This window comes from Microbacterium sp. BR1 (assembly GCF_002812725.1).
Taxonomy (GTDB): domain Bacteria; phylum Actinomycetota; class Actinomycetes; order Actinomycetales; family Microbacteriaceae; genus Microbacterium.
This window is the reverse complement of the sequence record NZ_NMUN01000004.1, coordinates 911,633-969,036: the sequence shown is the minus strand read 5'-3', so window position 1 is coordinate 969,036 and position 57,404 is coordinate 911,633. Positions and strand designations below refer to the sequence as shown.

52 protein-coding genes and 1 pseudogene (2 of these 53 running past the window's edge) are annotated in these 57,404 nt (G+C 68.9%); 41 read left to right on the top strand and 12 right to left on the bottom strand.

Features of this window, described 5'->3' with window-relative positions; all coding sequences use genetic code 11:
- From pilM to CGU35_RS08785, 4 genes are all read left to right on the top strand, one after another.
- On the top strand, window positions 1-53 hold the 3' end of the coding sequence (pilM, locus tag CGU35_RS08795; RefSeq protein WP_157813921.1) for a type IV pilus biogenesis protein PilM. The gene continues 976 nt to the left of window position 1, outside the view; 53 of the gene's 1,029 nt are visible here — the last part of the coding sequence; the start codon falls outside the window, past its left edge; the stop codon is at window positions 51-53.
- A 114-nt stretch (window positions 54-167) separates the two neighbouring features.
- Entirely contained in the window at window positions 168-323 is a 156-nt protein-coding gene (locus CGU35_RS18125; RefSeq protein ID WP_157813920.1) for a hypothetical protein, read from the top strand.
- Window positions 324-384: 61 nt separating this feature from the next.
- Window positions 385-1,440 (top strand): YihY/virulence factor BrkB family protein, encoded by a 1,056-nt coding sequence (locus tag CGU35_RS08790; RefSeq protein ID WP_100811109.1) that lies wholly within the window; start codon window positions 385-387, stop codon window positions 1,438-1,440.
- Window positions 1,437-2,156: an NAD(P)H-hydrate epimerase gene (locus CGU35_RS08785; protein WP_100811108.1), complete on the top strand. Its 720-nt coding sequence runs from the start codon at window positions 1,437-1,439 to the stop codon at window positions 2,154-2,156. Before CGU35_RS08790 ends, CGU35_RS08785 begins: the two co-directional genes overlap by 4 nt.
- An 80-nt stretch (window positions 2,157-2,236) precedes the next feature.
- On the opposite strand, the gene CGU35_RS08780 is transcribed toward CGU35_RS08785, so the two are convergent.
- Together CGU35_RS08780 and glgP are read right to left on the bottom strand one after the other, a co-directional pair.
- Window positions 2,237-2,971 (bottom strand): glutamine amidotransferase, encoded by a 735-nt coding sequence (locus tag CGU35_RS08780; protein ID WP_100811107.1) that lies wholly within the window; start codon window positions 2,969-2,971, stop codon window positions 2,237-2,239.
- Window positions 2,972-2,974: 3 nt separating this feature from the next.
- A complete protein-coding gene (gene glgP / locus CGU35_RS08775) occupies window positions 2,975-5,494 on the bottom strand; it encodes an alpha-glucan family phosphorylase (protein ID WP_100811106.1) in 2,520 nt (839 codons plus the stop codon).
- Between the two features lie 93 nt (window positions 5,495-5,587).
- On the opposite strand from glgP, the gene CGU35_RS18545 reads away from it, so the two are divergent.
- Both CGU35_RS18545 and CGU35_RS08770 read left to right on the top strand, forming a co-directional pair.
- Entirely contained in the window at window positions 5,588-5,803 is a 216-nt protein-coding gene (locus tag CGU35_RS18545; protein ID WP_232711202.1) for a response regulator, read from the top strand.
- Window positions 5,804-5,816: 13 nt separating this feature from the next.
- Window positions 5,817-6,434, top strand: a complete 618-nt coding sequence (locus tag CGU35_RS08770) for a CYTH domain-containing protein (protein ID WP_258034410.1) — start codon at window positions 5,817-5,819, stop codon at window positions 6,432-6,434.
- A gap of 71 nt (window positions 6,435-6,505) precedes the next feature.
- Here CGU35_RS08770 and lpdA read toward each other — a convergent pair whose 3' ends face one another.
- Both lpdA and CGU35_RS08760 read right to left on the bottom strand, forming a co-directional pair.
- On the bottom strand, window positions 6,506-7,906 hold the full coding sequence (lpdA, locus tag CGU35_RS08765) for a dihydrolipoyl dehydrogenase (protein WP_100811104.1): 1,401 nt from the start codon (window positions 7,904-7,906) through the stop codon (window positions 6,506-6,508).
- Window positions 7,907-7,969: 63 nt separating this feature from the next.
- Window positions 7,970-8,416: pseudogene (locus CGU35_RS08760) on the bottom strand (copper resistance protein CopC); the annotation flags it as partial.
- 288 nt (window positions 8,417-8,704) lie between these two features.
- Between CGU35_RS08760 and CGU35_RS08755 the strand changes: the two are divergent.
- The 3 genes from CGU35_RS08755 (at window position 8,705) to CGU35_RS08745 (ending at window position 10,528) form a co-directional block, all read left to right on the top strand.
- Entirely contained in the window at window positions 8,705-9,163 is a 459-nt protein-coding gene (locus CGU35_RS08755) for an FHA domain-containing protein (RefSeq protein ID WP_100811381.1), read from the top strand.
- Window positions 9,163-9,855: a transcriptional regulator FtsR gene (gene ftsR / locus CGU35_RS08750; RefSeq protein ID WP_100811380.1), complete on the top strand. Its 693-nt coding sequence runs from the start codon at window positions 9,163-9,165 to the stop codon at window positions 9,853-9,855. Before CGU35_RS08755 ends, ftsR begins: the two co-directional genes overlap by 1 nt.
- Before the next feature lie 127 nt (window positions 9,856-9,982).
- Window positions 9,983-10,528, top strand: a complete 546-nt coding sequence (locus CGU35_RS08745) for a MerR family transcriptional regulator (protein WP_100811102.1) — start codon at window positions 9,983-9,985, stop codon at window positions 10,526-10,528.
- A 268-nt stretch (window positions 10,529-10,796) separates the two neighbouring features.
- Here CGU35_RS08745 and CGU35_RS08740 read toward each other — a convergent pair whose 3' ends face one another.
- Window positions 10,797-11,606, bottom strand: a complete 810-nt coding sequence (locus tag CGU35_RS08740) for a ParA family protein (RefSeq protein WP_036296460.1) — start codon at window positions 11,604-11,606, stop codon at window positions 10,797-10,799.
- A 70-nt stretch (window positions 11,607-11,676) separates the two neighbouring features.
- Here CGU35_RS08740 and CGU35_RS08735 point away from each other — a divergent pair, with 70 nt between their 5' ends.
- From CGU35_RS08735 to CGU35_RS08725, 3 genes are all read left to right on the top strand, one after another.
- Entirely contained in the window at window positions 11,677-15,084 is a 3,408-nt protein-coding gene (locus CGU35_RS08735; protein ID WP_100811101.1) for a pyruvate carboxylase, read from the top strand.
- A gap of 108 nt (window positions 15,085-15,192) precedes the next feature.
- Entirely contained in the window at window positions 15,193-16,890 is a 1,698-nt protein-coding gene (locus CGU35_RS08730; RefSeq protein ID WP_232711200.1) for a MinD/ParA family ATP-binding protein, read from the top strand.
- A gap of 6 nt (window positions 16,891-16,896) precedes the next feature.
- A complete protein-coding gene (locus CGU35_RS08725; RefSeq protein WP_100811100.1) occupies window positions 16,897-17,388 on the top strand; it encodes a peptide deformylase in 492 nt (163 codons plus the stop codon).
- A gap of 13 nt (window positions 17,389-17,401) precedes the next feature.
- Here CGU35_RS08725 and CGU35_RS08720 read toward each other — a convergent pair whose 3' ends face one another.
- Entirely contained in the window at window positions 17,402-19,234 is a 1,833-nt protein-coding gene (locus CGU35_RS08720; RefSeq protein ID WP_100811099.1) for an AMP-dependent synthetase/ligase, read from the bottom strand.
- 162 nt (window positions 19,235-19,396) lie between these two features.
- Here CGU35_RS08720 and CGU35_RS08715 point away from each other — a divergent pair, with 162 nt between their 5' ends.
- The 4 genes from CGU35_RS08715 to CGU35_RS08700 all read left to right on the top strand — a co-directional run bounded on the left by CGU35_RS08715 (window position 19,397) and on the right by CGU35_RS08700 (window position 23,531).
- Window positions 19,397-20,353, top strand: coding sequence for an ROK family glucokinase (locus CGU35_RS08715; RefSeq protein WP_100811378.1), 957 nt, complete (start codon window positions 19,397-19,399; stop codon window positions 20,351-20,353).
- A 3-nt stretch (window positions 20,354-20,356) separates the two neighbouring features.
- Complete coding sequence (locus CGU35_RS08710; protein WP_100811098.1) at window positions 20,357-21,043, top strand: lysophospholipid acyltransferase family protein; 687 nt, start codon at window positions 20,357-20,359, stop codon at window positions 21,041-21,043.
- 73 nt (window positions 21,044-21,116) lie between these two features.
- Window positions 21,117-22,454 (top strand): class II 3-deoxy-7-phosphoheptulonate synthase, encoded by a 1,338-nt coding sequence (locus CGU35_RS08705; RefSeq protein WP_100811097.1) that lies wholly within the window; start codon window positions 21,117-21,119, stop codon window positions 22,452-22,454.
- A gap of 135 nt (window positions 22,455-22,589) precedes the next feature.
- Window positions 22,590-23,531 (top strand): hypothetical protein, encoded by a 942-nt coding sequence (locus tag CGU35_RS08700; protein ID WP_146048005.1) that lies wholly within the window; start codon window positions 22,590-22,592, stop codon window positions 23,529-23,531.
- A 73-nt stretch (window positions 23,532-23,604) separates the two neighbouring features.
- On the opposite strand, the gene pknB is transcribed toward CGU35_RS08700, so the two are convergent.
- Together pknB and CGU35_RS08690 are read right to left on the bottom strand one after the other, a co-directional pair.
- On the bottom strand, window positions 23,605-25,542 hold the full coding sequence (gene pknB / locus CGU35_RS08695; RefSeq protein WP_100811095.1) for a Stk1 family PASTA domain-containing Ser/Thr kinase: 1,938 nt from the start codon (window positions 25,540-25,542) through the stop codon (window positions 23,605-23,607).
- Between the two features lie 70 nt (window positions 25,543-25,612).
- Window positions 25,613-26,812, bottom strand: coding sequence for a LysM peptidoglycan-binding domain-containing protein (locus tag CGU35_RS08690; RefSeq protein WP_232711199.1), 1,200 nt, complete (start codon window positions 26,810-26,812; stop codon window positions 25,613-25,615).
- 154 nt (window positions 26,813-26,966) lie between these two features.
- On the opposite strand from CGU35_RS08690, the gene CGU35_RS08685 reads away from it, so the two are divergent.
- A complete protein-coding gene (locus tag CGU35_RS08685) occupies window positions 26,967-27,317 on the top strand; it encodes an Rv2175c family DNA-binding protein (RefSeq protein WP_232711198.1) in 351 nt (116 codons plus the stop codon).
- A 162-nt stretch (window positions 27,318-27,479) separates the two neighbouring features.
- Here the strand turns inward: CGU35_RS08685 and CGU35_RS08680 are convergent, their stop codons facing one another.
- Window positions 27,480-28,553 (bottom strand): polyprenyl synthetase family protein, encoded by a 1,074-nt coding sequence (locus tag CGU35_RS08680; protein ID WP_100811094.1) that lies wholly within the window; start codon window positions 28,551-28,553, stop codon window positions 27,480-27,482.
- A 67-nt stretch (window positions 28,554-28,620) separates the two neighbouring features.
- On the opposite strand from CGU35_RS08680, the gene CGU35_RS08675 reads away from it, so the two are divergent.
- From CGU35_RS08675 to murG, 10 genes are all read left to right on the top strand, one after another.
- Window positions 28,621-28,992 carry a DUF3040 domain-containing protein gene (locus CGU35_RS08675; RefSeq protein ID WP_100811093.1) on the top strand — a complete coding sequence of 124 codons (372 nt, stop codon included), beginning with the start codon at window positions 28,621-28,623 and terminating at the stop codon, window positions 28,990-28,992.
- 301 nt (window positions 28,993-29,293) lie between these two features.
- Complete coding sequence (mraZ, locus tag CGU35_RS08670) at window positions 29,294-29,725, top strand: division/cell wall cluster transcriptional repressor MraZ (RefSeq protein WP_100811092.1); 432 nt, start codon at window positions 29,294-29,296, stop codon at window positions 29,723-29,725.
- Between the two features lie 102 nt (window positions 29,726-29,827).
- Complete coding sequence (gene rsmH / locus CGU35_RS08665; RefSeq protein ID WP_181003346.1) at window positions 29,828-30,778, top strand: 16S rRNA (cytosine(1402)-N(4))-methyltransferase RsmH; 951 nt, start codon at window positions 29,828-29,830, stop codon at window positions 30,776-30,778.
- Window positions 30,775-31,356, top strand: a complete 582-nt coding sequence (locus CGU35_RS08660; RefSeq protein WP_146048006.1) for a hypothetical protein — start codon at window positions 30,775-30,777, stop codon at window positions 31,354-31,356. Before rsmH ends, CGU35_RS08660 begins: the two co-directional genes overlap by 4 nt.
- A 69-nt stretch (window positions 31,357-31,425) precedes the next feature.
- The gene (locus CGU35_RS08655) at window positions 31,426-33,210 is read left to right on the top strand and encodes a peptidoglycan D,D-transpeptidase FtsI family protein (RefSeq protein WP_100811089.1); all 1,785 of its coding nucleotides are present in this window, start codon (window positions 31,426-31,428) and stop codon (window positions 33,208-33,210) included.
- 81 nt (window positions 33,211-33,291) lie between these two features.
- Window positions 33,292-34,704 carry a UDP-N-acetylmuramoyl-tripeptide--D-alanyl-D-alanine ligase gene (locus CGU35_RS08650; protein WP_100811088.1) on the top strand — a complete coding sequence of 471 codons (1,413 nt, stop codon included), beginning with the start codon at window positions 33,292-33,294 and terminating at the stop codon, window positions 34,702-34,704.
- On the top strand, window positions 34,701-35,810 hold the full coding sequence (gene mraY / locus CGU35_RS08645) for a phospho-N-acetylmuramoyl-pentapeptide-transferase (protein WP_100811087.1): 1,110 nt from the start codon (window positions 34,701-34,703) through the stop codon (window positions 35,808-35,810). Before CGU35_RS08650 ends, mraY begins: the two co-directional genes overlap by 4 nt.
- A complete protein-coding gene (murD, locus tag CGU35_RS08640; RefSeq protein ID WP_100811086.1) occupies window positions 35,807-37,429 on the top strand; it encodes a UDP-N-acetylmuramoyl-L-alanine--D-glutamate ligase in 1,623 nt (540 codons plus the stop codon). Before mraY ends, murD begins: the two co-directional genes overlap by 4 nt.
- The gene (gene ftsW, locus CGU35_RS08635) at window positions 37,380-38,648 is read left to right on the top strand and encodes a putative lipid II flippase FtsW (protein WP_100811085.1); all 1,269 of its coding nucleotides are present in this window, start codon (window positions 37,380-37,382) and stop codon (window positions 38,646-38,648) included. The genes murD and ftsW overlap by 50 nt, the downstream gene beginning before the upstream one ends.
- Window positions 38,645-39,718 (top strand): undecaprenyldiphospho-muramoylpentapeptide beta-N-acetylglucosaminyltransferase, encoded by a 1,074-nt coding sequence (gene murG, locus CGU35_RS08630; RefSeq protein WP_100811084.1) that lies wholly within the window; start codon window positions 38,645-38,647, stop codon window positions 39,716-39,718. The genes ftsW and murG overlap by 4 nt, the downstream gene beginning before the upstream one ends.
- 243 nt (window positions 39,719-39,961) lie before the next feature.
- On the opposite strand, the gene CGU35_RS08625 is transcribed toward murG, so the two are convergent.
- Window positions 39,962-41,296, bottom strand: coding sequence for a hypothetical protein (locus CGU35_RS08625; RefSeq protein ID WP_100811083.1), 1,335 nt, complete (start codon window positions 41,294-41,296; stop codon window positions 39,962-39,964).
- Window positions 41,293-41,652 carry a PadR family transcriptional regulator gene (locus CGU35_RS08620; RefSeq protein ID WP_100811082.1) on the bottom strand — a complete coding sequence of 120 codons (360 nt, stop codon included), beginning with the start codon at window positions 41,650-41,652 and terminating at the stop codon, window positions 41,293-41,295. The genes CGU35_RS08625 and CGU35_RS08620 overlap by 4 nt, the downstream gene beginning before the upstream one ends.
- 209 nt (window positions 41,653-41,861) lie before the next feature.
- Here CGU35_RS08620 and murC point away from each other — a divergent pair, with 209 nt between their 5' ends.
- The 14 genes from murC (at window position 41,862) to CGU35_RS08550 (ending at window position 57,183) form a co-directional block, all read left to right on the top strand.
- Window positions 41,862-43,274: a UDP-N-acetylmuramate--L-alanine ligase gene (gene murC, locus CGU35_RS08615; RefSeq protein ID WP_100811081.1), complete on the top strand. Its 1,413-nt coding sequence runs from the start codon at window positions 41,862-41,864 to the stop codon at window positions 43,272-43,274.
- 3 nt (window positions 43,275-43,277) lie between these two features.
- Entirely contained in the window at window positions 43,278-44,258 is a 981-nt protein-coding gene (locus CGU35_RS08610; protein WP_100811080.1) for an FtsQ-type POTRA domain-containing protein, read from the top strand.
- Between the two features lie 181 nt (window positions 44,259-44,439).
- A complete protein-coding gene (ftsZ, locus tag CGU35_RS08605) occupies window positions 44,440-45,594 on the top strand; it encodes a cell division protein FtsZ (protein WP_100811079.1) in 1,155 nt (384 codons plus the stop codon).
- 40 nt (window positions 45,595-45,634) lie between these two features.
- The gene (locus CGU35_RS08600; RefSeq protein WP_100811078.1) at window positions 45,635-46,330 is read left to right on the top strand and encodes a YggS family pyridoxal phosphate-dependent enzyme; all 696 of its coding nucleotides are present in this window, start codon (window positions 45,635-45,637) and stop codon (window positions 46,328-46,330) included.
- Window positions 46,331-46,363: 33 nt separating this feature from the next.
- Window positions 46,364-46,813: a cell division protein SepF gene (locus CGU35_RS08595; protein WP_036294602.1), complete on the top strand. Its 450-nt coding sequence runs from the start codon at window positions 46,364-46,366 to the stop codon at window positions 46,811-46,813.
- A gap of 9 nt (window positions 46,814-46,822) precedes the next feature.
- Window positions 46,823-47,128 (top strand): YggT family protein, encoded by a 306-nt coding sequence (locus CGU35_RS08590; RefSeq protein WP_100811077.1) that lies wholly within the window; start codon window positions 46,823-46,825, stop codon window positions 47,126-47,128.
- Between the two features lie 142 nt (window positions 47,129-47,270).
- Window positions 47,271-47,855, top strand: coding sequence for a DivIVA domain-containing protein (locus CGU35_RS08585; protein ID WP_100811076.1), 585 nt, complete (start codon window positions 47,271-47,273; stop codon window positions 47,853-47,855).
- Window positions 47,856-47,858: 3 nt separating this feature from the next.
- Complete coding sequence (gene lspA / locus CGU35_RS08580; RefSeq protein WP_100811075.1) at window positions 47,859-48,626, top strand: signal peptidase II; 768 nt, start codon at window positions 47,859-47,861, stop codon at window positions 48,624-48,626.
- A 2-nt stretch (window positions 48,627-48,628) separates the two neighbouring features.
- The gene (locus CGU35_RS08575; RefSeq protein WP_100811074.1) at window positions 48,629-49,549 is read left to right on the top strand and encodes an RluA family pseudouridine synthase; all 921 of its coding nucleotides are present in this window, start codon (window positions 48,629-48,631) and stop codon (window positions 49,547-49,549) included.
- A gap of 92 nt (window positions 49,550-49,641) precedes the next feature.
- Window positions 49,642-53,109, top strand: coding sequence for a DNA polymerase III subunit alpha (gene dnaE / locus CGU35_RS08570; protein ID WP_232711244.1), 3,468 nt, complete (start codon window positions 49,642-49,644; stop codon window positions 53,107-53,109).
- A gap of 61 nt (window positions 53,110-53,170) precedes the next feature.
- On the top strand, window positions 53,171-54,250 hold the full coding sequence (locus CGU35_RS08565) for a hypothetical protein (RefSeq protein ID WP_232711197.1): 1,080 nt from the start codon (window positions 53,171-53,173) through the stop codon (window positions 54,248-54,250).
- A gap of 21 nt (window positions 54,251-54,271) precedes the next feature.
- Entirely contained in the window at window positions 54,272-55,597 is a 1,326-nt protein-coding gene (gene hisD, locus CGU35_RS08560) for a histidinol dehydrogenase (protein ID WP_100811071.1), read from the top strand.
- A 31-nt stretch (window positions 55,598-55,628) separates the two neighbouring features.
- Window positions 55,629-56,114, top strand: coding sequence for a transcriptional regulator NrdR (nrdR, locus tag CGU35_RS08555; RefSeq protein WP_100811070.1), 486 nt, complete (start codon window positions 55,629-55,631; stop codon window positions 56,112-56,114).
- Window positions 56,115-56,160: 46 nt separating this feature from the next.
- The gene (locus CGU35_RS08550; protein WP_100811375.1) at window positions 56,161-57,183 is read left to right on the top strand and encodes a quinone-dependent dihydroorotate dehydrogenase; all 1,023 of its coding nucleotides are present in this window, start codon (window positions 56,161-56,163) and stop codon (window positions 57,181-57,183) included.
- A 168-nt stretch (window positions 57,184-57,351) separates the two neighbouring features.
- Here CGU35_RS08550 and CGU35_RS08545 read toward each other — a convergent pair whose 3' ends face one another.
- Window positions 57,352-57,404, bottom strand: the 3' portion of a protein-coding gene (locus CGU35_RS08545; protein WP_232711196.1) for a DUF3043 domain-containing protein. The gene runs 517 nt beyond the window's last position; the window shows 53 of its 570 coding nt (coding positions 518-570); the start codon falls outside the window, past its right edge; the stop codon is at window positions 57,352-57,354.

Below are 57,404 nucleotides of genomic sequence, written 5' to 3'. Positions count from 1 at the left end.
ATCTCAATCTGGTCTCGACGATCGCGATGACGATGGTGGGCTCCCGCAGATGAAGACTCAGGCGTCGGCCCTCGTTCTCGCGAGGGTTCCGCGCGTCAATCTGATGCCGGTCGCGGAGATCGAACGGCGCGCGCGAATCCCTCGCCCGCCGGTGGCTCATTGCTCTCATGGTGATCATCGCCGCGGCCGCCCTGGCGTGCGCCGCGGCGGCCCTGCTCGCCGGGGATGCGGAACAGCGGATCGCGGTCGAGCAGGCCGAGGCGCGACCATGGGGGACGGGAGAGGTGCAGATCGGTTTCGCCGTCGCCCGCCCGGCGCCCTGACGGGATCCGCCCGGGCTGTCAAGGTGCTGCACGGTTGCCGTCGCGCGATTAGCCTGACCAGATGGCCGATACCGAAGCGCGTCCGCAGGCCCCGCGACCACCCATCGCCCGGATCATCGCGTGGGCGCTGCAGCGCAAGCCCGTTCGCGCCCTCCTTCTCTACTCCGAGCATCGGGGCCCGATGCTCGCCGACAGCATCACGTATCGCCTCTTGTTCGCGGTCTTCGCCGCGGTGCTTCTGGGATTCTCGATCGCGGCCCTGTGGCTCTCGGGCAATGCCGCCGCCTGGCAGGCACTCATCGACGCGGTCAACTCCGTCATCCCGGGGCTGGTCGGCACGGACGGGCTGATCGATCCCTCGGACATCACGGCGCCGGCGGGTCTGTCACTGACCGGAGTTCTGTCGTCGATCGGTTTGGTCGGTGCGGCCATCGGCTCTGTCGGTCAGGTGCGTTCCGCGTTGCGGTCGCTCGCCGACCAGCCCAACGAAGACCTCTTCATCGTCTGGGCCCTGCTCCGAAACCTCGCCGTCGCCGTCGGGGTCGGTGTTGCGCTGGTGGTCGCGGCCGGTGTGACGTTCTTCGGAACCGCGCTGGTCGATGTCGTGGGCGGATGGTTCGGGGTGCCGCCCGACCACCCGCTCTCGTCGTGGGGTACCTGGTTGCTGTCCGCCGTCGTCGTCTTCGTCCTCGACGCCGTGGTCATCGCCGTGGTGTTCCGCGTGCTGTCGGGGGTGAGGGCTTCGGGTCGCACGCTCTGGACGGGCGCCCTGCTCGGCGGGCTCGGGCTCACCGTGCTGCAACAGCTGTCCGGCCTGTTCGTCGGAGGCGCGCGCGCCAACCCGCTGCTGGCCTCATTCGCCGCGCTCATCGCCCTGCTGCTCTGGTTCAACCTGTCGAGCCAGGTCGTGCTGATCTCGGCCGCGTACATCCTCACCGGTGTCGAAGAGCAGCGGGATCGCGTGCCCGCCCGCTACGGGGCCCCCACGTTCGCCGCGCGGCGCGTCCAACGTTCCGAAATCGCTCTGAAGGTGGCCAAGGCCGAACTCGACCGTGCGCGACGGGCGGAGCAGGAGGAGCGCGAGAAGGCGCTCTCTGGATCGAAGGGAGACACATGAGTGACACCGGAGTCACCACCCCCGCATACTCCGCCGCGGCGGTCCGCGCCGCAGAGCAGCCCCTGATCGCGGCGGGCGAACCCCTCATGGCGCGCGCCGCGTCGGCGACCGATGCGTGCGTGCGCGAGATGCTCGAGGCATCCGGCAATCCCGCGGGACCCGTACTCGTGCTCGTCGGGTCGGGTAACAACGGTGGGGATGCGCTGTTCGCCGCGGCCTCGCTCGCGAGCTCGGGCATACCCGTGCGTCTGCTGCTGACGTCCGATCGGGCGCACAGCGAGGGTCTCGGTGCCGCTCGCCGCGCGGGTGCACGGTGTGTCGGTCTCGACGAGGTGCGGGCCGGAGCATCCGGCTTCAGCGTGATCGTCGACGGGATCCTCGGCATCGGCACGTCCCCATCGCCCGCGCTCCGCGGGATCGCGCGGGCGGTCGTCGAGGCGATCATCCCCGCTGTGTCGACGGATGCGCCGGACCGGCCTCGTGTCGTCGCGGTCGACCTTCCGAGCGGCCTGCACCCCGACGACGGTTCGGCCGACGACGCCGTGTTGCCCGCCGACATCACCGTGACCTTCGGTGCGTTGAAGGCGGGTCTTGTTCGGGGACGCGGCCCGGAGGTTGCCGGCGAGATCCGCCTCGTCGACCTGGGCCTCGGGCCCGCCCTGGCGCGGGTGCGACCGGAGCTCGAGACATCCGTGCCCGTCCGTCTCGTGGCCTGACCGCGGCGAGCGGTCGCGACTCGCCGCGTGCCCGTGCTGCGACACGGCGAGTCGCGACCGTTCGCGCCCCCTGGGGTCACTCAGCCGCGCGCGTGGAGCTCGACGAACGTCCGCAGCATCCGTGACGGATGCGATACCGGCGCCCGGCGCACGGCGGCGAGCGTCGTCTCGAGTTCGTGTGGGGCGAAGTAGCCGTGCCCCGCATAGGCGTGGATGCGCGTCGTGATGCCGTCGACGTCGAGTTCGGGATGGAACTGCGTCGCGTAGACGTTCCGTCCGACGCGGAACGCCTGCACGGGACACCCCGGTGAGGATGCCAGGTGCACCGCGTGCGCGGGCAGGCGCGAGACCGCCTCTTTGTGACCGACGAACGCGCCGAACTCGGTCGGGAGCCCGGCGAACAGCGGATCGCGCGCGCCCTCCGCGGTCAGCGTGACCGGAACGACGCTGATCGGCTCGCCGAACGTGCGGTCGATCGCGGCGCCCTCGTGCACGCCCAGCGTTCCGATGCCGTAGCACGCCCCGAAGAACGGGAAGTCGGCCGGCACGACCCGGTCGAGCAGGGCGTCGAACTCCTCTTCGACCCGCCGCTGCACGGGCGATTTGGCCTCCGTCGCGTCGGAGGCGTTGAACGGGCCACCGCCGACGATGATGCCCGACAGGGCGTCGAGGTCGAGTTCCGGCATCGGACCGGCCTCGAGACGCACCCGGATCAGGTCACGCTCATCGAGTCCCGTGGCGTGCAGGATCGCGGCGTACTCCTCGTCCGCGGGCACGTCCTCGGCCCGCGTGGCGAGCAGTACGAACGGTCTCACCGGCTACGAGGCATACGTGACGAGGCCGAGTTCGACATCCGAGACGAGCTGCGGATGCGTCGGCACGACGCGCACCGTGTAACCGAACGGACCCGTCACGGCGAGCGGCACGGTGCCCGTGAACGTCGTCAGCCCGTCGACCGGATCGCCCGAGACCGCCAGCGGCACGATCGAACGCTCTCCCGTGATGGCGTCCTCGGCATCCGTCGTCCCGCACACGAGTTGCACGGCGACATCGTGGGCAGAGAGCCCGTCGAGCGCGACGGCGGCGCGCACCTCGAGCACGTCGCCGGCGGCTGCCTGCTGCGCGATGCCCGACCCGTCCACGCTCGCGATGTGCACCGACGGCCAGGCCGCACGCACGCGCTCCGTATAATCCGCGAGCTCGCGCGCAAGGGCGAAATCGTCGGCGCGCAGCTCGGTCGCGTGCTCCGACGCGGGCGTGTACAGACGGGCGACGTATTCGCGCACCATCCGGTCGCTCGTCGCCTTCTGCCCCAGCACCCTCATCGTGTGGCGGACCATTCCGAGCCACTCCGTGGGGACCCCGTCCGTACGGTCGAAGAACTTCGGCACGAGCTGGTGCTCGATCAGGTCATAGAGTGCGGATGCCTCGGCGTCGTCACGCTCGTCATCCGAGCTCGCCGTGTCGGCCGTGGGGATCGCCCAGCCGTTCTGCCCGTCGAACCACTCGTCCCACCAGCCGTCGAGGATCGACAGGTTGAGCGCGCCGTTGAGCGCCGCCTTCATGCCCGAGGTGCCGGATGCCTCGAGGGGACGGATGGGGTTGTTGAGCCAGACGTCGCAGCCGGGGAAGAGGGTCTTGGCGAGCGAGATGTCGTAGTCGGGCAGGAACACGATCCGCCCCCGAACCTTCGGATCACGGCTGAATCGCACGAGCTCCTGGATCATCTGCTTGCCGGAGTCGTCGGCGGGATGCGACTTGCCCGCGACGATGATCTGAACGGGATGCTCGGGGTCGGTCAGGATCCGCGTCAGCCGTTCGGGGTCCCGCAGCATGAGCGTGAGGCGTTTGTACGTCGGCACGCGTCGCGCGAACCCGATCGTGAGTGCCTCGGGATCGAGGACGCCCGCGAGGCCGGTGCGGCTGCGCGCCTCGTCGACCAGTTCGCCCTTCATCGTCGAACGTGTGTCCCAGAGCTCGCGATCCGGGACGCGCGCGACGTCCGTCCAATCGTGGGTCTCGACGTGCGCATCACCGAAGGCGCGCTCGCTCAGGCCCTTCAGCGCGGGGTGCAGCCAGGTGGGCGGGTGCACGCCGTTCGTGATCGACGTGATGGGAACCTCGTCGGTGTCGACGCCCGGCCACAACTGCCCGAACATCCCGCGGCTCACCTCGCCGTGCAACAGTGAGACACCGTTCGCGTGCTGCCCGAGGTGCAGGCCGAGCACGGCCATGTTGAACACGCTCGGATCGCCGCCCTGCCAGCTCTCGAGCCCGAGCGCGAGAGCACGTTGCGGGTCGATGCCGCTGACGACACCGGCCGTGAGGTAGTCGGCGATCAGGTCCTTGGGAAAGCGGTCGATGCCGGCCGGGACCGGGGTGTGCGTCGTGAACACCGTCGAGGCGCGCACCTGTGCGAGTGCCTCGTCGAAGGTCAGGCCATCGTGGGTGATGAGCTCCGACATCCGCTCGATGCCCTGCAGCCCCGCGTGGCCCTCGTTCGTGTGGTAGACGTCCGCCTCCGGTCGGCCCGTCACGCGGCACCAGGCGCGCAGGGCGCGCACACCGCCGATACCGAGCAGTGCCTCTTGCAAGAGCCGATGCTCGCCGCCGCCGCCGTACAGGCGGTCTGTGACCCGGCGCATCTCTTCCGTGTTGGAGGGCGTCTCGGAGTCGAGCAGCAGCAGGGGCACGCGACCGATGTCGGCCACCCAGATGCGCGCGTGCAGCACGCGACCGGCCGTGATGTCGAGGGACACCTCGACCGGCGTGCCGTCGCCGTCGCGCAGCAGCGTCAGACCGAGGCCGTGGGGGTCGAGCAGCGGGTAGCTCTCGCGCTGCCAGCCGTCGTCGCCGATCGACTGGCGGAAATATCCCGCGCGGTAGAACAGGCCGATGCCCGTCAGCGGCACGCCCAGGTCCGAGCAGCTCTTCAGGTGATCGCCGGCGAGGATGCCGAGGCCGCCGGAGTACTGGGGGAGCGAGCCGTCCACCCCGAACTCGGGGGAGAAGTAGGCGATGTGCTCGGGTTTCGGGCCCTGCACGCGCTGGAACCACCGCGGTTGCGTCAGGTAGGCCTCGAGCCGATCGGCTTCCTCGGTGACCCGACCGACGAATGCGTCGTCGCGGGCAAGGGCGTCGAGCCGCTCCTGGCCCAGCGCACCGAGCATCCGTGCGGGGTTCTCTCCGACCTTCGCCCACACGGCGGGATCCATGGACTCGAACAGGGCGTGCGTGGCGCGACTCCACGACCAGCGCCAGTTCGCGGCGAGGGTGTCGAGTGCCGCGATGCTTTCGGCGAGGACGGGGCGGACCGTGAACGTTCGAATAGCCTTCATGCGACTGATCTTAGGGGTGTCGTCTGACGGCTTCCCATCGTGGGTGGCGGGGGCCGGTCGCGCCCGCGGGGTAGGGTCGAAGAAGGAGGAATCATGTCTATTGCACGACTTTCCGGAGGGCCGCTCGACGGCCAGGTGGTACCCCTCGAGGATGCCGACGACGACTCGCTCGTCCTGCCGTACAGCGAGGGTCAGATCGTCTACCGCCGCCAGGGCGAGCTCGAGCAGACCGGCGAAGCGGACGGCCCCACACAGGCCACGTTCGTCTACGTCGAAGAGACGCAAGAGATTCGGCCGAGCGACGAATGAGCCGAAGCGCTCGATCGAGGTCGAGCGCAAGTACGACGTGAGCGAGGTCACCCGCATCCCGGATCTGGCCGCGCTTCCCGGTGTGGCCCGGGTCGCTCCGACCGAGCTGCGCTCCCTCGACGCGATCTACTTCGACACGGCCGATTTCGCTCTGGCGCGTCGAGCCGTCGCGTTGAGGCGACGGACGGGCGGTCCCGATGAGGGATGGCACGTCAAGTCCAGCGCTCCGGAGGGGCGGCACGAGTGGGGCTGGCCCCTCGACGATTCCCTGTCCTCCGATCCGCTCGCGATGGCGGTGCCGGACGAGGTCTGCGCGGCCGTCGCGGACTGGTGCGGCGACACCGAACTGCGCCCGATCGCGCGTGTGCGCAACGAGCGTCACGCGATCCTGCTGCACGATGCCTCGGGCGCTGTCGTCGCCGAGTACGTCGACGATCACGTCGAGGCGACCGACCTGCAGACGGGCAACGTTGCGCGCTGGCGCGAGTGGGAGGTCGAGCTCGGCCCCGCGGCGCCCGCCGACGATCGTGGTCGGGCCGAGTTCTTCGGGGCGGTGGACGCCGTCGTGGCCGCCGTCGGGGGAGTGCCCGCGGCATCCGGATCGAAACTCGAACGCGCCCTCGGGCGCTGACCCGCGAACGAGAGAACCGACGCCCGGCTCTCGATGCGAGGCCGGGCGTCGGTTCTTCGTGAAGAAGTTCGTCACATGTTGATCATGTGACCGGCGAGGCCGTGGAACGCCTCTTGCACGGCCTCGGACAGCGTCGGGTGGGTGTGCACGTTGCGCGCGGCCTCGAGCGCGGTCAGGTCCCACTTCTGGGCCAGTGTGAGCTCGGGCAGCAGCTCCGACACGTCGGGGCCGATCAGGTGGCCACCGAGCAGCTCGAGGTGCTCGCCGTCGGCGATGAGCTTGACGAACCCGATGGGCTCGCCGAGGCCGTTCGCCTTGCCGTTCGCCGAGAAGGGGAACTTCGCGACCTTGACGTCGTAGCCCGCGTCGCGCGCCTGCTGCTCCGTCAGCCCGAACGAGGCCACCTGGGGCGAGCAGAACGTCGCACGAGGCATCATGCGATAGTCGCCGAGCGCCATGGTCTCGGCCTTGCCGATCGTCTCCGCTGCGACGACACCCTGTGCCTCGGCGACGTGCGCGAGCTGCAGCTTGGCCGTGACGTCGCCGATCGCATAGATGTGGGGCACGTTCGTGTGCATGAAGTCGTCGATCTCGATAGCGCCGCGATCGGTCAGCTTCACGCCCGTGTTCTCCAGGCCGTAGCCCTCGACGTTCGCCGCGAACCCGATCGACATGAGGACCTTGTCGGTGTCGATCGACTGCGTCTCACCGCCGCTGTTCGGCGTGTACGTGACCGTGACCTTGTCGCCGTGGTCGGTGACCGAGTCGACCTTGGTCGAGGTGAGGATGTCGACGCCGTACTTCTTGTACTGGCGGGCGATCTCCTTCGAGACGTCCGCGTCCTCGTTGGGAAGGGCGCGGTCGAGGAACTCGATGATCGTGACCTTGACCCCGAAGTTGGTCATGATGAAGCCGAACTCCATGCCGATCGCGCCGGCACCGACGATGACGATCGACTTCGGCAGCTCGCGCGTCATGATCTGCTCTTCGTACGTCACGACGTTCTCGCTGAGCTGCACGCCCGGGAGCAGGCGCACGCGCGAGCCGGTCGAGATGATCGCGTTGTCGAATGTCAGTCGCTCGCTCGACCCATCGGCCTTCGCGACGTCGATCGTGTTCGCATCGACGAACGATCCGCGGCCCTCGTACTCGGTGACCTTGTTCTTCTTCATCAAGAAGTGGATGCCCTTGACGTGCGTCTCGGACACCTTGCGGCTGCGATCCCACGCGGTGCCGAAGTCGAAGTGCACGTCTCCCGAGATGCCGAACTGCTCGGCCTGGTGGGTGAACACGTGCGCGAGGTCGGCGTTGCGCAGAAGAGCCTTCGAGGGGATGCAGCCGACGTTGAGGCAGACACCGCCCCAGTACTTCTCTTCGATGATGGCCACCGAAAGACCGAGCTGAGCGCTTCGCACGGCCGCGACGTATCCGCCGGGGCCGGCGCCGAGAATGACGACGTCGTAGTGAGGCATAGCTTCAAGCCTAGACCCCGCGCGGTGCTCCAGTGCCGGGGTCGCGACCCGTTCCGTTGCCGTTCAAACTCCGTCGTTGCGGCGTCGTGCGCGAACCATCAGAACGGCGACGAGAGCGCCCCCGAGGCCGATCGCGACGATGCCGACGATGATCCAGATGGCGGTGAGGTCGACACCCACGGCATCCGTGTCCGGGTCCGTTTCGCCGCCGGCGCCGCCCGCGGTCGGAAGACCGGCGGGTTCGGATGGCTCGCCGACCGAGAAGGTGAGCTCGCCCGAGATCGGGTGACCATCGCTCGAGACGATCCGCCACACCACCGTGTAGGTGCCACGTTCGTCCGTGCCGGACAGTTCCTGGATGACGCCGTTGCGGTCGAGAACGGGATCACCCTGCTGCACCTCCGCCCCCGAGGGGGAGATCACGAGAACCTCGGTCGCGCCGGCGCCCTCGAGCGGATTCGCGCTGTAGCGCAGATCGATCTCGGTCGGGCCGACCTCGACGATCTCGCCGTTCGAGGGGGGGTGCTGCCGATCAGTTCATCGTGCGCGCAGGCCGCGGACGGTGCGGCGACGAAGAATGCGCAGAGGGCGACCATCAACGCCGCGAGCCCGGAGCGTCGAACGGCGGACGGGCGGCGTTGCGGCTGAGACATCACCCCCCGAGCCTAATCGAGGGTCCCTGAGCACCCATCGGGCGGTGAACACCGCACTCCGGCCCGTCGCGCACGGATCCGATCGGCTAGTCTGGAGCGCGAGGAGGACAGCGTGTCAGAACAGCAGGACCAGACGCCCCAGGCCATGCGCCGCGAGGCCGAGCCGGCGCATTCCACGCCCGATACGACGCAGACGTTCGGACACGATTCCGACCTCTCTTTCGTTCCGTTCGGGTCCGAGCTCTCACAGGCCGAACTCGACGCCATCTCGGCCCTCCCGGCGCGAGCGGCTCTCCTGCTCGTCCGTTCCGGCCCGACCGCGGGAGCGCGCTATCTGCTCGATGCCGAGGTCGCCACGATCGGCCGACACCCCGAGGCCGATATCTTCTTCGACGACGTGACCGTGTCGCGTCGTCATGCCGAGATCACGCGTCGCCCCGAGGGTTTCGAGATCGTCGACCAGCGCTCGCTCAACGGCAGCTATGTCGACGGTGAGCGCGTGGATCGCGCTCTGCTCGTGAACGGCGCCGAGGTGCGGATCGGAAAGTTCCGTCTGACCTTCTTCATCTCCCCGGTCGATCTGCCGTTGTGGGCGGACGGCTGATGCCCGCGGCTCTTACTCGAAGCTCCGCGCCGGGCGCGGGTCTGCTCAGCATTGGGCAGGTGCTCGCTCGTCTGACGCCGGAGTTCCCGACTCTGACGACCTCGAAGTTACGCTTCCTCGAGGTGCAGGGCATCGTCACACCGACCCGCACCGAGTCGGGCTACCGCAAGTTCTCTCCCGCGGACGTCGACCGGCTGCGCTTGGCCCTCCAGCTGCAGCGCGATCACTACCTGCCCCTCAACGTGATCCGCGAGTATCTGAGCGATCTCGATGCGGGACGCAACCCCAGCCATCCGGGGCAGCAGCCGCCGCCCACGATTCACCCGCAGGGACGCCGGTATCGCCGCGACGAGCTGCTCCGTGCGGCCGGTGCGACCCCGCAGCTGTTCAACGAGGCCGTGTCGTCCGGCATCCTGCCCGCCGCCGAGTCGTTCGGCGATCAGAGCGTTTCGCTGTTGCGTGCGATCGTCTCGCTCGACAGCCACGGAATCGAGCCGCGCCACCTGCGGACGATCCGTCAGAGTGCCGAGCGCGACGTCTCGCTGATCGAGCAGGCGCTGGCTCCGCTCACGCATCGCGCCGACGCGCCGTCGCGGGCGAGGGCGAACGAAGTGGGTCCCGAGCTGGCGCGACGCCTCGACGAGGTACGCGCGATCTTCGTCCGCTCGGCGCTCACCCGGTTGCTTCCGTGACCGTTCCGAGACCTGCGCCGAGCCGCCCGGCGTGTCGCGGCGGATGTCGTTGCTCGTCGACGGCGGGTGTCCTAGCGTGGGGGATGAGCCGCGCACGTGCGTCTCGGAACCAGGCGAGGAGGACGCGATGAACGCTGGCGAACTCGCTGACGAGACACGTTTCGACTCGGACCTGCTGTTCACGGACGGCCTTCCGGCCATGGACGATGAGGTCGGCTACCGCGGTGCCGTCGCGGCGCGCGCCGCCGGGATCACGTACCGTCAGCTCGACTATTGGGCCCGCACCGAATTGGTCGAGCCGACCGTTCGCGGCGCGAGCGGCTCGGGATCGCAGCGGATGTACGGCTTTCGCGACATCCTCGTGCTGAAGCTCGTGAAGCGTCTTCTCGACACCGGAATCTCGCTGCAGCAGATCCGCACCGCGGTCGAGCAGCTGCGGGCCGCGGGTATCCGCGACCTCGCGGGCACCACGCTCATGAGCGACGGGGCATCCGTCTATCTCTGCACGTCCAACGACGAGGTCATCGACCTGGTCAGCCGCGGCCAGGGCGTCTTCGGCATCGCTGTCGGCAAGGTCCTGCGCGAGGTCGAGTCCACGCTCGTCGAGTTCGACCCGCAGACCGTCGACACGATCGACGAGCTCGCCGCTCGCCGTTCGGCTCGCACCGCCTGACCCCAGCCCTTCCGGTCAGCACGCAGCGGTCTCTTCGTCGCGCCAGGGTGATGCGCCGCCGCCGGACAGACGATGTCCCACTTACGCTCGGTATGGGGGTCGGTTACCGACGCAAAGTGGGACGCGACAGTGCGAAAGTGGGACACGCAACGGGTGGGCGGCGGGGTCGGGTCGGAGCCCAGCGGTGAGGCTGGGTCGGAGCGCAGCGGCGAGGCTGGGTCGGAGCGCAGCGGCGAGTCGACATGACGCGGCCGGGTACGACCCGAGGTCAGATGCGGGCGTCGCCGGGAACCGGAATGCGGCCGGTGCGCATGACACGATCGAGCAGTGCGTCGAAGTCGGCCGCGAGCTCCTGAGCCGAGTCGCCGGGCCAGATGTGCAGAGGCTTCGCGGCGCCCTGTGCCTGCTGCAGCGACGTGCGCTCGGGCAGCTGGGGGGACAGCACGAGGGGGCCGAACATGTCCCGCAGCTCTTTGATGCGGAACTGGTGCTCGATCGACTGGGGCCGCACGCGGTTGACGACGATTCCGAGCGGCTGGAGCCGGGGCGACAGACCACGGCGGATCTCTTCGATCGCGCGCAGGGCACGGTCAGCGGCGGCGACCGAGAACAGGCCGGGTTCGGACACGACGATCACACGATCGCTCGCGGCCCACGCCGTGCGCGTGAGGGCATTGAGCGACGGGGCGCAGTCGACGAGCACGAGGTCGTAGTCGGCCTCGATCGTGGCGAGGGCTTCTTCGAGCTTCCAGACATCGCGGACGCTCGGGTGCGGCCCGTCGAAGTTGATGGCCGAGGGGCTGCCGATCAGCACATCGATCGTGCCGGGGTGGACCTTCGCCCACCCGCTCGACGTGATCGCCTGGCGGACGACCTTCTCCTTGGGGTTGCCGAGCACATCGGCGACGTTGAGACGGCCGGCGACCTGGATGTCCATGCCGGTCGAGACATCCGACTGCGGGTCGAGGTCGACGACGAGTGTTCGGACGCCCCGGGCGAATGCCGCGGAGGCAAGCCCGAGCGTCACGGTGGTCTTTCCGACCCCGCCCTTGAGGGAGCTGACGCTGAGTACGTGCACAATCGTCTACGTTACCGTCCCCTAGGCTGTGGAACACACTCAGGTCGACGCGCCGAAGTTGTGAGGTGTCATGTTCCGCAAGATCCTTGTCGCGAATCGTGGTGAAATCGCCATACGCGCCTTTCGGGCCGCCTATGAGGTGGGCGCGCGCACGGTTGCCGTCTATCCCTACGAGGATCGCAACTCGCTGCATCGTTTGAAGGCCGACGAGGCCTACGAGATCGGCGAGCGCGGTCATCCCGTGCGTGCCTACCTCGATGTGGACGAGATCATCCGCGTCGCTCTCGAGAGCGGCTGCGATGCGATCTATCCCGGTTACGGATTCCTGTCGGAGAACCCGGATCTGGCCGAGCGTGCGAGCGCCAACGGCATCGCCTTCATCGGGCCGCCCGCGCGGGTGCTCGAGATGGCCGGCAACAAGGTCACCGCCAAGCACCACGCGATAGCCGCCGGGGTGCAGGTGCTCGCGTCGACCGAAGCATCGGCGGATGTCGACGAGCTTCTCGCACAGGCGGACGGAATCGGATTCCCGCTGTTCGCCAAGGCCGTCGCCGGCGGCGGCGGGCGCGGGATGCGCCGCGTCGAGACCAAGGAGGAGTTGGCCCCGGCTCTCGCCGAGGCGATGCGCGAGGCCGACAGCGCGTTCGGTGACCCGCGCATGTTCCTCGAGCAGGCCGTCGTCCGGCCCCGTCACATCGAGGTGCAGATCCTCGCCGATCAGGCCGGGCACACCGTCCACCTCTTCGAGCGGGACTGCTCGGTGCAGCGCCGGCACCAGAAGGTGATCGAGATCGCGCCCGCGCCGAACCTCGACGAGGAACTGCGCCAGAAGCTGCACCGTGACGCCGTCGCCTTCGCCGAGTCGATCGGCTACGTCAACGCCGGCACGGTCGAGTTCCTCGTCGACACCGAGGGGGAGCGCGCGGGCACGCACGTCTTCATCGAGATGAACCCGCGCATCCAGGTCGAGCACACGGTCACCGAAGAGGTGACGGATGTCGATCTCGTCCAGACCCAGATGCGCATCGCCGCGGGCGAGACCCTGGCAGACCTGGGTCTCGAGCAGGCCGACATCCGCCTGCGGGGCGCGGCGCTGCAGTGCCGCATCACGACGGAGGACCCGACGCAGGGTTTCCGACCCGACACGGGCAAGATCACGACGTACCGTTCGCCCGGCGGCGCCGGCATCCGTCTCGACGGTGGGACGACCGCGGCCGGTTCGCAGGTCAGCCCCCACTTCGACTCGATGCTCGCGAAGCTCACCTGCCGCGGGCGCGACTTCCCGGCCGCGGTCTCGCGGGCACGGCGGGCTCTGGCCGAGTTCCGCATCCGCGGCGTCTCGACCAACATCCCGTTCTTGCAGGCCGTGCTCGATGACCCCTCGTTCGTCGCCGGAGACATCGCCACGTCGTTCATCGACGAGCGTCCCCAATTGCTGCGGGGACGCGAGTCGAAGGACCGCGGGACGCGCCTGCTGAACTGGCTCGTCGACGTCACGGTCAACAAGCCGAACGGTGAGAACCCCCTGTCGATCGACCCGGCGATGAAGCTCCCGCCGATCGACCTGAGTGCGCCCGCCCCGCCCGCGGGGCGCCAGCGTCTGCTCGAGCTGGGCCCGACGGGATTCGCCCTCGCGCTACGCGAACAGAAGCCCCTCGCGGTCACCGACACGACCTTCCGGGACGCGCACCAGTCCTTGCTCGCGACCCGTGTTCGCACGCGTGACCTCGTCGCCGTCGCGCCGTACGTGGCGCGACTGACCCCCGGTCTGTTCTCGGTCGAGGCGTGGGGCGGGGCGACCTACGACGTGGCTCTCCGATTCCTCGGCGAGGACCCCTGGGAGCGGCTGGAGCGTCTGCGCGAGGCCCTGCCGAACGTCCCGATCCAGATGCTCCTGCGTGGCCGCAACACGGTCGGCTACACCCCGTACCCGACCGAGGTGACGGATGCGTTCGTGCGCGAAGCCGCGGCGACCGGCGTAGACATCTTCCGCATCTTCGACGCTCTGAACGACGTTGCGCAGATGCGACCCGCGATCGACGCCGTCCTGGCGACGGGCTCGGCGGTCGCGGAAGTGGCGGTCTGCTACACGGGCGACCTCCTCAACCCGGACGAGGACCTGTACACCCTCGACTACTACCTGCGCCTCGCCGAGCAGATCGTGGATGCCGGTGCCCACGTCCTCGCGATCAAGGACATGGCCGGGCTTCTGCGTCCCGAAGCCGCCTCACGCCTCGTGTCCGCTCTGCGGGCGCGCTTCGACCTGCCCGTCCACGTGCACACGCACGACACCCCGGGTGGGCAGCTCGCAACGCTCCTCGCGGCGAGTGCCGCCGGTGCGGACGCGGTGGATGCGGCATCCGCCCCCATGGCGGGGACGACCAGCCAGCCGTCACTCTCGTCGCTGGTCGCTGCTCTCGCGCACACCGAGCGCGACACCGGCCTCGACCTGGATGCGGTCGCCGACCTCGAGCCGTACTGGGAGGCCGTGCGCCACCTGTACGCCCCGTTCGAATCCGGGTTGCCGGGGCCCACGGGCCGCGTGTACCGGCACGAGATCCCCGGCGGTCAGCTCTCGAACCTGCGTCAGCAGGCGATCGCCCTGGGCCTCGCGGATGACTTCGAACTGATCGAGGACATGTATGCCGCGGCCAACGGCATCCTCGGCCGCATCCCCAAGGTGACGCCGTCGTCGAAGGTCGTCGGCGATCTCGCCCTGCATCTCGCGGCGGTGAAGGCCGACCCGGCCGACTTCGAGGCCAACCCGCAGAACTACGACATCCCCGACTCCGTCGTCGGATTCATGGCGGGCGAGCTCGGAGATCTGCCGGGCGGATGGCCCGAGCCCTTCCGCACGGCCGTGCTGGCCGGGCGCACCGTGAAGATCGAGGTCGAACCCCTGTCCGCGGCGGATTCCGAGGCTCTGGCCGGCGACGCCGCGGCTCGACGCGAAGCGCTGAACCGTCTGCTCTTCCCCGTGCCGACCCGCCAGTTCGCGCAGGTGCGCGAGGTCTTCGGCGATGTCTCGCTGCTGGACACCTCCGACTACCTCTACGGCCTCGTCCCGGGCGAAGAGCACGCGGTCGAGATCGAGCGGGGTGTGCGTCTGCTGGTCGGGCTCGAGGCGATCGGTGCGGCCGACGACAAGGGCATGCGCACGGTCATGACGACACTCAACGGCCAGCTGCGTCCGGTGTTCGTGCGCGACCGGAGCATCTCGGTCGAGGCCCGGCAGGCGGAGAAGGCCGACACGACCAAGCCCGGCCAGGTCGCGGCTCCGTTCTCGGGTGTGGTCACGGTGAAAGCGTCTGTGGGCGAGTCGGTTCACGCGGGCCAGGCGGTCGCCTCGATCGAAGCGATGAAGATGGAGGCGGCCATCACGTCGCCCATCGATGGCGTGATCGAGCGCCTTGCGATCGGCGCAACCCAGCAGGTCGAGGCGGGAGACCTTTTGGTCGTGGTGCGCCCGGCGCAGTAATCTGGGGCGAGTACCATCCCCCCAACTGCAAGGTCCGGAGTTCCAGTGACGCCTCACGGCAAAGATCCGAGCGGCACCGACGACCCAGATAACGGGATCCTCGACGACGTGCCATCTGTCGAGACATCGGGCATCGGATTGCTCGGCACGCAGACGGCGCACGTCAATATCACGCTTCCCGCGGAAGAAGAGGACGACGAGGACATCGTGGAGGGCGACATCGCCTTCGCGGGCGGATTCGTGACGATCGATCTGCCCGCCGTCGAGCAGCAGGCGCCGACCGATGAGGTCGCTGACGACGTCGCGATCGAAGAGGCCGCGGTGGAGGTCTCGGCAGAGGGCGACGATTCGACGGAAGACCTCGACGGCGTCGTGCCGGACGAGGCGTCCGTCGAGGACATGCCCCTCGAGGCCGGCGCTATGGAGGACAGTCCCATCGAGGACAGCCCCATCGAGCACAGCCCCAGCGAAGACAGCCCCAGCGAGGACAGTCGTATCGAGGACGGTTTTCCCGAGGACATCCCGCTCGGTGCCGGATCCGAGGACCTCACCACGGAGGATGCCTCGTTCGAGGACGTCGACATCGACGATCTCCCCCTGGACGATGCCGAGACGACCGGATTCGAGCCGACCGGCTTCGAGTCCGCCCCCGCAGCGCCCCACGGGGACGCCGCGACCGACGACGATCTCGATGCACCGGTGGATGACGCGCCGGACGAGAAGGAGACTCCCGTGAACGATGGGACCGCCCCGGCCTCCCAGCCCGCCGAGCGTCGTGAAGTCGCACGCACCTCAGCCGCCGACGCACCCGTGCTGGCCTCGCGCAGAATCGGCGACATCGCGGGTGTCTCGGAGCGCGAGACATCCGATCTGCTCACCGCCGATCGACTGCTCGACCCGGCACAGATCGCGCGCCCCGAGCCCGAGGGGGTCTGGCAGCACCTGCTCTACTCGGTGACCGGCGGCAAGCTCAACGTCGGCGACGGCAAGCGGGCGCGCGCCCGCAAGGCCCTCGATCGTCGCATCGCCGCGGCCCTGCCCGGGGGCGGCGCCCGGTTCGTCGCCGTCGTCTCGCGCAAGGGCGGCGTGGGCAAGACGACCATCACGACCCTTCTCGGACAGGCCCTCGCCGACGCCCGTGACGATCGGGTCATCGCCGTCGATGCCAACCCCGATCGCGGTACCCTCGCCGAGCGCATCGCGCGACGCAGCGGCCGGACCGTCCGTGATCTCGTTCGCGAGCGCGACAACCTACGCGGCTACAACGACGTCTCGGCGATCGTCGCCCGCGACGAGACACGTTTGGATGTCTTGGCCTCCGACACCGACCCGCACATCGCCGAGGCGTTCAGCGGTGACGAGTATCGCGCGGTCGCCGAGGTGGCGGCGCACTACTACTCGGTCGTGCTGACCGACACCGGCACCGGTATCGTCCACTCGGTCATGGGGGCAACGCTCGAGCGTGCCGACCGGCTGATCGTCGTCGCGGGTCGTAGCATCGACGAGGCGCGGCTCGCATCCGAGACGCTCACGTGGCTGGAGGCGAACGGGTACGAGGATCGGGTGCGGAGCGCCATCGTCGTCCTCAACATGTCATCGCCCGGAACGTCGCCGGTGCGTCAGGACGAGCTCGAGGCGCACTTCCGCACTCGCGTGCGCGACGTGCTGCGTATGCCGTACGACCCGCAGCTCGCGACCGGGGGCGCGATCGTGTTCCGCGACCTGCAGCCGGCCACGCGCGCGGCCGCTCGCGAACTGGCCGCCAAGGTCGTCGAGGGTCTGCAGTCCGTATCGACGGCGGCCTGACGCGCCATGGCTGTGCGAGACATCCGCCTCTTCGGCGATCCCGTGCTCAAGGCGCATGCGGCCGAGATCGGCGAGATCGATGAGAGCGTCCGTGCTCTGGTGCGTGACCTGATCGACACGGTCGAGCCTCCGGGACGCGCCGGCGTCGCCGCGCCGCAGATCGGCGTCGGCTTGCGCGCGTTCAGCTACAACATCGACGGCGATATCGGGTACGTCCTGAATCCGGTCCTCGTCGAGGTGCGGGGTGAGCCGGTACCCGTGGACGAGGGATGCCTGTCGGTTCCCGGCCTCTGGCACCCGGCGATCCGGTACCCGTGGGCACGGGTCGAGGGCATCGACCTCGACGGTGAGCCCGTGGTCCTCGAGGGCGAGGGTCTGCTCGCGCAGGCCCTGCAGCACGAGACCGATCACCTCGACGGCACGCTGTACCTGGATCGGCTCACGCCCGAGCGTCGCCGCGTGGCGATGCGCGAGGTGCGCGAGTCTTCCTGGTTCTAGCCCGGAACGCGTCCTACGGCAGGGTGACGTTCGTCGTCGCCACGGGCTCGCGATAGATCTCGGCGATGTCGTCGGCGAAGTCCTCCACGATCACGTTGCGCTTGATCGACATCTTCGGCGTCAGATGGCCGCTCGCCTCGGTCCACTCGATCGGCAGGATCGTGAACTTGCGGATCGACTCGGCCCGCGACACGTGGCTGTTCGCCGTATCGATCGCGCGCTGAACCTCGGCCTTCACGGCATCGTGCTTCGCGGCCTCGTCGAGCGACATGGTGCCGGGCAGCCCGTTGTTCGCGAGCCAGGTCGGCAGCATCTCCGAGTCGAGGGTGACGAGCGCCGCGATGAACGGCTTCTGGTCGCCCACCACGACGACCTGACCGACGATCGGGTTGGCGCGGATCGGATCCTCGAGCGCGGCCGGGGCGACGTTCTTGCCGCCGGCCGTGACGATGATCTCCTTCTTGCGGCCCGTGATCGTCAGGAAGCCCTCGGAGTCGAACGATCCGAGGTCTCCGGTCTTGAACCAGTCGCCATCGAACGCGGCTGCGGTCGCCTCGGGGTTGCGCCAGTACTCCTTGAAGACGTCGATGCCGCGCACCTCGACCTCGCCGTCCTCGGCGAGGCGGATGCCGACGCCCGGCAGGACGGGGCCGACCGTGCCGATCTTCGACTTGGTCGCGAGGTTGACGGTCGCGGGGGCGGTGGTCTCGGTCAGGCCATAACCCTCGAGGATGACGATGCCGAGGCTGTGGAAGAAGTGCCCCAATCGCGGCCCGAGCGGGGCCGAACCCGACACGGCGTACTGGATGCGCCCGCCCATGGCGGCACGGAGCTTGCTGTAGACGAGCCGATCGAAGAGCGCGAACTTGATGCGCATCCCGAACGGGATCTTCTTTCCGTCCTGCAGCAGCTTCGAGTGCTCGATGGCCGTGTCTGCGGCGGCGCGGAAGATCTTGCCCTTACCGCCGGCCTCGGCCTTCTGCTCGGACGAGTTGTAGACCTTCTCGAAGACCCGCGGCACCGCCAGCAGGAACGTCGGCTTGAAGGATCCGAGGGCGGGCAGGAGCTGCTTCGTGTCGGGCTGGTGCCCGGTCTTCACGCCCGCGTGCACGTCGAGGATCGAGATGAAGCGCGCGAACACGTGCGCGGTCGTGATGAACAGCAGCGTCGAGGCGCCGGGCGTCTGCACGACCTCCTTCAGCGCGACCGCGGCGTTCCGCGAGAGCTCGACGAAGTTGCTGTGCGTCAGCACGCATCCCTTCGGGCGTCCCGTCGAACCCGAGGTGTAGATGAGCGTCGCGATGTCCGAGCCCTGCGCGATACCGCGACGGCGGTCGATCTCGGCATCCGGGACCGAGGCCCCGAGTTCGCTGAGCTTGTCGATGGCGTCGAGGCCGAGCTGCCACACCTCGCGGATCAGGGGCAGGTCGCCCCGGACCTCATCGAGGCGTGCGGCGTGATCGGCGGCTTCGACGATGCACGCGACGGCACCCGAGTCCTCGAGGATCCACTGGATCTGGTGAGGTGAACTCGTCTCGTAGATCGGCACCATGACGGCGCCCGCATAGAACAGCGCGAAGTCGACCAGGGTCCACTCGTAGGTCGTCCGTGCGAGGAATCCGACCTTGTCTCCGGGTTCGATCCCGGTTGCGGCGAGTCCCTTCGCGAGCGCGACAACTTGACGGCGGAACTCCGTCGCGGTGATGTCTCGCCAGCCGTCGCCCTGCGGCACGGCGAAGAGCGCGAGATCGGGCGTTGCCGCGACGCGATCCTCGAGCAGATGGGTCACATTGGCTTTCGGGTCCGCGGGTACGACGGCGGGGACCTCGAATTGGACGGCACTCATTATCGGCAGCTCCTTTGGCACCGGGGTGTTGTCGGCTTCGCCCCGAGTCTACCCTCTGGTGGAACTCGGTCTCAGGGAATCGAGACCCGGTTTACGGACCGGTCCGCGGCTAGACTGCACGAGGCCGTCCGGGGCCACACGTGGTCGCGAAGGGGAGTGGGAGTGCTTTCGATCGGCATCGACATCGGCGGAACCAAGATCGCCGGTGGTCTGGTTGACGAGTCCGGCACGATCGTGCAGGCGCGGCGTGTCGACACCCCCGAAGGCCCGCGCGCGATCGAGGATGCGGTCGCGGTCATGATCGGCGAGTTGCGTGCCGGCACGAATGCGCGAGCAGCGGGCGTTGCCGCCGCCGGCTTCATGGATCGTGAGCGCACGCGCGTGCGCTTCGCCCCGAACATCGCGTGGCGTGACGAGCCGTTGCGTGACCGGATCTCGGAACTCGCGGGCCTGGCGGTCGTGATCGAGAACGACGCGGATGCCGCGGGATGGGCCGAATTCCGCTTCGGTGCCGGACGGGGTCGGTCCCACATGACGATGCTGACACTGGGTACCGGGGTCGGTGGCGCGATCATCGCCGGCGGCGAGCTCTCCCGCGGGGGCTTCGGCATCGGCGGCGAGCTCGGGCACCTCCGGCTCGTGCCCGGCGGTCTGCTGTGCGGCTGCGGGCGAAACGGATGCCTCGAGCAGTACGCGTCGGGCAATGCCCTGCGCCGCATCGCCAACGAGATCGCGGATGCCGAGGCATCCGGTATCGGTTCCGCCCTCGACGCCGCCCGTAGTGCGGACGGACGGGTGTCCGGCCAGGCGATCGCCGAGCTCGTTCTCGCCGACGATCCGGGCGCGCTCCAGGCGCTACGCCGGGTCGCCGCGTCGCTCGGCGAGGCGTGCGGCAGCTTTGCCGCCGTGCTGGACCCCGAGATCTTCGTGATCGGCGGGGGAGTCTCGGTGCTCGATGAGCGGCTGCTCGCGCCCGTGCGCGAGGCCTACCTGACGGCGTTGTCCGCTCCGGAGCATCGCCCCGTCGCCGAGTTCGCCGTCGCCGAGCTGATCAACGACGCGGGCGTGATCGGGGTCGCGGACCTCGCGCGCCGTGCCTACCTGCGGGATGGTGAGTGAGCGATGTTCTACTGGCTGATGAAGTACATCGTGATCGGGCCGATCCTCAAGGCGATCTTCCGGCCCTGGATCGTCGGTCGGCGCAACATCCCCGTCGAGGGCGGGGCGATCCTCGCGAGCAACCACCTGTCGTTCGCCGACTCGGTGTTCCTTCCGCTCATGATCGATCGGCAGATGTCGTTCCTCGCGAAGAGCGACTACTTCACCGGCCGGGGCATCCGCGGCTGGGCCACACGCGTCTTCTTCAAGGCCACGGGACAGATCCCGATCGACCGTTCGGGCGGCAAGGCATCCGAAGCCTCCCTCAACACGGGACTCGCGGTGCTCGCGAACGACGACCTTCTCGGGATCTACCCCGAGGGAACCCGGAGTCCCGATGGCCGCCTCTACCGCGGTCGCACCGGCATCGCGCGCATGGCGCTCGAGGCACGCGTCCCGGTGATCCCGGTCGTCATGGTCGACACCGACACGATCATGCCGATCGGCAAACGGATGCCCCGCATCGGCCGCGTGGGCGTCGTCATCGGCGAACCGCTCGACTTCTCGCGATTCGCGGGGCTCGAGGGCGACCGATACGTGTTGCGGTCCGTGACGGACGAGATCATGGTCGCACTGCAGCGGTTGGGCGAGCAGTACTACGAGGACGTCTACGCCTCGACGGTCAAAGACCGGCTCGCCGCTCGCACCTGATCGCCGTTCCTGCGCGGTCTGACGCGGGTGGGTGCGGCATCCGGGGCCTGTCCTGCACGGCTAGACTGAGCGGATGCTTCAGCAGCTTGACCCCCTCGATCACTGGCGGAACCTGCCCATCAAACAGCAGCCCCAGTGGCGCGACGCCGATGCCGTCGCCGCTGTCTCGGCCGAGATCGCAACGCTTCCGCCGCTCGTCTTCGCGGGAGAGGTCGACATCCTGCGCGACCGCCTCGCGCGTGCCGCCTCGGGCAACGCCTTCCTGCTGCAGGGCGGTGACTGCGCCGAGACCTTCGCGGGTGCGACGGCCGAGCAGATCCGCAACCGCATCAAGACCGTGCTGCAGATGGCGGTCGTGCTGACCTACGGCGCGTCGATGCCGGTCGTGAAGATGGGGCGCATGGCGGGACAGTTCGCCAAGCCCCGCTCGAGCGACACCGAGACGCGCGGCGACGTCACGCTCCCCGCCTACCGCGGCGACATCGTCAACGGCTACGACTTCACCGAGGCCTCGCGTCAGCCCGACCCGGCGCGCCTGCTCAAGGGCTACCACACGGCCGCGTCGACGCTGAACCTGATCCGTGCGTTCACGCAGGGTGGTTTCGCCGATCTGCGCGAGGTGCACAGCTGGAACAAGGGCTTCGCCGAGAACCCGGCGAACCAGCGCTACGAGCGCATCGCGGGCGAGATCGATCGCGCGATCAAGTTCATGGAGGCCGCGGGCGCCGACTTCGACGACCTGCGTCGCGTCGAGTTCTACACCGGCCACGAGGGCCTGCTCATGGACTACGAGCGTCCGATGACCCGCATCGACTCGCGCACCGGAACGCCGTACAACACGTCGGCGCACTTCGTGTGGATCGGTGAGCGCACGCGCGACCTCGACGGCGCGCACATCGACTACTTCTCGAAGATCCGCAACCCGATCGGCGTGAAGCTCGGGCCCACGACCTCTCCCGAGACCGTCCTCGAGCTGATCGACAAGCTCGACCCCGAGCGCGAGCCCGGGCGTCTGACGTTCATCACGCGCATGGGTGCGGGCAAGATCCGCGACGCGCTGCCGCCGCTGCTCGAGGCCGTGCGCGACTCGGGTGCGACGCCCCTGTGGGTCACCGACCCGATGCACGGCAACGGCATCACGACGCCGACGGGTTACAAGACGCGTCGCTTCGACGACGTCGTGGACGAGGTGCGCGGCTTCTTCGACGCGCACCGTGCGGTCGGCACGTTCCCGGGCGGCATTCACGTCGAGCTCACGGGCGACGACGTGACCGAGTGCCTGGGCGGCTCCGAGATGATCGACGAGGCAACCCTCGCGACGCGCTACGAGAGCCTCTGCGACCCGCGCCTGAACCACATGCAGAGCCTGGAGCTCGCCTTCCTCGTGGCCGAGGAGCTCGAGAAGCGCTGACCCCGCGCCCCTTCTGGCGTCGAACTGTCACAAACCGCTGCATCCGTTCGCGAGATCGAGCGTTCTGTGACAGGTCGACGGGCGGCGGCTGTGGATGAACCGGGATAGGGATGTCGCGGGCGGCAGAGTGGGCCGATGGGTCGACGTATGCCGTTGCCGGCTGAGCTGCCCCCGGGCGTGGCATTCACGGTCGCGCAGGGGCGTTCGTCGGGTGTCGCGGACGGACGGATGCGTGGAGGCGATCTCGACCGGCCGCACCACGGTGTGCGGGCCCGGGCGCTGGACCCGACGGACCTCGTCGACCGATGTACGGCTCTCCTTCCGCTGATGGGCAACGATCAAGTCTTCAGTCATCTGACTGCAGCGGCGCTGCTCGGTATGCCGCTACCCGCTGAGCACGGGGCATCCGATCCTCTCGACGTGCTGACCCTCGGCGCGCGACGGATGCGTCGGCCCGGGGTCACGGGGCGGCAGACCGACGACACCGATACGCCGATCGCCTTTCTCGCTCACCTGCCCGTGGTCGCGCCACCTCGCACCTGGTGCCACCTGGCCGAGCTCGGACGGGCCGCGCGGATCGACCGGAGGTGGCTCGTGGCCATCGGCGACCATGTGATCAGCGGCACCCGCAGAGCGGGCGGACGCACGCCACCTCTCGCAGAGAACACCGAACTGGTCGCGGCCGTCCGTGAGCATGGGTCTCGACGGGGAGCTGCGAGTCTCGCGTGGGCCCTGCCGCGGCTGCGCCGGCCCGTCGACTCGCCCCGGGAGTCGCTGCTACGACTGATACTCGTGGCGGGTGGGCTGCCCGAACCCGAGGTGCAGTTCGCGGTGATGACGGCCCACGGCATCCGTCACGCCGATCTGGGATACCGCGACGCGCGACTGCTGATCGAGTATCAGGGCGACGACCACCGAACCTCGCGCAGGCGGTGGCTCGACGATCTGACCCGCCGTCAGCTATTCGAGGACGCCGGCTATCGCGTGATCGAGCTGGGTGCGGCGGACCTGGCCGACGAGGCTGCGCTGGTCGCACGTATCCGCCGCGCGCTCCAGGGCCGATTCTTCGGCAGATGATGGTTCGACCTGTCACAAACCGCTCGATCTGGCGCCCAGATAGAGCCGTTTGTGACAGGTCGCCCGTGGAGGGTCAGCCGGAGGCGGTGATCTGGAGGTACACCGAGGTGCCGAGCGGACGCTCAGCGCCTACCGCGGGGTCGGTACCCGTCACACGTGTCAGGGGGTTGGGGACGGCATTCCAGAACGGCGCGAAGTCCACCTTGAAGCCGGCGGCCTCGAGCTTCTCCCGCGCTGCGTCCCGTGTGAGGTCGCGCACGTCGGGGATCGGATACGGCTGGGGGCCCTTCGAGACCACCAACGTGGCCGTATCGCCGGGGCGCCAGTTGCGGCCCTCGGGCTGGCCGCGGATGCCGATCACGTCGCCCGTGTCGATGTCGTCCGAGAACTCCTCGACGGGTGTGCCCGACACCTCGAGTTTCACGGCCTTCAGCGTGGAGGTGGCGGCCTGGGTGCTCATTCCGACGACGGATGGAACGGGCCCGAGCGACACGGTGAGGGTGACGGTGCTGCCCTCGAGCACGGTCCCGCCCCCCGACACATCGAACGCGTCGCCCACGACGGGCTGCGCGAGCGCCGACAGCACCGTGCCGGACGCGGGGTCCGCGAACTCCTGCACGCTCTCGCCGATCAGGATCTTCGCGTCCGTCAGCACGGTCCGGACGGCGTCCTCGGGTTGACCAGCGAGCGCCGACAGATCGTGCGGCATGGGCCCGAGCGACAGGACGACCGACACCGTCGCGTCCTTGTCCACCCGTTCGCCCGCACCCGGCGTCGTATAGAGGACGAGCCCGGTGTCGACCTCGAGGCTGTACTCGCCCTCGCCCTGAACCGCGACGAGCGTGTCCTGCTGCAATCGAGCCGCGGCTTCGTCGAACGTACGACCCGAGACATCCGGTACCGCAACCAGCGATCCCGGTCCGGATCCGAACCACCATCCGGCACCGCCCGCGAGGCCCGCGAGCAGAATCACGAGCACCGCGAACCACGCACCGCGCGCACGACGCCGACCCGCTCGGCGCCGCAGCAGCGTGCCGTTGTCGACATCCGGAGTGATGGTCGTCGTGAGAGCCGCGGCCGAGGGCATGACCTTGGTCAGCTCGCCGGAATTGCTGTCGTCGTGGATGCCGATCGCCACCGTCGCCCGCGTCGGGGCGGGGGCGACGCCCAGGTCGCGCTCGATCTCGCGAAGGCGATCGAGCATGACGGATGCATCGTCCGGACGGTCGTCCGAATTCTTCTCGGTCGCCCACAGCACGAGCTCGTCGAGGGGCTCGGGGATCTGCGGATTCTTCGCGCTCGGTCGCGGCACCGTGTCGGTCGCGTGGCGGTAGGCGATCTGCATCGGCTGCTCGCCCTTGTAGGGCTGATCGCCGACGAGCATCTCGTACAGCATGATGCCGAGCGCGTAGATGTCGCTGCGTGCGTCGGCCTGGCCGCGGGTCACGAGCTCGGGCGCGAGATAGGCGATCGTGCCCATCAGCATCTGGCCCGTCGCGGTGTTCGCGGTCGTCGCGCGCGCGAGCCCGAAGTCGCCGATCTTGATGCGGCCGTCCTCGGCCAGGAGGATGTTCTCGGGCTTGACGTCGCGGTGCACGATACCGGCGCGGTGCGCTGCCGCGAGGCCCGACAACGTCGCGTCCATGATCGTGATCGTCTGCGCGATCGTGAGCTTCTTCTGCTCCTTCAGCAGCTCGCGCAGAGTGATGCCCGGCAGGTACTCCATCACGAGATACGCGATGCCCTCGTCCTGACCCTGATCGAAGACATTGACGACGTTCGGGTCGGCCAGCCGGGCGGCGGCACGCGCCTCCTGGATGAAGCGGGTCTGGAACACCGCGTCGTCGCTCAGGTGCCCGTGCATGACCTTCAGGGCGATGCGGCGCTCGAGACGCAGGTCGGTGGCCACGTATACGGTGGCCATGCCGCCGCGGGCGATACGGGCGCGAACGCGATAGCGAGAGTCGACAAGCCGCCCGATCAAGGGGTCGGCTTGCTGACTCGTACTCACGAGTGAAGTCTACGGAAGCGCGAGCCCGTGCCCCGGGAGCGCCTCACCCTGGGGGCACGGCGAAACCGCATTATCCGAGCGCGGCGATCCACTGATAGGCGGCGTCCTCCCAGGCGGCGTAGCGGTCGGGGAATGCCGACCGCTGCACGGCCTGGGCGGCTTGCGCGAAGCCCATGCCCTCCCAGCCGCGGATGTCGAGGAGTCCCCGCGTGCGGTTGCCGTTCGGATCGGACGGGCCGCCGTAGAAGACGCGGATCGAACGGGACGCGTCGCGGATCTCGGCGGGGGAGCCCCACCCGGTGCTCGCTCGCTGCTGATACAGGCCGAGCGAGTCGCGATCGCCCCAGTCGAGATTGCGGATCCAGGATTCGACCATCGCGGTTGCCAGGGCGATGGCGATGCCGCGTTCCGAGACTCCGAGTTCCCGGCCGATCTGGATGATCAGGCGAGCGTTCTGAATCTGCTCGGCATCGAGTCCGTCGACGGATGCCGCGGGCGCCGGTGCGGCGGCGGGCGCCGCAGCGGCACCGGTCGCGGCGGTGGGCACGGCGACGGCCTGACCGGGGTAGATGATCGAGCCCGCGCCGAGGCCGTTGGCCGCGAAGATGGCGGCGAGGGTGACGCCGTACTTCTTGGCGATGCCCGAGAGCGTGTCACCGCGGGCGACGGTATGGGTCGTCTGCGGGGCCACCGGGGCGGGGGCGGGCGCGGGCACCGGGGCGGGCGTGACGGCCGCGGCCGTCGTGACGCCCGGAACGTTCAGGGTCTGGCCGGGGTAGATGACCGAACTCCAGCCGAGGCCATTGGCCTCGAACAGCGCCCGAAGACCGATGCCGTGGCGCTGGGCGATGCCGGTCAGCGTGTCGCCCGCAACCACCGTGTGCGACATCATCGCGGGCGCGGCGGGGGCTGGGGCGGCGGGCGCCGGCGCGGGGGGGGCGCTCAGCTTCAGCACCTGACCCGGGCGGATGACGGACGTCCAGTCGAGGCCGTTCCACGCGAGGACATCGGCGGGACGCAGCCCGTGCGCGCTCGCGATCGACCAGACGCTCTCTCCGGCGGCGACCACGTGGGTGGTGGCAGGCGGAGACGCGGGGACGACGGTTGCGGGGACTCCACGCCAGTGCGGGCGCGGCTCGCGCTCGGTCGCCAGCGGTGCCGCCGCGGCGGGCGGCGCGACGAGTGTCGCCGCGAGCGTGCCGATCAGGGCGGCGGGCACGGTGAAGTGCGCACGGTTCGGACGAACGAGCGTCTTGAGTGACTTGCGCACGGATGTTTCCCCTCGATCAAACTCCTGAAACGCTGTCACGCATGTTAATGAAAGTCAACAGAAGTGATATGTGGGGTCGATGTTGCGAATGTGACGGGAGTGATTTGTCGCGACTGCCCGTGAGTCGCACGCGCTGTCGTGACAGACTGATCGGGTGAGTGACACACCCGCCTGGGCCGCATCCATCGAGTGGTTGCCCCTTCCCGCTGCCGCCCAGCTGATGGGCGAAACACCCGGCCGCGTCCGCCGCCTGCTCGATGACCATCATCTGGTCGCGATGCGTGTGGACGGCGCGCTCAAGATCCCCGCCGACTTCTTCGTCGATGAGCGGCCCCTGCCGTCGTTGCGCGGCACGATCATGGTGCTCCTCGATCGCGGTTTCTCCACCGACGAGATCATGGAGTGGCTCTTCGAGACCGAAGAGACCATGGGCGATGCGCCGATCGCGGTCCTGCGCTCGGGGCGCAAGAGCGAGGTCCGGCGCGTCGCGCAGTCCCTGGGCTGAGCGCTCACATACTCCCCACCCACGTCGCTGGGGCGTCGAGGCTGCGTTGGGGCGCGGATTGCCACGCCCCAACGAGGCTCTGTCGCCCCAACCATGAGGGTGGGCATCGGGTGGGCATCGGGTGGGCATCGCGAGGCTCACGCGCCTCGTCGTGACGCGGGACTATGCCACGCGGTCGACGGCCGCGCGCGCGAGATCGCGGAGCGCCCCGACCGAAGCGTTGTCGAGGGGCGCGCCCGACAGGGCTCGGTCCGCCTCGTGCGCGTAGGACGCGATGAGCTCTTCCACGCAGTCGAGGGCTCCACTGTCACGGATGGTGTTCTGAAGCATCCGTACCTGCGCGTCATCGAGATCGGGATCGCCGACGAGCTCGTCGAGGGTGCGGCGGACGGATGACGCGAGTCCCTGACGCGCGAACGCGATGAGCGCCGTGCGCTTGCCCTCGCGCAGGTCGTCGCCGCTCGGCTTGCCGGTCGCGGCCGAGTCCCCGAAAACGCCGAGCACGTCGTCGCGCAGCTGGAAGGCCATGCCGACGGGGTGACCGAAGGCGCGCAGTGCCTGCCGCTGCTCCGTGCGGGCGCCGCCGATCGCCGCGCCGATGAGCAGCGGCTGCTGCACCGAGTAGCGCGCGGACTTGAACGAGGCGACGAGCAGGGCGCGATCGAGTTGCTCGTCTTCGGGCGCGGGCACGGTCTCGGCCGCGATGTCGAGATACTGGCCGACCGTCACGTCGCGTCGCATCTCGGCGTATTGGCGTCGGGCCGCCCGCGCGCGGTCGGCGGGCACATCCGCGATGCCCTCCTCGAACAGGTCGTCGCTCCAGGCGACGAGCAGGTCGCCGGCGAGGATCGCGGAGGAGCGACCGTAGGCGGCGGCGTCGCCCGTCCACCCCCCGGCGCGGTGGGCACCCTCGAACGCGCGGTGCGTCGCCGGTCGACCGCGGCGCGTGTCCGAGTTGTCGATGATGTCGTCGTGCACGAGCGCCGCCGCGTGGAACACCTCGAGCGCCGCGGATGCCGTGACGATCTCGTCCGTGCCCGAGGCATCCGTCACCGCCCGCCAACCCCAGTAGCAGAACGCCGCGCGCAGCCGCTTTCCCCCCTGCAAGGTGGCGGCGGAGAGCTCGAGGATCGGGCGCGCGAGAGGGCCGGCGTCGGCCGCCTCGGCGACGCGAGCCGAGACGAATCTCTCCAGTCGCTGTGAAACCGCTTGGATGGCGTCTGGGGATCCCTGCACGGGCCTAGCCTAGTAAGCGGCGCCGCGAGTAGACTGTGACGCAATCTTTAGAACCCACGGGGGACCGATGCCACTCTCTGAACAGGAGCAGCGCCTTCTCGACGAGATGGAGCGCCACCTTCTGCGCAACGATGCCGATGTCGTGAGCGCGGACCGTGAGGGACGCACCATCAACTACCGCAACGTCACGCTGGGAGCGATCCTGGTGCTCGTCGGAATCGGTGCACTCGTCGCAGGTGTCGCCACGCAGTTGATCGTCGTCGGAATCCTCGGTTTCGCCGCGATGCTCGGGGGAGTGGTTCTTGCTCTCACCCCCACGCGCACCGACATCACGCGGATGCCCGCTCCCGGAAGCACGAGCGCCCCGCGCCGCACGGCCCAGGTCAGCTTCATGGATCGCATGAATGACCGCTGGGATCGCCGCCAGGACGGCCACTAACCCTCCACCTCCCTCCACTCTTCGGGGCCGACCTTCGGGTCGGCCCTTTTTTCGTGCCCTCTGCTCGTTTTCGTGTTCGAACTTCCGCGTCGTTCCGCGGGCATCCGGGAGGAACGACGCGTCCCCGATCGCACCCCTGAGCGCATTTCGTGATGCTCGGGCGAGGTCGTTCCTTCCGGATGTTCGCCCGTGAAGCGGACACTCGCGCCGATTGGTGGTGCGAAAGCGTAGGTAAGTGGAGGGAAGTGGAGTAAAGTGGGGCCAAACCTGAGGCGGGCCGGGCGAAGGGGGGTACACGTCGATGCTTCTCGGCACCTACACCCCCAAGCTCGACGACAAAGGACGCGTCATCCTCCCCGCAAAGTTCCGCGAAGACCTTGCCGGCGGCATCGTCATCACCCGCGGTCAGGAACGCTGCCTCTACGTCTTCAGCTCCGCCGAGTTCGAGCGCGTCCACGAGCGCATCCGCGAGGCCCCGCTCAGCAACCGTCAGGCGCGCGACTTCCTGCGCATGTTCCTCTCGGGCGCGAGCGCCGAGATGCCGGACTCGCAGAACCGCATCACGGTTCCCACCCACCTCCGCGCGTATGCGGGCCTCGAGAAGGAACTGATCGTGACGGGTGTCGGCGCGCACGCCGAGATCTGGAACGCGGATGCCTGGAACGCCTACGCCGCCGCAAACGAGGAGTCGTACTCCGACCTCGAGCAGGAGGTGATCCCGGGCCTCTTCTAAAGCCCCCTGGTCCTGACTCCCAGCCGCCACGCCCTGACACACTTCCCCGGTGCCAGGTCGGAGCGGATGGGGATCAGGACCCGGGGTCCCGCCCCTCTCATCATGGAAACCCGCGACCGCCATACCCCTGTCCTGCTCGAGCGCTGCATCGAGCTGCTCGCCCCTGCGCTGCAGAAACCGGGCGCGGTGCTCGTCGACGCGACGCTCGGGATGGGCGGACACTCCGAGGCGTTCCTCGAGCGGTTCCCCGACATCCACCTGATCGGCCTCGATCGTGACACCGATGCCCTCCGCCTGGCGGGGGAGCGGCTCGCGCGCTTCGGCGACCGGGTCACTTTGGTGCACACCGTCTACGACGGCATCGCGCAGGCTGCGGCCTCCGCGGGCTACGACCGTGTCGACGCGATCCTCTTCGATCTGGGCGTTTCGTCGCTGCAGCTCGACGAGTCCGATCGCGGCTTCGCCTACTCGCGCGACGCGCCCCTGGACATGCGGATGGATCAGACCGGCGGGCCGACGGCCGCGGACGTCATCGCGACATACCCCGAGGGCGCCCTCCGCGCGATCTTCGAACGGTATGGCGAAGAGAAGCTCGCCGCCCGTTACGCCCGCTTCATCGTCGCGGCCCGCAACAAGGCCCCCATCCTGCGGTCGGGTGAGCTCGTCGAGGTGCTCGTGGCCGCGACGCCCGCGGCCGCTCAGCGCGCCGGGCACCCGGCGAAGCGGGTCTTCCAGGCGTTGCGTATCGAGGTCAACACCGAACTCGTCGCGGTCGAGCGGGCGATCCCCGCCGCGCTCGACCTGCTCGCCGTCAAGGGTCGCATCGTCGTGCTGGCCTACCAGTCGCTCGAGGACCGGATCGTGAAGCGTGCGTTCGCGGATGCCTCGGCCTCGACCGCGCCCGCGGGGCTCCCCGTCGAACTCCCCGAGCACGCTCCGCAGTTCCGCCTGCTCGTCAAGGGCGCCGAGCTCGCTTCCGAGGACGAGCGCGAACGCAACCCGCGCGCCACGCCCGTCCGCCTCCGCGCCGCAGAGAGAGCGAGGGCCGCATGAGCCTCGCAACAGTCGCCCCCCTCGTCCCCGGCAGTCCGACACGACCGGCTCGAAGTCGACTCCGCGCCGTCGACGGCGCCCCCGCGCGCCGCCGCCGTCCGCGGTTGGCGTATGCGATCATCGCGCTCAGCGGTGCTCTCGCCATTGCAGCGGCTCAGATGGGAATCTCGATCGCCATGACCCAGGGCGTGTACGAAGAACAGGCACTCACCCAGCAGGTGCGAGCGTTGCAGTACGAGAGCCAGTCGTTGACGCAGCAGCTTGTCGGTCTGAGCTCGCCCCAGTACCTCGCCGCGAACGCCTCGGCGCTGGGCATGGTCATCAACGAGGCGCCGTCATACCTGCGTCTGTCGGATGGCGCGATCCTCGGCAGCGGCGCCGCCGCGCCCTGGCAGTCCACCGTCGACGCGATCGGCCGCGGAAGCGTTCCGAACGCGCTCGTCGCCACGGCCCCGCTCGTCACGGCACCCGACGCGACGATCGAGGGTCTGCCCGAGGTGCCGGTGGCGCCGACCGATGCCGTCGTGACCGGACCGCCCGCCCTCTCCGAGGGGCTGCCCGCCCCGCAGACCCGCTGACCACTGCCCACACACCACTGAGCCGCCCAGAGTCTTCGGAATCGACATACGAAACGCAGCGTCGCACACATGACCACACGCACCACACGTTCCCCCCGCCGCCGCACCGTGGTCGCTCTCGCCGTCGTGCTGTCGATCCTCGGAGTCTTCGTCGTACGCCTGGTCGACATCCAGGTCGTCAACGCCGATGAGCACCGGGCCGACTCGGCCGGGGTCGGGATGCTCGCGACCAACAAGCTGGAGGGTGCACGCGGCACCATCGTGGATGAGACGGGCGCCGTACTCGCCGGCAACACGATGCTGTACGACGCTCAGGTCGACCCGCAGAACATCCTCAATCAGAAGTTCAGCGACGGCCGGACCGTGCAAGAGGTCTGGCCCGAGCAGGCCGCACAGATCGCGGGAGTCACCGGTCAGACGCCGGAGCAGGTGCAGCAGATCGTCGCGGACGTGCTGGCGGCCAACTCCGAGTCCCAGTGGGCGCAGATCGCCACCAAGCTCAGCACGGACCAGTACCAGGCCCTCGTCGCGCTCGAGCTCCCGTTCCTGTACACGACGCCGCACCCGGCCCGAAGCTATCCGGATGGCGCCGTCGGTGGCAACCTCGTCGGATTCGTCGGATCCGATGGCGAGGCTCTCGCGGGTCTCGAGCTGGCGCAGAACGACTGCCTGCAAGCGACGCCGGGCTCCGAGTCCTACGAACGCGGCAAGGACGGAGTCATCATCCCGGGCACGCTTCAGCAGACGCCCGCGGTCGATGGCGGCACCCTGCAACTGACGATCAACCGCGACCTGCAGTGGTACCTGCAGCAGATGGTCGCGGAAGAGGTGCAGAACCAGCAGGCCAACTACGGCACGGCGTTCGTCGTCGAGGTCGCGACGGGAAAGATCCGCGCCGCCGCCGAGTATCCGACGGTCGACCCCAATGACGTCAACGCCGCGGCCGAGGCCGACCGCAGCAGCCGCATCTTCACCTACGAGTTCGAGCCGGGCTCGACCTTCAAGCCCGTGACCGCCGCGACGATCATCGACTCGGCGGGGGTCACCCCGCTCACCCCCACGCTTCCCGCCGCGGGGCGCGAGACGCTGCCCGGCGACATCACCGTCAACGACGTCTTCTCGCACCCGTCGTACAACTACACGATGACCGGCGCGCTCGTGGACTCCTCGAACGTCGCGCTGTCGAAGTTCGGCACGCTGGTGTCAGACGAGGTGCGCCACGACTACCTCGCACGATTCGGGGTGGGACAGAAGACCGAGGTCGGCTTTCCCGGTGAGCGCGAGGGCATCCTGCACGACGCGCCCTGGGACCAGGCATCCCATTACACGTCGACCTTCGGCCAGTCGTTCACGGTGACCGTTCCCCAGGTCGCGAGCGTCTACCAGACGATCGCGAATGGCGGAGTGCGGATGCCGCTGAGCCTGGTCGAGTCGTGCACGACGGCGTCCGGCGAGGTCATCGAGCCGGACCTTCCGGCCCCCGAGCAGATCATCAAGCCGCAGACCGCCGCGGACGTCACGCTGATGCTCGAGAACGTCTTCCAGCAGGTGACGAACCACAAGGTTCTGGCCGTCTCGGGGTACCGGATGGCGACCAAGTCGGGAACGGCCGAGAAGGCGAACGACGACGGCAACGGGTACAAGAAGGGCATCTTCTACACGACGCTCGCCGGGTTCGCGCCCGCCGACGACCCGAAGTACGTGGTGATCTTCACGCTCGACGAGCCGAAGAAGAATAGGATGTCTTCGGCCAATGCCGCCGGATTCCAGAAGGCGATGACCCAGGTCTTGAAGACCTATCGGGTGCTGCCGTCCACCACACCGGGGCCCGAGATCCTGCCCAAATACCAGTAAATCCTGCCCGCGAAACCCTGACCACCGAGTACTGACGTCCCGCGGGCGCCGCCCACAGCCCACCGTCCAGGGAGAGTGTCCATGATCGCGCTGACGTATGCCGAGATCGCCCGAGTCACCGGGGGCGATCTGCGTACGGCCGGATCCGACACTCCCGATTCGGTGATCGAGGGCACGGTCGAGACCGACTCCCGCCTGATCGAGCCCGGGGGCATCTTCGCCGCCAAGCCGGGCGCCGAGACGGACGGGCACCTGTTCGTCGGCACCGCGCACGAGCGCGGTGCCGTCCTCGCCCTCGTCGAACGCCTCGTCGACACCCCGATCACCCAGGTCGTCGTGCCGAGCGTCGTCAGCGCGCTGGCCGACCTGGCCCGCCATGTGGTCGCCACCGTCCGCAATCGCGGAGAACTCACGGTCGTCGGCATCACGGGCTCGAACGGCAAGACCACGACGAAGAACATGGTCGCCCGCATCCTGCGGGACGAGGGCGAGACCGTGTGGCCCCACGCATCCTTCAACAACGAGGTCGGCGCGCCCCTGACGATGCTGCGCGTGACCGACAGCACGCGGTATCTCGTGTGTGAGTTCGGTGCGAGCGCGCCGGGCGAGATCGCCCGCCTCGCGGGGCTCGTCACGCCCGACATCGGCGTCGTGCTGATGGTCGGCATGGCGCACGCCGGAGGGTTCGGCGGCATCGAGGCGACCGTCGCCGCCAAGTCCGAGCTGGTCCAGGCGGTGCGAGCGGGGGGCACGGCCGTGCTGAACGCCGACGATCCGCGCGTTGCCGGGATGGCGACGATCGCCCGCGACCGCGAGGTCGACGTCGTGTGGTTCGGACGCGGGGCGAACGCCGACGTATGGGCCGACGACATCCGGGTCTCCGCCGAGGGCACGACGTGTGACGTGAGTGCCGGGGGAGTCACGGTACCGCTGCGACTGCGTGTCCTCGGCGAGCACTTCGTGGCCAACGCCCTCGCCGCCATCGCCGTCGCGACGCGCATCGGCGTGCCGCTGCGCACGTGCGTCGAACGACTCGAGACGGTCGAACTCGCGGAGCGCTGGCGGATGCAGCCGCTCGGAAATGACCGTGTGCGCATCATCAACGACGCCTACAACGCGAGCCCCGACTCGATGTCGGCGGCACTGCGCACCCTCGCTCAGATCACCGGTCCGGGCCAGCGCACGGTCGCCGTGCTCGGGGCGATGAGCGAGCTCGGTGAATACGCCGACGACGAGCACGACCGCGTCGGACTCCTGGCGGTGCGACTCGGCATCCAGCGCATCGTCATCGTGGGGACCGAGGCGCGGCGCATGTTCCTCGAAGCCATCGCGCAGGGCTCATGGGACGGCGAGGCCGTGTTCTTCGCGGACGCGGATGCCGCCCACGACTATCTGCTCGGGGAGCTGCGCGACGGAGATCGGGTGCTGGTGAAGTCGTCCAACGCGGCGGGGCTCCGGCACCTGGGCGATCGTCTGGGAGAATCGTTCTCGTGAGATCCCTTCTGACGGCGGCAGCGATCTCTCTGGCGTTCACGCTCTTTCTCACGCCCGTCTTCATCCGGCTGTTCCGCAAGTGGGGCTGGGGCCAGGTCATCCGCACGCCCGAGGCGATCGAGAACCCGAGCCACGCGCAGAAGCGTGGCACCCCCACGATGGGTGGCCTGATCTTCATCGTCGGCACCATCTTCGGGTATCTGATCGGCGGGTTCACGGGCGGCAACCCCCCGACGATCTCGGGGCTGCTCGTCATCTGGATGATGATCGGGTTCGGCGCGGTCGGCTTCATCGACGACTACATGAAGGTCCGCAGCCAGCGGAGCCTCGGGCTCTCGGGGTGGCGCAAGATCGTCGGCCAGGTCCTGGTCGCGGTGCCCTTCGGCATCGTCGCCCTCAACTTCCCGAACGCGTGGGACCAGACCCCGGCGTCGGCCTATGTCTCGCTGTTCCGGGACATCCCGGTGCTGTCGTTCATGGCGCTGGGTCCGGTGATCGGCTGGATCCTGTACCTCACGTGGCTCTCGCTGATCGGGGTCGCGACGTCGAACAGCGTCAACGTGTCGGACGGGCTGGACGGTCTCGCCGCCGGTGCGGGGATCTTCGTCGTGGGCGCGTACAGCCTCATCGCCTTCTGGCAGTTCCAGCAGGTCTGCACCGGCGAGGGGCCGACCCCCGCCGTCCTGGCGGCCTGCTACGACACTCCCAACTCGTTCGATCTGGCCATCGTCTCGGCATCCTTCGTGGGCGCGCTCGTCGGGTTCCTGTGGTGGAATGCGCCGACCGCGAAGCTCTTCATGGGCGACGTCGGGTCCATGTCGATCGGTGGCGTCATCGCGGCGATGGCCATCCTGACGCGCACCGAGCTGCTGGTCGTCCTGGTCGCCGGCGTCTACGTCATCGCGTCGGGCTCGGTCATCCTGCAGCGCGCCTATTTCAAGGCAACGCGCGGCAAGCGCCTGTTCCTGATGAGCCCGCTGCACCATCACCTCGAGATGCGCGGATGGTCCGAGGTCACGATCGTCGTGCGCATGTGGATCATCGCGGGGATGCTCGCGGTGTCGGGCATCGGCCTGTTCTACGTCGAGTGGCTGACCCGGGCATGAGCGCCCCGCTCGCCGAGCTCACCAGCTGGAACGCCGACTGGAAGGGCCTTCGGGTCGTCGTCCTGGGCCTCGCGCAGACCGGGTTCTCGGTCGCCGACACCCTCACCGAGCTCGGCGCGGAAGTCCTCGTCGCGACCGAGTCCGCGGCCGAGGAGTACGCCAGCCTGCTTCCGGTGATCGGGGCCGATCTGCACGTCGGTCCGCTCGACGAGGTCCCCGACCGCGTGCGGGAGTTCGCGCCCGACGTGATCGTGGCCTCGCCCGGGTTCGCGCCCGGACACCCCGTCGTGCGGTGGGCCCTCGAGACATCCGTTCCCCTGTGGGGCGACATCGAACTCGCGTGGCGGGTGCGCGACAAGGTTTCGCGCCCGGATGGCTCGCCCGCCGACTGGATCCTGGTCACCGGGACGAACGGCAAGACCACGACGACCCGATTGGCGGCCACGATGCTCGTGGCGGGAGGGCTGCGCGCCGCGCCCTGCGGCAACATCGGTGTGCCGGTGCTCGACGCCATCCGCGATCCCGCCGGATTCGACGCCCTCGTCGTCGAACTGTCGAGTCACCAGCTCTGGTACCTGTCCCTGGCCGAGCCGGAGGGGCAGCCCTTCCCGCTCGCCTCGGTGTGCCTGAACCTCGCCGACGACCACCTCGAGTGGCACGGATCCTTCGACGCGTATCGCGGGGCGAAGGCCGTCGTCTACCGCAACACCCGCGTCGCCTGCGTCTACAACAAGGCGGATGTCGCGACTCGAGAGATGGTCGAGGACGCCGAGGTCGTCGAGGGTGCCCGGGCGATCGGGTTCGATCTGGGCGTGCCGGGACCGAGCGACGTGGGCATCGTCGACGGCATCCTCGTTGACCGGGCCTTCCTCGAGGAGCGCCGATCGAGCGCTCTCGAGATCACGACCCTCGAACGTCTCGCGACGGTCGGGCTGATCGCGCCGCACATCGTCGCCAACATCCTGGCCGCGGCGGCCCTCGCGCGCGCCGCCGGAGTCGAGCCGGTCGCCATCCGTGACGCACTGGACACCTTCCGGCTCGACCCGCACCGGATCGAGGTCATCGCTCACCACGCCGGTGTGACCTGGGTGGACGATTCCAAGGCGACGAACCCGCACGCCGCGGCGTCGTCGCTCTCGGCCTACCCCGGGGCCATCTGGGTCGTCGGCGGTCTGCTGAAGGGCGTCGACATCGCTCCTCTCGTCGCGGGGCGCGGCAGCGCGGTCAAGGCGGCGATCGTGATCGGCCGCTCGCGCGACGACGTGCTCGCGGCATTCGCGCGACACGCCCCCGACGTGCCCGTGTTCGAGGTGGAGCACGGTGAGACTGAAGAGGTCATGAGGCGTGTCGTCCAGCGGGCGGCGGGCATCGCGGCGTCGGGAGACGTCGTGCTTCTCGCTCCGGCTTCGGCATCCTTCGACCAGTTCAGCGGATACGCCGAGCGGGGCACGCGCTTCGCGGAAGCGGTTCGCGAACACGTCGGAGGGCTCGATCCCGAGCATCGCGACACGGATCCCGAACGGGAAGACACGCATCCCGACGGGGACGACAACGAGGCAGGGGAGACGGATGGCGACTCGGACGCCGACGCGCCCCCCGCGGGCGGACCAGCAGCCTGACGATGCGCCCGCGCCCCGCGGGCTGGCGGCCCGTGTCTCGCTCGGCCGGGTGTTCGCACCGGTGCCCAGCGAGTTCTTGCTGATCGCCTCGACCGCGATCCTGCTGACCGGCTTCGGTCTCGTGATGGTGCTGTCGGCGACGACCGCCTCCGCGACCGCCGAGGGCGCGAGCCCGTTCGAAAGCCTCTTGAAGCAGGGCGTGTTCGCGGTCATCGGTATCCCGCTCATGTTCGTGGCTTCCCGCTTTCCCGTGTCGTTCTGGAAGCGGATCGCCTGGCCCCTGCTCGGTATCGCGACACTCTTTCAGCTGCTCGTGTTCGTTCCCGGACTCGGTATCGAGATCCTCGGAAACCGCAACTGGATCTCGATCGCGGGGCAGACCGTCCAGCCGTCCGAGTTCCTGAAGCTCTCGCTCGCCCTGTGGGTCGCTTACGTGCTGTACCGCAAGCAGACCCTGCTCGGCCTCTGGCGCCACGTGTTCATCCCGCTCGTCCCGGTGTCGGCGGCGGTCATCGCGACCGTCATGGCGGGGCACGACCTCGGCACGGCCATGATCCTGGTGTTGATCCTGCTGGGTGGCCTGTTCTTCTCGGGTGTGCGGCTGCGGATCTTCCTGTTGCCTCTCATCGCTGCCGCCGCCTATGTGGCCTACATGGCGGTCGCGAGCCCGAACCGCATGCGCCGCATCATGAGCTTCATGAACGAGGACTGCGACTACTTCAACGACTGCTATCAGGCGATGCACGGCGTCTTCGGGCTGGCGGGCGGCGGCATCTTCGGGCTGGGCCTCGGCAACTCGAAAGAGAAGTACGGGTGGCTGCCGGCCCGCGCCAACGACTACATCTTCGCGATCGTGGGAGAAGAGGTGGGGCTGATCGGATGCATCGTCATCCTCGGCCTGTTCACGCTGTTCGCGGTGGGTGCCTTCCACGTCATCCGCAAGACGCATGACCCGTTCATCCGCATCGCCTCGGGCGGAATCACCGTGTGGATCGTGGGCCAGGCCCTCATCAACATCGGCGTCGTGCTGCGCATCTTCCCCGTCCTGGGTGTGCCCCTGCCGTTCATGTCGCAGGGTGGCACCGCCCTGCTGTCGGTCCTGCTGGCGTGCGGCGTGCTGCTGTCGTTCGCGCGCACACTGCCGACTTCCGCACCCGAGACCCGAACGGGTCTGCGCGGCGGAACGAGCGCGGCCCGTCGGGGTAAAGTCTCGGCGTGACGACCTACCTTCTGGCAGGCGGGGGAACCGCCGGCCATGTCAATCCGCTGTTGGCGGTTGCCGACGGCCTGCGTGCGCGCGAACCCGAGGCGAAGATCCTCGTCCTCGGCACCAAAGAAGGGCTCGAGGCGCGTCTCGTCCCCGAGCGGGGGTACGAGCTGCTGACGATCGAGCGCCTGCCGTTCCCGCGCCGCCCCGATCGCGCGGCGATCGGCTTTCCGGCGCGGTTCCGGCGCGCGGTCGGGCACGTGCGCCGCGTGATCAGCGATCGGGACGTCTCCGTCGTCGTCGGATTCGGGGGGTACGCCTCCGCGCCCGCCTATGTCGCGGCACGACGCTCCGGCATCCCGTTCGTCGTGCACGAGGCGAATGCCCGTCCCGGTCTGGCGAACGTGCTGGGGGCGCGCCGTGCGGCCGGTGTCGGCGTTGCGTTCGCCGGTACGCCCCTGCGGCGCTCGCGCGTGGTCGGGATGCCGCTGCGCCGCGAGATCGTCGACCTCGATCGTGCGGGTTTGCGCGACGAGGCCGCCGCGCACTTCGGGCTCGAGTCCGCTCGGCCCACGCTTCTGGTGTTCGGCGGCTCGCTCGGGGCGCTGCGCCTGAACGAGGCTTTCGCGGGTTCCTATGCGGACGTGCTCGCGGCGGGATATCAGCTCGTGCACGTCACGGGGGAGCGGTCGGACTGGCGGGACCCGGGCGCGCCCGGATACGTCGTGAAGAAGTACGAGGACCGGATGGACCTCGCCTTCGCGATGGCCGATGTCATCGTCTCGCGGGCGGGAGCGGCGACGGTCAGCGAGATCAGCGCGCTCGGCATCCCCGCCGTGTATGTGCCCTACGCGGTGGGTAACGGCGAGCAGCGCCTGAACGCGGCGTCCGCGGTTGCGGCGGGAGCGGCGGTGCTGATCGACGACGCCGCGTTCACGGCCGAGCGGGTGCGGGCGGAGGTCCTGCCGCTCCTGGCCGATCCGGCTCGACTCGACGCCATGCGAGCGGCCGCGGCATCCGTCGGCTCGCGCCGTGGCACGGAAGACCTCATCGCGCTGATCGACGAGGCCCTCGCGCGCTGAGGCGCCCGCTCGGCCTCGAGCTGCTGGGGCCTCGACCTGCTGGGGCCTCGATCTGCTCGGGCTCGAGCTGCTCGGGCTTCGAGCTGTCACGCACCGCTCGATCGGCGCCGCGATACAGCGTTCCTCGCCAGTTCGATGGCTCCAACCACCTCGAACGGACGCGACATGCCGTTCCCCATCGATGGGGAACGGCATGTCGCGACCGTTCGTGAGGTTCCGCGGGGGTTCCGGGTCAGGGGGAGACTATGCGGATGCTGGGTAGGGCCGGTGGTCGCGGTGGGTGCGGCGCGTGCTCAGCCGGCGGCCTTCGCCGACCGCGAGGATGAGCGCCGCGATCGGGAGCAGGAAGGGCAGCATCTGGATGGCCAGGGCGGTGACGACCACCGCCGCGCCGCACATGATCGCGATCGTCGTTTGAACCGTTCGAGCGGCCCAGCGTCCGGTCGAGAGGATCCACGTGACCGCGCCGCCCAGGGGGAGCCCCGCGATCAGAAGCGCCCACACGATACGGTTCCCATCCCCGCCCCCGACGATGTTCTCGGTTGCGGCGATGACGAACCCTCCGGCGATGAGCAATGCGGGTCCCCAGGCGTGGAGTGCGCGGTGGTGGGCGGATCGCATCAACCCGATCGTCGCGCAGTACGGCAGCGCGGCGATGAAGCCGGCGACGATGCCGAAGCGCATCGCCCCGGTTCCATCCAGGGTGGATCCGGGCCATCCGCTTCCCGTGAGAGCGAACAGGACAGCCGCGGTACCCGCGACCGCGGACGCCACGGCGCAGACCAGAACGGTTCTGCTCGCGGGCCGGGTCGTTCTCGCGGCGCGTGGGGCGGGGGGCGCCGGGTTCGAGATCGGTGCCCGTGGCTGGGCCAGGAGAATCACGGAGCCGAGGGTTGCGATTGCCAGAAGCGCCCCGCTCGCCGGGCTCAGAAGCGAGAACGCGAGAAACGGGTAGGCGACCGCAGCGCACGCCGCACCAGCCAGCCGAGCCCAGACCGCGCGCATCGCGGGGGCGCGGAGCATTCCTCCCACGACGACCGCACCCCAGGCCATGGCGGCGAGCCACGCGGCGGCGGCGAACCAGATGAAAGCCTGCGCGAACCATCCGCGGGTGGTCCCGGCGTCGGCTTCGTCGAAACCGACGCTCCACGAGAGGGCGACGAGCGTCGAGAGCGTCGTCGCCGGCAGAGCGAGAGAAATACCCGTCAGCGCCTCTGCGGCGGAGATGATCCCGCGTGTGCGCAATGTGGCAACGACGGCGACCAGGATGAGGAGCGGGCCGACCCCGAATCCGGGTATCAGCCACGCCGCGCCGACGCCCAGAAACAACAGGGGGATGCCCGCGAGGGCGAGCGCGGCCGCGAGGGACGCCGCGACGATCGCGGTGCGCCGGTCCAGACGGGCACCGAGACCGTGGAGTATCGCCCCGCGTCGCATCGAGGCATCCGGTGTCTGCAAACCGCGCGCCTCCGCGTCATCGAGCATCGTGCCGAGCACGATCGACTCGTTGCGTTCGCGCCAGCGGCGGGGGTACCACCGCAGGAGCGCGCGGAACTCCCGCTCGTCCGGCGTCGTCATGCGAACGTCGCCGCGCGGGTCACGATGACGGGCGCTGGCCGCGGGGGTGCGAGCGCCGCGCGGGCCGCGGATGCTCGCCTCTCGAGGTCGGCGAGCTCATCTTCGAGGCGGGACCGGCCGGTGTCGGTGAGCGCGTAGTAGCGGCGCGCCCGCCCATCGACGATCTCGTCACCGTCCTCGATCACGAGGCCACGGGCTTGCAGGCGCTCGATCGTGGCATACAGGGTCGTGGTCTTGAGGGCACCCGGGTCGCCGGATGCCTCGTCCACATGCCGCAGGATCGCGTAGCCGTGGCGGCGGCCCTGCGTCAGGCTCGTCAGGACCCAGAAGGCGGTCGTGCCCAGTGATGCGCTCATGGGTCGAACATATTCCCAAGTCGGGAGTATGTCCAGGGCGGGCCGGTCAGACATCTTCGAACGGTCGCGACATGCCGTTCCACACCGACATGGAACGGCATGTCGCGACCGTTCGAGGCGCAGCGGCCTCGCGGCGCGCCGCATGGAGCCGGGTGACCGGGCGCGCCGAGCGCCGACCTCGCAGGTCGCCGACCTAGACTTGTCGGGCCATGATCCGACCCGACCTGACCCTGCCGATTCCCGCGAACATCGAGTCCGCGCACTTCATCGGCATCGGCGGATCCGGGATGTCCGGGCTCGCGCGCATGTTCCTGGCCCGCGGCATCCGGGTGTCCGGCTCCGACCGCGCCGACAGCGCCGCGCTCCGCGAACTCGAAGCGCTCGGGGCGCGTGTGCACGTCGGTCATGACGCCGCCAACCTCGGCGACGCCGACACCGTCATCCACACGGGCGCGATCTGGCCCGAGAACCCCGAGTTCGTCCTGGCGAAAGAACGCGGGATGCCCGTCATCCACCGGTCGCAGGCGCTGCACTGGCTGATCGGCGGGCGGCGTCTGGTCTCGGTCGCCGGTGCGCACGGCAAGACGACGTCGACCGGGATGATCGTCACCGCTCTGCAGGACCTGGGCTCCGACCCGACCTTCGTGAACGGGGGAGTGATCGCCCAGCTCGGCGCGTCGAGCGGAACGGGTGCCGATGAGCTCTTCGTGATCGAGGCCGACGAGTCCGACGGCACGTTCCTGCTGTACGACACCTCGATCGCGCTCATCACCAACGTCGATCCCGATCACCTCGACCACTACGGTACGAACGACGCCTTCGACGACGCGTTCGTGCGCTTCGCGGACGGGGCGCGCGAGAGCGTCGTCATCTCGGCGGACGATCCCGGCGCGCTCCGCGTGAGCGCACGCCTCACGCATCCGAATGTCGTCACGTTCGGGGAATCCGCGGGCGCGGATGTCCGCGTCACCGACATCGTCACAGATGGTCCGGTGTCGTTCGCGATCACCTATTGCGGACGCACGGAACACGCACGACTCGCTATCCCCGGCGCGCACAACGCGATCAACGCCGCCGGCGTCGTCGCGGTGCTGCTCTCGCTCGGGCACGAACTCGAGCCCGCGCTGCGAGCGGTAGAAGGCTTCGCGGGAACCGTCCGTCGCTTCGAGCTGCACGGCGTCGCGCGCGGAGTGAGCGTCTTCGACGACTATGCGCACCACCCGACTGAGGTGGCCGCGGCCCTCGCCGCGGCGCGCACCGTGATCGGCGACGGCCGTATCATCGCGGTGCATCAGCCGCACACCTACTCCCGAACGCAGCAGATGTACCGGGAATTCGCCGAGGTGCTCGAGGAATACGCCGACCACACGGTCGTGCTCGACGTCTACGGCGCGCGCGAGGACCCGATCGAAGGCGTCACCGGTGCCCTCGTCCGTGACGCCTTCGCCGACCCCGACCACGTCGCGTTCGTGGCCGACTGGCAGCAGGCGGCGGACTACACCGCGACGGTCGCCCGCGACGGCGACTACGTCATCACGCTCGGCTGCGGCAACGTCTACCTGATCATCCCGCAGGTGCTCGAAGCACTCGCGCAGACGACGCCGGCCGGCGTCTCGGACTGACGGATGCGTCGGCCCCCGCCGCTTCCCGCGTCCGAGAAAGCCGGGCCCACGCCGAAGCGCACGACCTCGCGTTCGTGGGACGACGAGCCGGCCGCGCCGCGCGGGCTCGAGGGCTCGGGCGAGGAAGCATCCGCTCTGCCCCCTTCGACGGGTCCCGAAGTACCCGCGCCCGGTCCCCGCGATGTCGCATCGCAGGAGGATGTGGGGCACGAGACGACGACGCCGCGCCGCACGGGGATCCGCGACGTCTGGCGTGCCGCGCGCGCCCGGCGTCGTGCCCTGCGTCGTGAGGTGCGCCGCTTCACTGTCCGGAGCAGGCGCCGTCGGCTGGCGTGGCTCGTGGGCACCGCGGCGGTGCTGCTGCTGATCGTCGGGAGCGTCGGCGCCGCGTACAGCCCGCTGTTCGCCGTCGAGCGGATCGAGGTCGTCGGCACGACATCGCTCCCCGCAGCGACGGTCGAAGAGGCGCTCTCGGGCCAGCTCGGCACGCCGTTGCCGCTCGTCGACGCGAGCGCCGTGAAGGCGGCCCTCGTCGCATTTCCGCTCGTCGAGTCCTACACGCTGGAGGCGCGACCGCCGCACGACCTGGTGGTACGGATCGTCGAGCGGACCCCGATCGGCGTCATCCAGACGGACGCAGGCTGGACGCTGGTCGATGCGGCGGGCGTTGCGCTCGAGACGAGCCCGACCGCGCCGGAGGGTCGACCGGTTCTCGAGATCGCGGGCGGCACGACATCCGGGGCGTTCGAGTCCGCGGGTCTCGTGATGCGCGCCCTGCCGGACGCGATCGCGGCGCAGGTGACCCGGGTCGCTGCGACGACGCGCGACGACGTCACGCTGACCCTCGCGAGCGGCACGCAGGTCGTCTGGGGTGCGGTCGAAGAGACGGGTCAGAAGGCGCTGAACCTCGACCGGGCGATGACCGCGCGGCCGGGGATGTCGGTGTACGACGTCTCGTCGCCGGCATCCGTCGTCGTCCGCTGACGCCGTCCATTCGGGTCACGCGAGCGGAGATTCCGTCCGTGTGTGGCGACACGCCGCGCGCCTGCGGGCGGGGGAGGAGCCCCGGCCTACCGTGTGAACAGAGGAAATGCATACCGGGCATTTCTTTACAGTTCTACTTGAGGTTGAAGGTTTCACCCAGGTTCGCGACACGGAGGCCGGCATGAGCCAGAACCAGAACTACCTCGCCGTCATCAAGGTCGTCGGCGTCGGCGGCGGCGGCGTCAACGCCGTCAACCGCATGATCGAGCTCGGCCTGCGCGGCGTGGAGTTCATCGCGATCAACACCGACGCGCAGGCGCTGCTGATGAGCGACGCGGACGTCAAGCTCGACGTCGGTCGCGAGATCACCCGCGGCCTCGGCGCCGGTGCCGACCCCGAAGTGGGTCGCCGCGCGGCGGAGGACCACGCGGAGGAGATCGAAGAGGCCCTGCGTGGCGCCGACATGGTCTTCGTCACGGCCGGCGAAGGCGGCGGCACGGGCACGGGTGGTGCGCCCGTCGTCGCCAAGATCGCGAAGTCGATCGGAGCCCTCACGATCGGTGTCGTCACGCGCCCGTTCTCGTTCGAGGGACGCCGGCGTCAGACCCAGGCCGACACGGGTGTCGCGCGCCTGAAGGAAGAGGTCGACACACTCATCGTCGTGCCGAACGATCGGCTGCTCGAGATCAGCGATCGCGGCATCTCGATGATCGAGGCGTTCGCCACGGCCGACCAGGTCCTGCTCGCCGGTGTTCAGGGCATCACCGACCTCATCACGACGCCCGGTCTCATCAACCTCGACTTCGCCGACGTCAAGTCGGTCATGCAGGGCGCGGGATCGGCACTCATGGGCATCGGTTCGGCACGCGGCGCGGATCGCGCGATCAAGGCCGCCGAGCTCGCGGTCGAATCCCCCCTGCTCGAGGCCTCGATCGAGGGCGCGCACGGTGTGCTGCTGTCGATCCAGGGCGGCTCGAACCTCGGAATCTTCGAGATCAACGATGCCGCGCAACTCGTCAAAGAGGCCGCGCACCCCGAGGCGAACATCATCTTCGGAACGGTCATCGACGACACGCTCGGCGACGAGGTGCGCGTCACCGTCATCGCCGCGGGATTCGACGGCGGCGAACCGATGCAGCGGAGCGAGCCGATCCTTGCCCAGCGCCAGGTTCCCGCCCTGCCCACCGCCACGGCGGACGAGGCGGCCGAGGTCAAGGTCGAGGCGCGCGAATCGGTCTCGGTGGGTTCGGCTTCGGGCCCGATCGTCCCCGAAGCCGCGGGATTCGACTCGGCGTTCGGCGACGACGACCTCGACATCCCCGATTTCCTGAAGTAGCGGCTTCCTCGAGGATGCCGCGGCCCACGAGAGGTGCCGCATGACCGAAGCGGCCCCTCTCGTGGACCGACTGGCTCGGGTGGACGAGCGCATTGCCGCCGCCGCCCGGGCGAACGGACGCGACCCGTCCGATATCACGCGGATCGTCGTCACGAAGTTCCACCCGGCGCAGCTCGTGCGGGACCTGTACGCCCTCGGCGTCCGCGACGTGGGCGAGAACCGCCAGCAGGAGATCACGGCGAAGCGTGCCGAGCTCGACGACCTCGCCGACCTGCGGTGGCACTTCGTCGGGCAGATCCAGACCAACAAGGCGCGCGCCGTGCGAGCCGCCGCATCCGTCGTCCATTCGGTCGACCGTGCCAGGCTCGCCGACGCCCTCAGCAGTGCAGCCGACCCCGGTACGCCGCCGCTCGACGTGCTCCTGCAGGTCAACCTGACGCTCGACGCGGGGCGCGGCGGGACGAGCGAGTCCGACGTCGTCGCCCTGGCCGAGCATATCGCCGGATGCCCCGGGCTCCGGTTGCGCGGAGTCATGGCGGTCGCGCCCCTCGACGAGCACCCTGCCGAGGCCTTTGCGCGCCTGGCCGAGCACGGCGCACGCGTGCGCGCCGTGGTGCCCGACGCATCCTGGATCAGCGCCGGGATGACGGGCGACTTCGAGGAAGCGATCGCCGCCGGCGCGACACACCTGCGGATCGGGTCCGCAATCACGGGCAACCGACCCGCCCACGGTTAACCTCGAAACAGACGAGCCAACACGGAGGATGCGATGTCGAACCCGCTCAAGAAGACCATGGTCTACCTCGGTCTTGCCGACGAAGAAGAAGTCGTCGACGAGCCGCAGCAGCAGCACTCGCGGGTGCACGCCGTCGAGCCCAAGGGTACGGTCACGCCGCTCCGCCCGAAAGCCGTCCACCAGCCCGCCGCGGGCGGACTGACCGAGATCCTCACGGTTCACCCCAAGCAGTATCGCGATGCACAGGTCATCGCCGAGAACTTCCGCGAGGGGATCCCCGTGATCATCAACCTCTCGCAGATGAGCGATGCCGACGCTCGCCGCCTGATCGACTTCGCCAGCGGGCTGTCCCTGGGGCTGTACGGACGCATCGAGCGGGTCACGAGCAAGGTCTTCCTGCTCTCGCCCGAACACGTCGAGGTTTCGGGTGACGGCGGCATCCCGCACGCCGACCCGGACGCGGCGCCCTTCTCCGCGTCGTAGTCTGTATACGTGGAACTGCTGAGGCTCATCGCGTCGATCCTCAACGGTCTGATCCTGCTGTACGTCTTCGTGCTGCTGGGACGACTCATTCTCGAGTACATCCCGGTGTTCAATCGCGAATGGCGTCCTCGCGGCGCGGGCCTCGTCTTCGCCGAGATCATCTATACCGTTACGGATCCTCCCATCCGGCTCTTCCGTCGATTCATCCCCCCGCTTCGCATCGGACCGGTGGCGATCGACCTCGCTTTCGCGCTCACGATCTTCTTGTGTTTCATCCTGTTGAGCGTCACGCGCTCCATCGCCGGCGCGGCATAGATCCGCGCTCCCGGGCGGTCCGATGCGGTCCGCGCGCACCCGGTCCGCTCTCGCGGCGCCGTGACGGCTCAGCTATGCTGATGGCTTCGCGCCCCAGCGCAGCCACGCCGTGACCAGCAGAGATGAACAGGACGGATCCCCCATGGCTCTGACCCCCGATGACGTTGTTACCAAGCAGTTCCAGCACGTCCGGTTCAAAGAGGGTTTCGACCCCGAAGAGGTCGATGACTTCCTCGACGAGATCGTCGTCGAATGGCGCAAGACGATCGCCGAGAACGAAGAGCTGAAGGCCAAGCTCGAGGCCTACGAGTCCGGTGAGAAGCCCGCCGCAGCCGCCCCCGCTGCTGAGCCGACTCCCGAGGCCCCCGTTGCTGCCGCTCCGTCCGCGGACGACGCCGGTGCGAGCACCAGCGCCGGCATCATCGAGCTCGCCCAGCGTCTCCACGACGAGCATGTCGCCGAGGGTATCGCCCAGCGCGACAAGCTCGTTTCGGAGGCCGAGGCGACCGCGTCGCGCATCGTCGCCGAGGCCGAGGCCAAGCAGCGCGAAGAATCTGCGCGTCTCGAGAAGGAGCGCAAGGCGCTCGAGGGTCGCATCACCGAGCTCCGTCAGTTCGAGCGGGACTACCGCGCTCAGCTGCGCAGCTACATCGAGGGTCAGCTGCGCGACCTCGAGACGTCCGGTTCGACCTCGGGCTCGACGCCCGTGTCGGCCATCGGTCTCTAGGCCTTGACAGCTCCGAGCCCCGCACCCGAGCAGTCCGCGGGGCCGCGCAAGCCACTCAACCGATCGGCGGCCATCGCCATCATCGCGACTCTCGCGGTGGTGGCCCTGGCCGCCGATCAGCTGAGCAAGTACTTCGTCCTGCAGAACCTGACCCCGGGCGATCCGGTACCGATCCTGGGCGAATTCCTGGTGTTCGTCCTGGTGTTCAACCCGGGCGCGGCGTTCTCGCTCGGTGAAGGCGTGACCTGGGTCTTCACGATCGCCCTCGCCGCGGTCGCGGTCGCGATCGTATGGCTGATGATCACGCGAGTCCGATCGCGGGTGTGGGCCGTCGTGCTCGGGCTCCTGCTCGGCGGTGTGCTCGGCAACCTCACGGATCGACTGCTGCGCGACCCAGGCTTCCCCGTGGGTCACGTGGTGGACTTCATCTCCACGCCATGGATGATGCCCGCGATCTACAACGTCGCCGACATGTTCATCGTGTGCGACATGATCGTCATCGCCCTGCTCGTCCTGATCGGCCTGCACATGGACGGTACGCGCGAGCGCCGCGAGGATCGCACCTCGAGCTCCACCGAACAGGACGCTTCGGATGCCGGGTCTTCAGAGGGCGGTCCCGTTTCCATCCAGGGCATCTCGATCGAGGGCGTCGGGGCCGATCGCGATGCGCTGTTCCCCGTCGCGGATCCGGATGTCGGTGCCCCGCACCCGTCCACGCGCCCGTCACGCCCCGCCACCGTCGACGGTGACGACGAGCAGTCGAGGATCTAGTCGTGCCGGCGCGGAGCCTTCCCGTGCCCGACGGCCTCGAGGGGACACGGGTCGACGCGGCCCTGGCCAAGATGCTCGGGTTCTCGCGCACGTTCGCGGCTGAGGTCGCGGAGTCCGGCGGAGTCAGCGTGGACGGCCGCGTCGTCGGCAAGTCCGATCGTCTTTCCGGCGGCGCGTGGCTCGAGGTCGTGTGGGAAGAGCGCCAAGAGCCCCGGGTGGTCCCCGTGACGGTGCACGGTTTCGGCATCGTCTACGACGACGACGACATCGTCGTGATCGACAAACCGGCGGGCGTCGCCGCGCATCCGAGCGTCGGCTGGGAGGGCCCCACGGTCCTGGGCGCCCTCGCGGCGAGCGGGTACACCATCGCGACGACCGGCGCCGCCGAACGCCAGGGGATCGTGCACCGCCTCGACGTCGGCACGAGCGGCCTCATGGTCGTCGCCAAGTCCGAGGCCGCGTACGTCGCTCTGAAGCGCGCCTTCAAGGAGCGCGAGGTCGAGAAGATCTATCACGCGGTGGTGCAGGGGCATCCGGATCCGCTGTCCGGCACGATCGACGCGCCGATCGGCCGGCACCCGACGCACTCGTGGAAGTTCGCGGTCACACCGGATGGCAAGGACTCGGTCACGCACTACGAGACGCTCGAGGCGTTTCGCGGAGCTTCGCTGCTCGAGATCCACCTCGAGACCGGGAGGACGCACCAGATCCGGGTGCACCTGGCCGCGCAGAGGCATCCGTGCGTCGGCGATCCGCTCTACGGCGCGGACCCCACGATGTCGGCACGCCTCGGTCTCACACGCCAGTGGCTGCATGCCCGGCAGCTGTCGTTCCACCACCCGGCGAATGGCGAATGGGTGACGTTCGCGTCGGACTATCCGGCCGATCTCGCCCACGCGCTCGAGGTGCTGCGCACCGGGTAGTCGCATCGGACGACGATGTCGGTGACGGCCCGTAGTGTGGATGTGTGGCAGCCGACTCCTTCGTTCACCTGCATGTGCACAGCGAATACTCGATGCTCGACGGGGCCGCCCGTATCGGCCCCCTGGTGCAAGAGGCCGCACGACAGGGCATGCCCGCGATCGCGATCACCGACCACGGCAACACCTTCGGTGCCTACGAGTTCTACAAGGCCGCGAAGGATGTCGGGATCAAACCCATCATCGGTGTCGAGGCCTACGTCACGCCCGGCACCCACCGCAGTGACCGATCCCGCGTCAAGTGGGGCGGTCCCGACCAGAGTGACGACGACGTCTCGGGTTCGGGCGCGTACACGCACATGACTCTGCTCTCGCAGAGCACAGAGGGCATGCACAACCTGTTCCGGCTGTCGTCGCTCGCGAGCATCGAGGGCTACTACTTCAAGCCCCGGATGGACCGCGACATTCTGCAGAAGTACGGCAAGGGACTCATCGCGACGACGGGCTGCCCCTCGGGTGAGGTTCAGACGCGCCTGCGCCTCGGCCAGTACGACGCCGCCCGCGCGGCCGCCGCCGAGTTCCAGGACCTGTTCGGCAAGGAGAACTACTTCGCCGAGATCATGGACCACGGGCTCAGCATCGAGCGGCGCGTGATGAGCGACCTGCTCCGGATCTCGAAAGACCTCGACATCCCGCTGCTCGCGACCAACGACCTGCACTACACGCACCAGCACGACGCGACGTCGCACGCTGCGCTGCTCTGTGTGCAGTCCGGTTCGACGCTCGACGACCCCAAGCGCTTCAAGTTCGACGGCGACGGGTACTACGTCAAGACCCCTGCCGAGATGCGCCAGATCTTCCGCGATCATCCCGAGGCCTGCGACAACACGCTGCTCGTCGCCGAGCGGTGCGAGGTCGAGTTCAACACGAGCGCCAACTACATGCCGCGCTACCCCGTCCCCGACGGCGAGACCGAGCAGTCCTGGTTCGTGAAAGAGGTCGAGCGCGGGCTGCAGGCGCGCTATCCGTCCGGCATTCCCGACGAGGTTCGCCGGCAGGCCGAGTATGAGACCGACGTCATCGTGCAGATGGGGTTCCCCGGCTATTTCCTCGTCGTCGCCGACTTCATCAACTGGGCCAAGAACAACGGCATCCGGGTGGGTCCCGGCCGTGGCTCGGGTGCCGGTTCGATGGCCGCATACGCCATGCGCATCACCGATCTCGACCCGCTGCAGCACGGGCTGATCTTCGAGCGCTTCCTCAACCCCGAGCGTGTCTCGATGCCCGACTTCGACGTCGACTTCGACGATCGTCGCCGCGGCGAGGTCATCCAGTACGTGACCGAGAAGTACGGCGACGAGCGGGTTGCGCAGATCGTGACGTACGGCACGATCAAGGCGAAGCAGGCGCTCAAGGATGCCTCGCGCGTGCTCGGCTTCCCGTTCGGCATGGGGGAGCGGCTGACGAAGGCGATGCCCCCCGCCGTGATGGGCAAGGACATGCCGCTCGAGGGCATGTTCGACAAGGCGCATCCGCGTTTCAAAGAGGCATCCGAGTTCCGGACGCTGATCGAGACCGACCCCGAGGCGAAGACGGTCTTCGATACGGCCGTCGGTCTCGAGAACCTGAAGCGCCAGTGGGGCGTGCACGCAGCCGGTGTCATCATGTCGAGCGAGCCGCTCACCGACATCATCCCGATCATGAAGCGGGAGCAGGACGGCCAGATCGTCACGCAGTTCGACTACCCGGCCTGTGAGTCGCTCGGCCTGATCAAGATGGACTTCTTGGGGCTGCGCAACCTCACGATCATCGATGACGCGCTCGATAACATCGAGGCCAACCGCGGCGAGCGGCTCGTGCTCGAGGACCTCACGCTCGACGACGTCGCTTCCTACGAACTCCTCGCTCGCGGCGACACCCTGGGCGTCTTCCAGCTCGACGGCGGACCCATGCGGTCGCTCCTGCGTCTGATGAAGCCCGACAACTTCGAAGACATCTCGGCCGTGCTCGCGCTGTATCGCCCCGGACCCATGGGCGTCGACTCGCACACGAACTACGCGCTCCGCAAGAACGGCCTGCAGCCGATCACGCCGATCCATCCCGAGCTCGAAGAGCCCCTGAGTGAGATCCTCGGCACGACCTACGGCCTGATCGTCTATCAGGAGCAGGTCATGTCCGCAGCCCAGAAGCTCGCCGGCTTCTCGCTCGGACAGGCCGACATCCTCCGGCGTGCGATGGGCAAGAAGAAGAAGTCCGAGCTCGACAAGCAGCAGGCCGACTTCTTCGAGGGCATGACGGCGAACGGATACTCCGCCGCCGCGCAGAATGCCCTGTGGAAGGTTCTCGAGTCCTTTGCCGACTACGCCTTCAACAAGGCTCACACCGCGGCGTACGGTCTGATCTCGTACTGGACCGCCTACCTCAAGGCGCACTATCCCGCCGAGTACATGGCCGCGCTGCTCACGAGCGTGGGCGACTCCAAGGACAAGCTCGCGGTGTACCTCAACGAGTGCCGGCGCATGGGGATGAAGGTGCTTCCGCCCGACGTGAGCCAGTCGATCCGCTACTTCGCGGCCGTCGGCGACGACATCCGCTTCGGCCTCGGCGCGATCCGCAACGTCGGAGCGAACGTCGTCGACGCGATCGTGGCGTGCCGCGGCGACGATCCGTTCACCTCCTTCCACGACTTCCTGCAGCGTGTCCCGCTGCAGGTCGCGAACAAGCGCACGATCGAGTCGCTGATCAAGGCCGGAGCGTTCGACTCGACGGGCGCGACACGACGGGCTCTGCTCGAGATCCACGAGAACGCGATCGAGCAGACGGTCGACGTCAAACGCAACGAGGCCAACGGGCAGTACGGTTTCGACTTCGACAGTCTGTTCGACGAGCCCCAGCACGGCTCGAAGACGGTGCCGCACCGCCCCGAGTGGACGAAGAAGGACAAGCTGGCGTTCGAGCGCGAGATGCTCGGGCTGTACGTTTCCGACCACCCGCTCGCGGGACTCGAGATGCCGCTCGCCAAGCACGCTTCGACCACGATCCACGACCTGCTCGCCGCCGAAGACCTCAGCGACGGCGACCAGGTCACCGTCGCGGGCCTGTTGACGAGTGTGCAGCACCGTGTGGCGAAGTCCAGCGGCAATCCCTACGGCATGGTCACCGTCGAGGACTTCAACGGCGAGGTGAACGTCATGTTCATGGGCAAGACGTACGTCGAGTATCAGCCGCTGCTGCAGGCCGACGCGATCCTCGTCGTGCGCGGACGCGTGTCCCGCCGCGACGACGGGCTCAACCTGCACGCCGTGTCGGCCATGGTTCCCGATCTGGGCGCGGTGGATGCGGCCGGGGCTCTCGAGCTCATCCTGCCCGAGCACCGCGCGACCCACTCGGTGATCACCGATCTGGCGATCGTGCTCGAGCGACACCACGGGCAGACCGAGGTCCGGATGAAGCTCACCAAGGGTGACATCGCGAAGGTTTTCGAGGTGCCGCATCCCGTGAGAGTGACGGCGGATCTGTACGGAGAACTGAAGTCTCTGCTCGGGCCGGGATGCCTGGGCTGAGCTCATGTGCGCGAGGTAAGGTAGCCGGGGCGCCGACGGCGTCGCGCGAAAGGGGATGGTTATGACCGACGAGAACCCGACCAACGACGAGAAGGATCGCGCAGCTACGCCGGTCTCGGCGACCGAGCCCGACGCGATTGACTCCGACGCCGCAGACTCCCGCTCCGCAGATCTCGACGCTGCAGACTCCGATACGAGGTCGACGGCGATCGAGCCCGAAGAGGCACCGCAGTATGGCGTGGGCCCGTTCACGATCCGCGAGGTCGCCATCCTCGGACTCTGGGCCGTCGCGTTCCTCGTGTCGTTCTTCTCTGTCGTCCAGATCCCGTTCCGTTCGGTCTGGATGAGCGGCATCGACTGGGTGCTCCCGATCGGCGTGCCGACCGTTGCCGTATTCCTGATCGTCCTCCGTCGGTTCTCACCCGATGGCATCCGTCGCGTCGGCTCGCTGGGAGTCGATCAGTTCGCGTCCGTCGCGTTCTCGGTCTCGAGCGTCATCTGGCTGTCGTACATCTGGAACACCATCGCCACCGTCGTGGACGACGGCCCCTGGTACACCACCTGGGTCGTCTGGGTGGAGTTGATCGTCTTCCTGGGCCTCGTGCTGGTCTCGGTCTTCGCGCCGTACATCGCGCCGTTCGACGAGGACTTCCGTGGACGCCCGGAGGCCGTCGCGCACCGCAACGCCCGCGCTGTGCGCGCCGTCGTACCGCGCCCGCGTCCGGAGCCGACCCCCGCGCCGGAGTCGTACGCGCCGGTGTCGAGCGATGGCGCCGCGCAGGCGACCGGGGGCTATCCGATCGGTTCGTACGCGCTGGACGACGTCGAGCCTTCGACGGGAGATACCGGCGTGATTGAGCCCGGAGCGTGGAGCCCGACTCCCGCGTACGCACGCGGTACGTCCGAAACGGGCGGACAGCAGACGACGGATGCCGCACCCGCGGCGGCATCGCGGCCCTTCTGGGCCCTTGTCCCCGTCGAGCGCGATGTCGTGGACGAGCGCACCGGCGCCCCGCTGTTCCGTATCGGGCCGACCGCGTGGGCGCTCGTCATCGCCGACCGCGGGTCGAGCTTCGTCGTCCAGCACGAGGATGGCCGCGTCGGCGTGCTCTCCGACGTCTCGGGCGTCACCCGGGGCTGAACGGCCCGGTAGCCTGGGAGGATGCGCACGATCGACCTCCGCGGCACCGCCGCGCGCGACGCCGCGGCCCTCGTTCCGCGCGCGACCGAAGCACGCGATAACGCCCTGCGGGTCGCGGGCGAACTCGTCGCCGATGTCCGAGACCGGGGCGAGGCTGCGCTTCGCGAGCAGGCCGAGAAGTTCGACGGCGTGACGGGGCATGCGCTCCGCGTCCCGCGTGCCGACATCGACGCGGCCGTGGCCGGGCTCGACGCGAACGTGCGTGAGGCGCTCGAACGCGCCATCGCGAATGTCCGCCGCGCTTCGGCCGCGCAGGTTCCGCCGCCCGTCGTCACCGAGCTGGCGCCGGGCGCCGTGGTCACCCAGCGCTGGCAGCCCGTGCGCCGCGTCGGCGTCTACGTGCCCGGGGGCAAGGCGGTCTATCCGTCCAGCGTCATCATGAACGTCGTTCCGGCCCAGGTCGCCGGTGTGTCCGCCGTCGCGCTGGCATCTCCCGCCCAGCGCGGTGACGGGAGGGTGCACCCGACGATCCTCGCCGCGGCGGGTCTTCTGGGCATCGAAGAGGTGTACGCGATCGGTGGTGCGGGCGCCATCGCCGCACTCGCATACGGCGTGCACGACATCGACCTCGAACCCGTCGACGTCGTGACGGGCCCGGGCAACAACTTCGTGGCCGCGGCCAAGCGGCACGTTGCCGGTGTCGTGGGAACCGACTCCGAGGCCGGTGCGACCGAGATCCTGGTGATCGCGGACGATTCCGCAGACCCGGCACTCGTCGCCGCGGACCTGGTGAGTCAGGCCGAGCACGACGAACAGGCCGGGGCGGTCCTCGTGACGGATTCGGAGGCATTGGCCGACGCGGTTCGGACGCGGGTGCAGGACGTCGCGTCCCGCACCCGTCACACGGATCGCGTCCGCACGGCGCTGGCCGGCACTCAGTCCGCGATCGTGCTCGTCGACGACTTGGCGGCGGCCGTGGCATTCAGCAACGCCTACGCCCCCGAGCACCTGGAAGTCCAGACGCGCGACCCCGGGGGGTTGCTGCCCGAGCTGACGAATGCCGGTGCCATCTTCCTCGGCCCGAATTCACCCGTGAGCCTCGGCGACTACCTGGCGGGAAGCAACCACGTCCTGCCCACCGGAGGCCAGGCGCGCTACGCCGCCGGGCTGGGCGCACAGACGTTCCTGCGCGCACAGCAGATCATCGCCTACGACCGTGATGCGCTGGCGGGCGTGGCCGACGCGATCGTCGCGCTGGCCGAGGCCGAGGCACTGCCGGCGCACGGTGAGGCCGTGACGGCGCGATTCGCTCCGGTGGTCGCGGGCTCCGAAGCATCCGCGATCTGACTCCGTACTCCAGCGAGGACCACGAGAACCCATGCACTGCCCTTTCTGCCGGCATCCCGACTCCCGCGTGATCGATTCGCGTACGAGCGATGACGGTCTCTCGATTCGCCGTCGCCGGCAGTGCCCGGAGTGCGGCGGGCGGTTCTCGACCATCGAGACCGCGAGCCTCAACGTCATCAAACGTTCGGGCGTGATCGAGCCCTTCAGCCGCGAGAAGGTGATGTCCGGTGTGCGCAAGGCGTGTCAGGGCCGGCCCGTGACCGAGGCGGATCTCGCGATGCTCGCGCAGAAGGTCGAAGAGGCCGTCCGGCAGACGGGCGCGTCGCAGGTCGACACGAACGAGATCGGTCTCGCCATCCTCGGGCCCCTCAGAGCACTCGACATGGTCGCGTACCTGCGATTCGCGAGCGTCTATCAGGCGTTCGAATCGCTCGACGACTTCGAGGCCGCGATAGAAGACCTCCGCGCGGATCGCGTGGCGGCGCCCGGATTCGACGGCGACGTTCCGCGTGGCTGAGTCCAGGGGGCCTGGTCCGATCACGAGCGGCGATGGCGGGGGCCGGCTGTATCGCGTGCTGTTCTCCGCCGTGCTCTCGCGATTCGACCCCGAGACGGCGCATCACCTGGGCATGTGGGTCATCCGTGCTGCCGGCGTGCGTCCGTTCGCGAACGTCGTCCGCCGCATCACGCGCCCCGCGCCGTCGTTGCGCACCCGGGCACTCGGCATCGATTTCCCCTCGCCCTTCGGTGTCGCTGCCGGGTTCGACAAGGATGCCGTCGGGGTCCTCGGGCTGGGGGCCCTGGGCTTCGGGCACGTCGAGGTCGGAACGCTGACGGCCATCCCGCAGGACGGAAACCCCCGCCCGCGCCTGTTCCGCCTGATCCCGGACCGCGCCGTCATCAACCGCATGGGTTTCAACAACGGGGGAGCGGATGCCGCGGCCGCCCGTATTTCGCGGCTCCGCCGTCGCCGCGACCGGCCCGTCATCGGCATCAACATCGGCAAGAGCCGCGTGGTCGATGTCGCGGATGCGACCGCCGACTACGTCCGCTCCGCCACTCGCCTGGCGCCACTGGCCGACTACCTGGCCGTGAACGTGTCGTCGCCGAACACGCCGGGGCTCCGCACGCTCCAGGCCGTCGAGACGCTCGCCCCGTTGCTGCGGGCCGTGAAGGATGCCGCGGGCGCGACGCCGCTGCTGGTGAAGATCGCCCCCGATCTCGACGACGACGAGGTGGGCGCGATCGCTCGTCTCGCGGTCGAGCTCGGACTCGACGGGTTGATCGCGACCAACACGACGCTCTCCCGCGCTGGACTCGTGACCGCCCCCGCCGTGGTCGAGGCCGCGGGAGCCGGTGGGCTCTCGGGTGCTCCTCTGCGTGCCCGTTCGCTCGAGGTCTTGCGGATCGTCCGGGATGCCGTCCCCGCCGAGTTCTGCGTGATCTCGGTCGGCGGCGTCGAGTCGGCCGCCGATGTCCGCGAACGTCTCGATGCGGGGGCGACCCTGGTCCAGGGCTATACGGCGTTCCTGTACCGCGGACCGCTCTGGGCTCGCCAGATCAACCGCGCTCTCGTCCGCGACTGAGCCCGACACGCCCGGCAACGGGCGTCGCGCTGTGTTCACAACTCAGGAGATCCAGGCGCGTCTCTCTCGCGGACTGCATGATCGCGGGCGTCAGGTGGCGTGGCGATCGCCGGGGGACTGAGTTGTGAACGCGGTGTCGACGATATTGCGGTACTGCCGGGAGCCGGGTCAGCCGACGGGCTTGCCGCCGCGGCGCACCTGGGGCTTCGGCAGACGAAGGA

Excerpts from the sequence above, each read along its gene's own strand:
- ftsW (WP_100811085.1), top strand. The coding sequence starts at position 37,380 with ATGGCGACTCGGACGCCGACGCGCCCCCCGCGGGCGGACCAGCAGCCT.
- CGU35_RS08700 (WP_146048005.1), top strand. The coding sequence starts at position 22,590 with ATGGGTCGACGTATGCCGTTGCCGGCTGAGCTGCCCCCGGGCGTGGCA.
- CGU35_RS08785 (WP_100811108.1), top strand. The coding sequence starts at position 1,437 with ATGAGTGACACCGGAGTCACCACCCCCGCATACTCCGCCGCGGCGGTC.
- CGU35_RS08595 (WP_036294602.1), top strand. The coding sequence starts at position 46,364 with ATGTCGAACCCGCTCAAGAAGACCATGGTCTACCTCGGTCTTGCCGAC.
- CGU35_RS08600 (WP_100811078.1), top strand. The coding sequence starts at position 45,635 with ATGACCGAAGCGGCCCCTCTCGTGGACCGACTGGCTCGGGTGGACGAG.
- murD (WP_100811086.1), top strand. The coding sequence starts at position 35,807 with ATGAGCGCCCCGCTCGCCGAGCTCACCAGCTGGAACGCCGACTGGAAG.
- CGU35_RS08675 (WP_100811093.1), top strand. The coding sequence starts at position 28,621 with ATGCCACTCTCTGAACAGGAGCAGCGCCTTCTCGACGAGATGGAGCGC.
- glgP (WP_100811106.1), bottom strand. The coding sequence starts at position 5,494 with ATGAAGGCTATTCGAACGTTCACGGTCCGCCCCGTCCTCGCCGAAAGC.
- CGU35_RS08585 (WP_100811076.1), top strand. The coding sequence starts at position 47,271 with ATGGCTCTGACCCCCGATGACGTTGTTACCAAGCAGTTCCAGCACGTC.
- CGU35_RS18545 (WP_232711202.1), top strand. The coding sequence starts at position 5,588 with ATGTCTATTGCACGACTTTCCGGAGGGCCGCTCGACGGCCAGGTGGTA.
- CGU35_RS08790 (WP_100811109.1), top strand. The coding sequence starts at position 385 with ATGGCCGATACCGAAGCGCGTCCGCAGGCCCCGCGACCACCCATCGCC.
- CGU35_RS08710 (WP_100811098.1), top strand. The coding sequence starts at position 20,357 with ATGTTCTACTGGCTGATGAAGTACATCGTGATCGGGCCGATCCTCAAG.
- CGU35_RS08565 (WP_232711197.1), top strand. The coding sequence starts at position 53,171 with ATGACCGACGAGAACCCGACCAACGACGAGAAGGATCGCGCAGCTACG.
- lpdA (WP_100811104.1), bottom strand. The coding sequence starts at position 7,906 with ATGCCTCACTACGACGTCGTCATTCTCGGCGCCGGCCCCGGCGGATAC.
- CGU35_RS08620 (WP_100811082.1), bottom strand. The coding sequence starts at position 41,652 with ATGAGCGCATCACTGGGCACGACCGCCTTCTGGGTCCTGACGAGCCTG.
- murC (WP_100811081.1), top strand. The coding sequence starts at position 41,862 with ATGATCCGACCCGACCTGACCCTGCCGATTCCCGCGAACATCGAGTCC.
- CGU35_RS08745 (WP_100811102.1), top strand. The coding sequence starts at position 9,983 with ATGAACGCTGGCGAACTCGCTGACGAGACACGTTTCGACTCGGACCTG.
- CGU35_RS08755 (WP_100811381.1), top strand. The coding sequence starts at position 8,705 with ATGCGCCGCGAGGCCGAGCCGGCGCATTCCACGCCCGATACGACGCAG.
- ftsR (WP_100811380.1), top strand. The coding sequence starts at position 9,163 with ATGCCCGCGGCTCTTACTCGAAGCTCCGCGCCGGGCGCGGGTCTGCTC.
- CGU35_RS08650 (WP_100811088.1), top strand. The coding sequence starts at position 33,292 with ATGATCGCGCTGACGTATGCCGAGATCGCCCGAGTCACCGGGGGCGAT.
- CGU35_RS08660 (WP_146048006.1), top strand. The coding sequence starts at position 30,775 with ATGAGCCTCGCAACAGTCGCCCCCCTCGTCCCCGGCAGTCCGACACGA.
- CGU35_RS08720 (WP_100811099.1), bottom strand. The coding sequence starts at position 19,234 with ATGAGTGCCGTCCAATTCGAGGTCCCCGCCGTCGTACCCGCGGACCCG.
- dnaE (WP_232711244.1), top strand. The coding sequence starts at position 49,642 with ATGCTCGACGGGGCCGCCCGTATCGGCCCCCTGGTGCAAGAGGCCGCA.
- CGU35_RS08725 (WP_100811100.1), top strand. The coding sequence starts at position 16,897 with ATGGCTGTGCGAGACATCCGCCTCTTCGGCGATCCCGTGCTCAAGGCG.
- CGU35_RS08610 (WP_100811080.1), top strand. The coding sequence starts at position 43,278 with ATGCGTCGGCCCCCGCCGCTTCCCGCGTCCGAGAAAGCCGGGCCCACG.
- hisD (WP_100811071.1), top strand. The coding sequence starts at position 54,272 with ATGCGCACGATCGACCTCCGCGGCACCGCCGCGCGCGACGCCGCGGCC.
- rsmH (WP_181003346.1), top strand. The coding sequence starts at position 29,828 with ATGGAAACCCGCGACCGCCATACCCCTGTCCTGCTCGAGCGCTGCATC.
- mraZ (WP_100811092.1), top strand. The coding sequence starts at position 29,294 with ATGCTTCTCGGCACCTACACCCCCAAGCTCGACGACAAAGGACGCGTC.
- CGU35_RS08655 (WP_100811089.1), top strand. The coding sequence starts at position 31,426 with ATGACCACACGCACCACACGTTCCCCCCGCCGCCGCACCGTGGTCGCT.
- CGU35_RS08625 (WP_100811083.1), bottom strand. The coding sequence starts at position 41,296 with ATGACGACGCCGGACGAGCGGGAGTTCCGCGCGCTCCTGCGGTGGTAC.
- CGU35_RS08735 (WP_100811101.1), top strand. The coding sequence starts at position 11,677 with ATGTTCCGCAAGATCCTTGTCGCGAATCGTGGTGAAATCGCCATACGC.
- CGU35_RS18125 (WP_157813920.1), top strand. The coding sequence starts at position 168 with ATGGTGATCATCGCCGCGGCCGCCCTGGCGTGCGCCGCGGCGGCCCTG.
- ftsZ (WP_100811079.1), top strand. The coding sequence starts at position 44,440 with ATGAGCCAGAACCAGAACTACCTCGCCGTCATCAAGGTCGTCGGCGTC.
- CGU35_RS08705 (WP_100811097.1), top strand. The coding sequence starts at position 21,117 with ATGCTTCAGCAGCTTGACCCCCTCGATCACTGGCGGAACCTGCCCATC.
- nrdR (WP_100811070.1), top strand. The coding sequence starts at position 55,629 with ATGCACTGCCCTTTCTGCCGGCATCCCGACTCCCGCGTGATCGATTCG.